The sequence below is a fragment of the Dolosigranulum pigrum ATCC 51524 genome (assembly GCF_000245815.1).
In the GTDB taxonomy this organism is placed as follows: Bacteria; Bacillota; Bacilli; order Lactobacillales; family Carnobacteriaceae_A; genus Dolosigranulum; species Dolosigranulum pigrum.
On sequence record NZ_JH601104.1, the window covers coordinates 235,253 to 292,923 of the forward strand.

Sequence of the window (57,671 nt, forward strand, 5' to 3'; positions counted from 1 at the left end):
AATGAGCCACTCCTAAATGAGCCACTCCTAAATGAGCCACTCCTAAATGAGCCACTCCTAAATGAGCCACTCCTAAATGAGCCACTCCTATTTTGTAAGCCAACAACGGGATTTGAACCCGTGACCTCATCCTTACCATGGATGCGCTCTACCTACTGAGCTATGTCGGCATTATTAACCTCACAACAGTAATATTGTATCATGTTTGGTCCGAGAATGCAAGATATCGCCTTGAATTCTTCCGGAATAATAATCAAATTTATTTTATTCTGTTGGGACTTATGATATAGTTAGGTTGGAATTAGAGAGATCATTTTGGGGTGCGTTATGCTGAGAGAGACCCATTGAACCTGTCAAGTTAGTGCTTGCGAAGGGAAAGTGATTGCATCAAGAGAGACTGGCCGTCATTTTTTCGAGCACTTACTTTTGGGTAAGGGCTTTTTTCAGTCTCATCCTTAAAGTGATAACTATTTATCTAAGAAAGGATGTTTGTTTATGACAACATTTACCGATAGCGCTTATGAATATGTGCAGGAGACGTGGCAGGCAAGCTTTACTCATCCATTCGTCCGTGGGTTAGTTGATGGCTCGCTCGATCAGGAGACGTTCAAGTTCTATGTCATTCAGGATGCGTATTATTTGGAAGGATTTGCCGCGGCGCATTCACTAGCAGCTTACCATACGGAGGATAAGCAGTTGGCACTGGCTTTCTCAGAGGGGGTTGTAAGTACGATTCAAGATGAGCTGTCACTGCATGATTCGTTCATCACCGATCTGAATATTACTGATGAAGACTTAGCGAATTATATTCCGAGTCCGAATGCGTATGCTTATATGAACCACTTGAAGATTCAAGCTCAGACGGGTGATCCAGCCAAGACGGTTGCTTGCTTATTGCCCTGCTATTGGCTCTATGAACAAATCGGCCAGCACTTACTTGAAGAAGGCACTGATAACGAATTGTACGCACGTTGGATCAAAACTTACGCTGATCCTGGATTCTCTGCTGTTGTTGAGAAGTTCAAGTCCATTATGAATGACTTGGCTGAAGACAAAACAGAAGCAGAAATTCAAAAATTACTTCACATCTTCGCTCAGAGTACGTATTATGAATTCCTCTTCTGGGACGATGCTTATACGCACAACAATTGGACAGTGGATTAAACAATTCCCTTAAACGCTATCCACAAATTCTATCCACATATAGGATTCATCGAGAAGGCATCACTCCTTTTTGATGCCTTTTTCCACAAAAAAAGCCCAACTATCACCAGCTGGGCTTTTTTAGTATGATATTAAATTGTCTCTGACACGTGTGGGTGAATGTTATATTTTTCCGCTAGATAGTCCATTGAGATGTTCTCATAGAAGACAGCCGTGGACATGTTGACATACGGAATGACCCAAAGCAATGGAATCCCCAACAGGAAGAGCGATAGAATATACCATCCAACAAAACTGATCTGCAAAGCAAACAAATCAAATTTGTGCCCATCCATCATTTCTCGACTAGCTGTAATCGCATCATTAACCGATATATCATGCCCGTTCTCCTGCGCATCGCGGTAAATATTGTAAGCTTGTGAGTAAGAATAGCCCTTAATAATACCGGGAATGATAAGCACGAAGGTCCACAATATAGTATAGACTGTCTTCAGTAAGAAGACTAAAAACAGCTTCCAACCATAACCACTTGTAAACGCACTAAAAGCATCTTCAAGCGGACGAACTTGGTAATCTTCGCGAATATAGTCAATCATCGTATAGATAATCCCCACCGTTATGAGCGCGAAGAAGGCTTGCACGGCCCACTGAATGAGTCGGCCATTATTCACTGTTGTCACGTACAAGTTAATTTCCCATCCGCTATTCTGAGTCAATTGATTGGGGTCAACCAGTTGTAACTGATCACCCAAAAAACCAACCGCAAAAGATCCAGAAAAAAGCCATACAACAACAATCGAGAACAATGTAGGAACTAAGCTAAGTAACATCATTGACTTCCAGTTACCGGACAGTTGTGCCTTTGCTTCGCGCTTAATCGCACCTGCCCCTTCGAGATAATCTTCTGTAAAAAATGACATCAAATCACCTTCCTTAATATTTATCTCAATTATAACAAAGATATAGTTATTTCAATAATCAAAGCACCAATTTTTCAATTAATGACTTTATGCTTTAATCTATTAGGAGTTGGCTTTATTTTCCGACTTCTTGACGGACAACTTCTGCAATACGTTCACAGTATGCATCTACTTCTTCTTGCGTTGGAGCTTCAGCCATCACACGAAGGAGCGGTTCGGTTCCACTTGGGCGTACCAATATGCGTCCGTTGCCAGCCATCTCTTCTTCAACTGCTTCAATCACTTGTTGGATCGCTTCGTTATTCAAGGCTTCCTTCTTGTCCACCACTTCGATATTCACTAAGCGTTGCGGATAGGTAGTCACTTCAGCGGCTAATTCAGATAATGGTCGGCCGGTTTTCTTCATCACATTAAGGAGCTGAATCCCTGACAGTAAGCCATCACCTGTCGTATGATGATCGAGGAAGATAATGTGACCCGATTGTTCTCCACCTAAGTTGTAGCCATTCTTGCGCATCTCTTCCACAACGAAACGGTCACCGACTTGTGTCTTAACTGACTGAATATCATGTTCTTCAATCGCTTTATAAAAACCAATATTGCTCATAACAGTCGAGACAATGGTACCTTGCTTCAAGCGACCTTGATCAGCTAAGTATTTTCCACAGATAAATAAGATCTTATCTCCGTCAATGATTTCACCGTTCTCATCAATCGCAATTAAGCGATCGCCATCGCCATCAAAAGCTAAGCCGACATCAGAACCCGTCTCTTGGACAAACTCAGCTAATTTCTCAGGGTGGGTACTACCGACGCCATCATTAATATTAATCCCGTTCGGTGAAGCCCCCATAACTTCGAAGTCCGTCTCTAAATCAGCAAATAGGCGGTTCAACAATGGACTCGCTGCCCCATTCGCACCATCTAAAGCTACTTTTAGCCCCGATAAATCACCTGAAATAGTCTGCGTCAAGAATTGAATATACTTCAAGGCACCTTCCTTGAATTCCTCCGATACGCCTAAACCTTCTGCGGATGGACGCTTGTGTGGATCATTGGCTTCATCGATTAACGCTTCGATCTCTGCTTCTTGCTCATCTGATAGCTTGAATCCATCTGAGCCGAAGAACTTGATTCCATTATCGCGGGCTGGGTTGTGTGAAGCAGAAATCATAATACCAGCTGTTGCATTTTGTTGCTTCGTTAGATATGAAACACCTGGCGTCGTAATCACACCGAGACGCATCACTTCTGCGCCGGCTGATAATAATCCTGAAATTAAAGCATACTCCAACATGCGACCACTCACACGTGTATCGCGTCCAATTAAGACATGAGGCACCTCACGCTTTGCATGATTAGCTAAGACAATAGCTCCGAATCGTCCTAACTTGAAGGCTAATTCTGGTGTGAGTTCCTGATTCGCAATTCCTCTAACACCATCTGTTCCAAAATACTTACCCATAATTTTATACTCCTTTATGTTCCATACTACTCATTATTTTCGCTGAACGTTAATTTTGACATTGACTTTATTACGACTCATCTCATCGACTCCATCTGGCATAACGATCGGCACTTCTCGTGTCGTTGATTCAGTAATCCCTGACAAGTCGACATCCACATCAATCTCTTCCATCGCGGCGATCTTATCATAATCCCCGGATACTTCTAATGTTGGTAATTCATTCGTCGCGAGACTAATATTATAATCAAATCGGGGATCAATTTTGCCCGTTTGTTCTAAGTTGATGGCAACTTCTTTCTTGCGACTAGTAATGTTGACACTCGCATCCACCGTAGACGGCGAGACATTCACATTAAGTGGTTCACCCGCCTTATTCAAGACCACGACACGGGCTTCCACATTGAAGCTCGAAGTGATATTGGTCTGGTTCGGTTGGATAATCGCCTTAACTTCGTGAATATTGCTTAAAGTACTCTCCGCCCCAGAAATAGTAACTTGTTTTTCTGAGAGATCAATTCCTTCGACATCATACCCTCGTGCCACATATTCATCGCGGTCAAAGTTCACATCTACATCATATTGTTGACTCAACTTCTCTTCCACACGAATGGTTGCCACAGCCGGGCTGAGGTTATAGTTTAATTCTTCTGAAAACCCTTCTGCGAATAGTTCGATCTTATGCGTCCCGACTCCTAATTCAGTTAAATCCGGTGTCTTCACCGTGAAATTCTGCGTCACGACGGTCTGTGTAATAACAGATTGCGGACCATCAAGGCGGATTGAGACGGCATTGGGAATTCCAGTGGCGAAATATTTTTCATTATCAATATCGACTTCTACCGGAATATTGGTCAATACTTCTGTTACTGAATGGCTAGATGAACCAGACATCACATTATCAGTGTGGCTTTTCCCTTCGTAAGAGACAAACATAAAGAGAAAAATCGCAATAATGACGGATAGAATCTTCGTTAACATTGGGTTATCAAAGTTCCATTTCATTCACCACGCACTCCCTTCATCACCCATTGATAAAGTCGATCAATAACACTTGTTGCTTCGTCCTCATCAACAATTAATTCCTGATCCAAGTACTCCACCAACTCATCGATAGTCAGATCATTTTTTAAGTTACCTAAGTGCGATAAACTAATATTGCCGGTTTCTTCTGAGACAATCAACGTAATCGCATCACTCACTTCAGACAAACCAATTGCCGCTCGGTGTCGCGTTCCAAATTCTTTGGGAATCGCTGAACTCTCCGATAGTGGCAAATAGCTTGCAGCCGATGAAATTTTGAAATTCTGGATAATAACGGCCCCGTCATGAAGTGGTGTATTTGGAATAAAAATATTCGTCACTAATTCCGACGAAATTTCTGAATTCATCCGAATTCCCGTCCCCACATATTCATCCAGACCGGTTTCCATCTCAATGGAAATTAGCGCCCCAATCCGCCGTTTACTCATGTATGTAATCGATTTTTTCAAGGCTTCAATCATCTCATGGGCCGGATCCGCTTTTTTCTTCTTCGCAAAGACAGAACCACGACCTAAATGCTCCAAACCTCGCCGTAGTTCAGGCTGGAAAATGATAATTAACGCTAAGGCTGACCATTGAATGACAAAATCAATCAAATATTCGGTCGTATGTAAATTAAAAACAGAACTGATCACCTTCACCGATAGAACAATAAAAATACCATTGAGAAGTTCATTAATGCGCGTTCCACGAACAATCTTAATTAATTGATAAATAATAAATGACACAATGACAATATCGATCAGACTGCTCACTGTCCCTAACGACAATAATGCTTCCCAACTCAAATCAATTTGCATGTCGGCACCCCCATATGCACGTAGTTATCTTCATTATACCACACCTTGAGTCGTTCCAAAATGTTTCCGGTCATGTTTTTCTTTCTAAAACAAAAAAACCATGTGCAACTGCACATGGACAATAACTGGGCTACCAGGATTCGAACCTGGGAATGACGGTACCAAAAACCGTTGCCTTACCGCTTGGCCATAGCCCAATATGATGGAGGGAGAAGGATTTGAACCTTCGAACCCGAAGGAACGGATTTACAGTCCGCTGCGTTTGGCCACTTCGCTATCCCTCCATATATGACCCCTACGGGATTCGAACCCGTGATACCGCCGTGAAAGGGCGATGTCTTAACCACTTGACCAAGGGGCCTTGAAGAAATGTAATATTTCTTAACACAAATACTATTATATAAATAGCATGATAAAAAGTCAAGAGGAAATTCAATTTTTTTATATTTTTTTTACACCCCTCCATTGTCAAATTAAATGCAACAAAACATACGATTCAATAAGTACGCTTACGATTAGTTAAATGTGGGGGGATTCACCCCTCAAGGGCAACCATCGAAAAAATCATTTTTAATCCGGCTGATGGGCTAATAGAGAACATTCTTCTGGGATAACCCATCTAAGCAGGCTCGATACATACGGTTAATTAATTAGGATAGAATAAAATCCATTATATTTTGGATTTCTAATAGGTAATCTGTTAAAATGAAAATACAGGGATGGTGTTCCCTATAAATGCTATTGGTTAATAGTTGATGACACCTATTAGATAAAATGAATGAGAATTTTTTTTGATTCTACATCATTCATTTTATCTAATAGGTGTTTTTATTAAAGGAGATAGAAATTATGGCAACAAGTTTCGCATTAATTGCATTATTAGGGCTTTTATCTGGAGCTTTATTTGAGAGAATAAAATTACCAGGTTTGCTAGGTATGATCATTGTAGGAGGATTAATCGGTCCCTATGGATTTTCATTATTGAGTGAGGATATTCTAAGGACTTCTAGTGACCTTAGAAATATTGCCTTAATTGTTATTCTTTTAAGGGCAGGACTCGGAATAGAGAAAAAAGTTATTAAAAAAGTAGGAAAACCAGCAATTAAATTAAGCTTTATTCCAGGGATTTTAGAAGGGTTAACGATTGCTTTTCTGTCTGTACAACTTTTTGATTTTTCCTTTATTCAAGGAGGAATTCTCGGATTCATTATTGCTGCTGTGTCACCAGCCGTAATTGTTCCAGCGATGCTTGATTTAATAGATCGTGGGTGTGGTCAAGAAAAAAATATCCCGACTTTAATTTTAGCTGGCGCTTCAATTGATGATGTTTTTGCGGTTACTATCTTTTCTGCTTTTCTAGGGATTTATGGGGGTGGTGATGTCAACATTGGGACAGAAATATTTACAATTCCTTTATCCATTATATTGGGAGTTATCATTGGATTAATGTTTGGTTGGATACTTATCAAAGTCTTTCAACGCTTCGATATCCCAAGCACTCAAAAAATGCTCTTTGTTTTGAGTGCAGCCATATTATTGACTACTTTCGAAAAAGCAATCGAAACCAAAATAGAAATTGCTGGTCTATTAGGAGTTATGGCTATTGGCTTTATTCTCTTTGAAAAAATGCCAGCTGTGGGGAAACAGCTGGCGTCTACATTTAACGAAGTTTGGATCTTTGCTCAAGTATTATTATTTGTTTTAGTTGGCGCTCAGGTTAATATAGGATTAGCCCTTGATGCAGGTTTGAAAGGCATTATACTTATTGGAATTGGTTTATTGGCTAGAAGTACAGGCGTCCTCTTGTCTTTAATCGGAACAGAATTAAATAAGAAGGAAAAATTATTTTCTATAATCGCCTATATTCCAAAGGCTACTGTTCAAGCAGCTATCGGAGCAGTTCCTTTAGCAATGGGGGTTGAATCAGGTGATTTAATTTTATCCTTAGCTGTTTTATCTATCGTTTTAACTGCTCCATTAGGTGCTATTTTAATTAAAGCAACGGGAGATAGGTTGTTAGCTTAATAAGTGCGAATAATACTTTTTTATTTAATTGGCAATCCACTCTCATAATATTATCTATTGACTGAGATGGTGTTTCCTAAAATTACTATTCATTAATTGCTGATGACGTCTGTTAAATAAATTAATTGAATCCTTAACGATTGGATAAAAGTAAAATTGAGTGGCTTATCTCCGGTTAATTATCGGAAACAAGCCACTCAATTATGTACCTAATCGTCACTATTCAAAACTCCAACTTTTGAGGGTCACATCAATTTAATTATACAACTCATCATGTTTATTTGTTTTAGTACTGAATATCACTGTACTTTTCGGGTTTTTTCTCAAATAAGTTTACAACGTATGAACAAGTTGGATTAATCCGCTTGTTTTCTTCTTTTGCTACGGCAACAAGTGCATCCACTAATTTTTGGGCAACGCCTTGCCCACGTAATGAAGTATCTACAAATGTACTGTACGCTTCAATATAATCATCGTGGTAAGCAAACTTAATATACGCAAGGTCTTGTCCATCTATATCTAAATAAATCATATTATCTTTTCGTTTAAATTCCATCATTATTCTCCTCCTATGATCGTAACCAACGAATCGCTGGTTCCAGTATCTCTTCCCAATATGGCCACGTATGACTGCCTGCTTCACTGCGGAAAGTGTGTTTGATCCCTTGATCGCTGAGCCATTCGTGTAATGTCTGATTTTCGGCAAATAAGAAGTCTTCAGTTCCGCACGTCAACAACAACTCGGTCTCATCCCGATCAGCTTGCTTGATTACTTGGTAAATATCCACTTCAGCTGGTAGCTGCTCGAATGAATCCACCTCTAAATAATGACGCAAGCGTTGATCAATACCATTATCACGCAATTTATCGCTTGATGTTAAGATACGTCCAGAAAATGACATCACCTTGCTAAAGGTATCTTGATAATGATAGCCCAGCCGCAAAGCACCGTAACCTCCCATCGAGAGCCCGCCAATAAAGGTATCTTCGCGCTTGTCCGATAACGGAAATAGTTGGCGTGTTTTTTCGACTAGTTCTTGTCCGTAAAACTTCCCATACGCGTCACCGCTCGCATGATCGAGGTAAAAACTATTCGCTCCATCCGGCACGATCACCGCTAGCTGAAACTTCTCAGCCAGGCGAGTAATCGTCGTATAATGTAGCCAGGAATCATGGTTCTCTCCCCAACCGTTCAGTAAATACAGCGTCCGCAATGGCATCGAACGCGGTCGGTCTATCGGAATAATTGCTGTAAAACTAATTTTTCGCGCTAGATGTTTGGAATCAATCGCTCCGGTCAAAACAGTCATCCTATCATCTCCTTCCATTCATTACTCAACTCACTACTCAACATAAATCGCCGGTTCATGCTTAAATAATTGTTGCAATTGAGCTTCAGTCGTTCGCACTTGTGACAGTACTGGTAAATCTTCCCTTGAAAAATAACGAACGGCCTGCACTTCCTTATCAGTCTCGAAGTTCTGTCGGATCTCTCCAACCACCTCACAAGCAAATATAAACTTATAATATTGAAATGGCTGAATAATATCCTCGCGCAAATTCGTATCATAAACCGCACGCAATTGGGTCTCAACCACGTCTAAGCCCGTCTCTTCCTTAACTTCTTTGACAATATTAGCGGTAGGCGATAGCCCTACTTCCGCATAACCGCCTGGCAGGGACCATTCTGCTGTGTGCTTATCTTGAACCAACAGTACCTGTCCCTCTCGCTCAATAAAAGCGCGAACATCCACTTTTGGTGTCGGATAACCTGCTTCTTGCCCGAAGAGGACAGCTAGCTGTTCTGTTGACGTATCTGTCAAGTCCGCTAACAGCTCGAGAGCAATCTCTTTTATTTCTTGGTAACGCTCATGATCAAAAGCATCTTGACCATAATATAATCCCGCATCCGCTACCGACACTAAGCGCTTGTACAATTGCCACTTTTGTTCATTTGTCATTGCTTCCTAACCTCTCCATCGTAAGTTCATTTTTTCAACAAATCTATTTTATCACGAATAATGACTTTATCATAAGAAAAGCGCTGAATCTAAAATTAGGGGTTATATTTTCGCGTAATATTTATTATAATGAAGATAGCGAGGGCGTTTTCACTAAGGGAGAGGAACTTATATGAAAAAGAATCTGGAACAATTAAGTCCATTCGAGTTAAGTTTATATTTGGAAGATCTGCACAATAGTGAGCAGGCAAGCAAGGAATGGCTCAATGCCGGACGGGGTAATCCCAACTGGACGGCACCCATTCCGCGTGAAGCTTACTTTTTATTGGGACAATTTGCGACCCAAGAGACGTATATTCACGGGCGGGACCGTTTAGGCTCGAAGAGTATGAATACAATTGGTCGGGATAAGCGTTTCGATGAGTTCCTGAAGCCAAAGGAATCACTGGGAGCGACCTTATTGCGAAAAATTTGGAATGCAAGTGCTGATGTCTTGGGGATGCCCGCGAGTGAATGGTTGACGTATATGTTGGATTATCTGATTGGGGATAACTATCCGCATCCAGAGCGCGTTTTGCCTGGTTGCGAGCATCCGATTAAGCAATATTTGCAACAAAAATTATTCGACGATCGCAGTGTGCCGTTCGATATTTTTGCTGTTGAAGGCGGTACGGCGGGAATTGTCTATACGTTTAATTCGTTTATTAGCAATCACTTGCTCGAGCCGGGTGATAAGATTGCGATGATGACGCCAACGTTTGCGCCTTATTTGGAAATTCCGGACTTACCAGAATATCAGTTCGATGTTGAATATGTCCGCTCAAAGAGTATGGATTATGACGGCAAGGTAAGTTACCAGTTCCCGAAAGAAGAACTGGACAAGCTACGCTCGCCCGATATTAAAGCGGTCTTCGTTGTCAATCCGAGTAATCCAACTGCAACCGCGATTAATGATGAGTCTATTACCCAGCTTAAGGCCATTATTGAAGAAGATAATCCAGAATTAATGATTATCTCTGATGACGTATACGGCACCTTCTTGAAGGAGTTTCATTCTCTCTTTACCGAAATCCCGTATAATACAGTCTGTATCTATTCTTATTCCAAGTACTTCGGAGCAACAGGTTGGCGCATTGGCACAATCTCAGTGGCGAAGGATAATATTTTTGATAAGAAGTTGCAAGAATTGAATGGACCCGTTGATGAGAAGATCGATAGTCGCTATCACATTATCGATTCTACGCCCAAAAATATTCGCTTCATCGATCGGATGGTCGCTGATAGTCGCTTAGTCGCGCTTAATCATACAGCTGGTCTATCAGCACCCCAACAGGCAATGATGACGATTTTCAGTCTCTATGCGTTGCTGGATGAAGGAGATAATTTTAAGAATGATGTGATGTCCCTCTGCCGTAAGCGTGGCAATCTCTTATATGAATCGCTCGGTTTAACGTATCCGCTTGAATCCTTGAACACCGCCTATTATTGTGAAATCAACTTCGATTGGTGGCTCACGAAGCGCTTCGGTGAAGAGTTCCGTGATTATATCATTGACACATTTACAATGACAGAAATCGTCTCACGCTTAGCCCAAGAAGAACGGGTCAACCTCTTGAAGGCTGAAGCATTTGGTTCCAGTGAATGGACAGTTCGTATCTCGCTAGCTAACTTAGACACACCGAAATATGCTGAAATTGGCTTGCGTATCACCCAATTGATGACACGGCTCTTCCAAGAATGGTATGGTAATCAATTCGCTTAACCCCTCTTTAACTCGCATGAAAGGAGTTCTATCTATGTCATTATCACATCTATCGGATGACTTAACCCATATCCTAGCTGACTTATTCTCCCGCTTCAAACCAAACGAACGCTCACCGCGTCTATTTGTTTTAGGCTGTTCAACCAGTACGATTATCGGCGAAGCGATCGGTCAACAGACTAGCTTAGCGATCGGACAACAAATCGTCCAGACAACCCAGGCATTCTTAGCCGAACGCGATATTGCCTTAGCCGTCCAATGTTGCGAACACTTGAACCGTGCGCTCGTCGTGGAAGCAACCGTTGCAGAACAATTCAACTTACCGCTTGTTAGCGTTGTTCCCATTCTCACTGCTGGCGGTGGGGTTGCGACAGCTGCTTATGACCTCTTCAAAAACCCAGTCGTTGTCGAAGCAATTGAAGCTGACTGCGGACTTGATATCGGCCAAACTGCAATCGGCATGCATATCAAGCATGTCCAAGTTCCCAAACATCTGACACCTAAACAACTCGGTCATGCTCCCGTTTTCGGACTCGCTTCCCGTCCGAAACTAATCGGCGGCAATCGTGCCCACTATGATAACTAAACAAACAACCTTATCAAAAACCCCCTTACTTTTTGCACGACGCGTCGCCCAAAAGTAAGGGGGTTATTATTATTCACATTATTTCAATGATGTCTATTCAACCGATGTATCAATACGTTGGCCGAAGAAGTAGACAATACCAGCTAGCACCATGAAGCCTACCGGAATCAAGACCCATGGAGATATACCATAGGCAGCAGGAATATAGCCCAGTGCTACCGAAATAGCGCCAACTGTTAAGGCATACGGCATCTGCGTCCGCACATGATCAATTAAGTCCGACCCCGCTCCCATCGCTGATAAAATCGTTGTATCTGAGATCGGAGACGAATGATCACCCATAATCGCACCAGCTAAGACCGCCGCTGACACCACAGTAACGAGCTGCATATTGCCTGGATCCAATGCTTCAGCTAATGGAATAGCAAGTGGCATCAAAATACCCATCGTCCCAAAAGATGTCCCTGTTGCAAAAGATATCACCGCTCCAAACACAAAAATTAAACTGGGTAACAACAAGGGATGAATATTCCCTTGTAGCGCCGAGACCAAGAAATCAGCTGTTCCCATTGCTTTCATCATGGAAGACAGTGACCAAGCTAACAACAAGACCCCGCCTGTTGACAGTAAGCTCTTCATCCCTTCGAACCAATGCTCGATTCCTTCTGTGATGCCAAAGCGACCTTGCGTCATCCCCATCACTAATGCAATAATACTAGCTAACAATGAAGCTTGAAATAAGACGACTGACGCATCAGATGCTCCGAATGTTTCTCGAATCGCTGTAAACGAGAAGGGCGCTGTCTCCATCACCCGAATCGCCTCCGCTGCTCCCTCAGCAAGAATTGTCTGACGACCATCCACGTAAAACCCAATAAAACTGAAAACGATAAGTGCCCCAATCGGAATTAGCGCATTCCAAATCGTCCCACCTTCAGCATGTTCATGTTCTGTTGCGCCTTCTGCTTTACTCGAGTCTGGATGAATTAAGTCTCCCGTCCGTTTCGCTCGGAGTTGGGCTTGTTTCATTGGACCAAACTCGCGCAATGTCACTGAGGTCACAAAAACAAACAACAACATAAAAATGTTATAGAACCGGTACGGCAACGTATCTAAGAAAAAACTGTAAGCATTCATCTCCACACCGATTGCATCCAGTGCGCCACTAATCAAACTAATCTCATAACCTACCCACGTCGAAATCAAAGCAATCCCGGTCACTGGCGCAGCTGTCGCATCAATCACAAAGGCTAAGCGCTCGCGCGAAATCCCCATATTATCAGATACCGGACGCATAATGGGTCCAATCGTTAAGGCATTCGCATAATCGTCAAAGAAAATAGCCATTCCTAACAACCAAGTAATGATTTGAGTACTAATTGGACCTTTAGCATACTTCGACAACCGCTCAGCCACCGCCATCGCCCCACCTGTTTTGGCGACTAAAGCAATCAATCCCCCAATCGTCATGACTTGAAGTAATACCCCAGCATTCCATGGATCGGCTAACGAGCTAATAAAGTAACCCACCACACTCGCAAAAGCCTTAGCTACTCCTGTAAGTGCACTCACTCCACTCCCCAACTGCATAATATATGCTCCGCTGAATACGCCGATGAAGAGTGATAAAATCACATCTTTTGTCGTAAAGGCAAGTATAATTGCCAATGCGGGAGGCAATAATGTCCACCAGCCTAAATTCATCCCCACCGTTTGTGCTTCAGCTTCAGCTGCCAAGACGGGATTCGCCCCGAGCAGTATAACTACCGCACTTATCCCTAATATCAATCGTCTACTCCATCTTCTCTGTCCCACAATAATTCCTCCTAAAATTGTCATTGTGAGAGCCTTCCTTAACAAAAAAAGGAATCCAAGACAGTACGCCCCAGATTCCTCCGCAGTTCATTAAGACAGTACTCCACTAACGTGACAGTCCATGATTTATTCAACCATGACCCAGGATCAACTTCCAACACAGCTGTCCTTCGGCGAATTCGCCTTTTATTATCGTTCTTCGGGTGTCAGCCTCCAGATAATGACTCATCGTTTTCGCGCCTCTGTTTTTTATTTAACTGTTTAGTATTCTACACGAATACATTTTATATTTCAAGCTATTTTCCAAAAAATGATCTATTGAGCCGTATGAACTGTGTGAGCCACCTCAACTTTTCCAAGTGAGCCTTCATACTGATCAAAGGCTGCAATCATCCCTTCGTTCACAACTGTTGTATCCGCCAAAATATCAATGATGTGCTGGCGCTTGAAGGTAAATACCAGAATAATCGCCAGCCATGGATGGTAGAAGAACAAGACTTTTCCCAACAATTCGCGATAAAAAATCGTCTGCTTCGACAGCTCAGCGTCTTGCAAAGACATGACTCGTAAACGGAATAACAACTTCCCAGGTGTCTGCCCATCCAGCCAATACGTCATTAAGAAGAAATATCCCACAAATATAACGAGCTCGATCAGCGTTACCCCGAATGAATCGGACACACTTGTCGACCAAATACGATATACCGTCAAGTTCAATAGAATCGCTGTCAGTGCCTGAATCATCACACGATCAACTAAGAAAGCTGCTAAGCGAATCCAGAAGCCGCCAAAGAGTTTTTTGGGCGCATTATATGTTTCGATGTCTCGCAGTTGCGCTTGTCTGCAGGCCAGCTTGCGTTCACTTTCGGCCGTTTTATTTTGCGGTGTTTTGTTCATAACGGCCGGCTCCTTTCCAACGGTATTCCAAGTACATGCCCTGCATATCTTCAATATCTTTCATCATTTGTTTCACATCTGGGGTAGTCTCTACTTGCATAAATGGCAAGCCGTTAAATAAGTTTTGGAATGGATTGCCTGTTTGTTCATATTGGAACACTTCAGCTCCGTCAATCTCTTGAGCAACCTTCACTGCTTCAATCACATCACGGAAGTAGCCTTCTTTATCGACTAAGCCATTCTCAACTGCTTCGCGACCAGAGAAAATACGCCCATCTGCCAACTCTGTCACTTGCGCACGGTCTAAGTTAGGACGTCCTTGATCGACGACATCGACGAACACATCATATGATGCATCGATTTGTGACTGAATCATCTCACGCTCGGCATCTGTCATCTTTCGTGAATTACTTCGGGTATCTTTGAACTCACCGGACGTGAATGTTTCTTGGGTGATGCCATATTCTTCCATTAAGTCACTGAATTCAGTCACGCTTGTAATAACCCCGATCGATCCCACGATAGTCTCTGGTCCCGCATATACTTCATCAGCCACCATCGACATGTAGTAAGCACCGCTTGCGCCTACCATGTCAATCGATGAATAAATCGGAACATCCACCGCTTCTTTCAATTGCATGTAACGGTCATACACCTCGCGTGTCTGATAGACCGCACCTCCACCAGAATTCACCTTCAGCACAACAGCTTTAATCGACTCATCTTCTTCCACTTCATCCGCCGCTGCTAAGATCAATTCATGATTATACTGCGGATCAGCTGGTCCAATCACCCCTTCAATCGGCACGACAAGAATACGCTCATTCTTAGAGCCTTCTTCAAGCACCTCTTCGGAGAGCTCTTCTTCTCCTAACAACATAGCTAAGGGGTTCGACCCTCCTAAGTTACTGACTTGCTCTGTCTCATTATCATTTGTTAACCCAATAGACGAAACACCCGATACCACCACTAGTATCACGGCAATTCCCACAATGAGCCATCGTTTTTTATTCACGTATGACCAAATCCTTTCTATATATGTTGACTTCATTATAACAATAATAATCCTCCCTTATCTACCAATACCCATTTTATTCAAAACATCTCTGCTAAAAAACTCCTGCCCGACTTATCTCTGATAGTGCAGATAAGTTGGGCAGGAGAAAACAGGTTCTTCTTTTTTAATCGTTAGCGGACACTATTATTTAATTCGACCCGGTTGAGCTTTATAGCCCTCGTAGGCATCAATTAAGATTTCTTTCATATCATCGACCAGTGGCAGACGTGGGTTAGCCGGTGAACATTGGTCTTCATAGGCTAAGTAAGCAATTTCGTCTACTTTTGCTAGATACTCATCCTTATCAATCCCTTGTGCTTTTAAGTTCATTTGGATACCGACTTTTTCCCCTAATTCATAAACTGCTGTCGCAAATGAAGCGACACCTTCTTCTGGTGTTGAAGCAGGGAGGCCTAATGCTTGCGCAATTTCTTGGAATTTTTTGTCTGCTTTGTAATGGTCATACTTCGGCCAGGTAGATGTCTTAGCTGGACGTGTACCGTTATAGCGAACAACATATGGCAATAAGATGGCATTGGTACGGCCGTGAACGGTATGGAAGAATGCGCCAACTTTGTGCGCCATGGAGTGTGACATCCCTAAGAATGCATTAGCGAAGGCCATTCCCGCAATGGTTGAGGCATTGTGCATCTTCTCGCGCGCAACTGGATCAGCTGTCTTGACAGATTCTTCCAAGTATTGGAACGTCATCTTGATCGCTTGTAGCGCAAGACCGTCCGTATAATCATTCGCCATCGTGGAGGTGAACGCTTCTACTGCGTGAGTCAGTACGTCCATTCCCGTATCAGCTGTTACTTCAGCAGGGACTGTATCGACAAACGCTGGATCAGCAATCGCAACAGTCGGTGTCAATGAATAGTCGGCAATTGGGTATTTGCGGTTATGCTTCTTATCTGAGATAACAGCAAATGGTGTCACTTCTGAACCCGTTCCGGAAGTTGTTGGAATCGCGACGAATTTCGCAATTTTACCTAATTCAGGAAAGCGGAACGCACGTTTACGAATATCCATAAATTTTTGGACTAAATCGCGGAAATCGACACTTGGCTGTTCATAGTAAAGCCACATCACTTTCGCTGCATCCATAACTGATCCCCCACCGAGCGCAATAATGGTATCTGGCTCGAAGCTCTTCATAATTTCGGTTCCTTTTTCGACCGTTGTAATATCTGGGTCCGGCTCCACATCAGTAAAGACTTGGTAAGTTACCTTGTTCCGACGACGGTGCAACTGTTCAATCACGCGGTGCAAGAAGCCTAGTTTTACCATCGTTTCGTCAGTTACAATCATCACTTTTTCAACATCTTTCATTGACTTCAAATATTGAATCGAATCGCGTTCGAAGTAAATTTTTGGTGGCACCTTGAACCACTGCATATTATTTTTCCTTCTTCCTACTTTTTTAATATTTAAGAGATGTTCTGTGCTCACGTTTCCACCCACTGAGTTCTTCCCGTATGACCCACAACCTAATGTTAGAGATGGAACGAAGGCATTATATACATTCCCGATTCCACCAAAAGTAGATGGTGAGTTCCAGATTAAACGCATCGCTTTAATTTTTTGGCCGTATGCTTGAGCCAGTTCTTCGCTAGCGGTGTGAATAGCTGCTGAGTGACCAAGCCCGTGGAATTCCACCATTTGCTTCGCTAACTCGATCCCTTGATCCGTTGATTTAGCTTTCAATACAGCCAAGACCGGTGATAATTTTTCACGGGTTAGTGGCTCATTAGGGCCTACTTCTGAGACTTCTGCTGCCAGAATATTTGTTCCTTCTGGGACACTGAATCCAGCTTGTTCAGCAATCCAACTAGCTGAACGTCCCACAATGTCACTATTCAACTTGGCTTCGCTACAATTTTTACTGTTTGCTTTTGCGCCGAAGCAGAACTCTTCTAACAAGGCTTTCTCTTCTGGGGTAACGAGATACGTATGATAGCTCTTGAATTCAGCTATGGTCTGGTCATAGATCGCTTCATCAATAATTGCCGCTTGTTCAGATGCACAGACCATTCCGTTGTCGAACGATTTACTCATCACAATATCATGAACGGCTTGTGGAACATCAGCTGTTTTTTCGATGTATGCTGGGACATTCCCCGCTCCAACGCCGAGTGCCGGTTTTCCACATGAGTAAGCCGCTTTTACCATGGCATTCCCACCAGTCGCCAAAATTGTCGCAATTCCTTCATGGTTCATTAAGGCATTCGTAGCTTCCATTGAAGGTTGTGTAATCCATTGAACACAGTGCTTCGGTGCACCTGCTTTTACTGCTGCATCATAGACGACTTGTGCTGCTGCTGCTGAAGATTGCTGTGCTCCCGGGTGGAAGGCAAAGATAATCGGGTTACGTGTCTTCAAGGCAATTAATGCTTTAAAGATAGTTGTTGAGGTTGGGTTCGTTGTTGGTGTAATCCCACAGACAACGCCCACCGGTTCAGCAATATACGTCAATCCCTGTACATCATCTTCGCGAATAATCCCGACTGTCTTTTCATGACGCATATGATTGACGACATGCTCACAAGCGAACAAGTTTTTCGTTGCTTTATCTTCAAAGACGCCTCGTCCCGTTTCGTCCACTGCCAATTTTGCCAAGTGACCATGCTGATCTAGTGCTGCCACGGATGCCTTTTTCACAATATAATTAATTTGATCTTGATCGAAGTGACCAAAAGCTGCGAGTGCTTCTTGCCCTCTTGCCACTAACTGATCCACTTCTGATGGTTTATTTGTTTGTTCTTTCACAATATCTCCCATGATAATTCCTCCTATTTATCTTAACTCACCTATATCTTAATTCATTTCCTTTCAATTGTAAATAATAATGTTATTAATTTCACAATAACACGTTTTCAATGATAGATTTCTCACGTAACGCTTCCAAAAAATCAGTCTTAAGGCGGAACGCAAGCGGTCGTTTTTCTCCTATATTAGTGTTATAATGTGAGTACTAACGAATTGAAGGAGTGTTTTATATGAATACATGGATTATATTAGGAATTATCTTAGTGATTATATTAGGCTTGTTCGGCCTCTACAACGGATTGGTGCGTAAGCGCAATGCAGCGGAGCAAATGTTCGCCCAAATCGATGTCGAACTCCAACGACGAAATGATCTCGTCCCGAACTTAGTAAACACAGTTAAAGGATATGCTGCACATGAAAAAGAATTACTGGAATCTGTGACAAAAGCGCGTCAACAGCTCATTCACTTGCCTGACAGTGCATCGAACAAAGAAAAATTAGCAAAATCAGATGAATTAAGTGGCGCACTCGGTCGCTTACTAGCAGTCTCTGAGAGCTATCCTGACTTGAAGGCCAACCAGAACTTCTTACAACTTCAAGAAGAATTAACCAATACCGAAAACCGGATCTCTGGCTCACGTCAATCTTATAACCGAGCTGTTATGCAGTACAATCAATCCTTGGAGACTGTCCCACAGAACTTTATTGCCAGTCTCTTCAACTTCAAGCCAATGACTTATCACGAAGCACCACAAGAAGCACGCAATGTTCCGAACGTTCAATTTTAAGTAGTTGAGGTGATTATGCATGTACGAACAAATTCGAAAAAATAAAATACGTACGGCTATTATCATTATTATCTTTGCTGCCGTCGTTATAGCAGTTGCTTCATTTGCCGGCTATTATTTTGTCGGCGATTTCCTTACCGGTGCTGTCTTAGGCGTTGGGATCGGAACCGTCTATATCTTGATCTCTATGAGTAGTGCTTCAGGATCGATGTTGCGCATGACCAACGCGCGACGAATTGACAAAAATAGCGCACGCAACGTCGACGAGCAACAAGTCTACAATATTGTTAGCCAGCTAGCCATGATGGAACAATTACCAGAACCAGATGTCTATATTGTTAAGGACCAGCAACCAAACGCTTTTGCTGTGGGGATGTCGCCCAAGTCAGCCAGTGTAGCTGTTACCACCGGCTTAATGAACCGACTGAATCGAGCAGAGATGGAAGGCGTTATCGCTCACGAAATCGCCCATATCAAGAACTACGATTCACGATTAAAAGTCACCGCCTTTGCACTCGGTAGTATTCTCGTCATGATTGGTCACGTCTTATACCGTTCCGGCATGTTTAGCTCACGAGGACGCCGACGCAACAGTGATTCAGAAGGAAATGCTGCTATGATCGGCTTCTTAGTGGGGCTCATTATCGTCGTGTTTGGGAATATTTTCAGCAAATTTATGCAAATGTGGGTCTCCCGCAAGCGCGAATACTTAGCTGATGCCAGTGCAGCAGAGATGACGCGCAATCCCGAAGCACTCGCTAGCGCCTTAGAGAAAATTAGTGGGATGGAACCGAGCCAACAAGCTGACTCTGCTATGAGTGCAATGTACTTTTTCAACCCCTTTAAAAACTCAGGTGACTCGATCTGGAGCACTCACCCCAGTACGGAAAATCGTATCAAAGCCTTACGTAACTTATAAGTGTAAACAAATATATCCGATGTTACCGCTATTTATTTAGCGGTAATATTACGCTCCAAACATTAGCCGATATCAGCCATCTCAGCAAGTATTATATCTCTCATTCATTCAAGGAAGAGATCGGTCAGTCTCCCATTGACTATCTGAACACCCAACGTATCGAGAATGCTAAGATTCTATTAGAGAGCACCAACTATTCGATTACAGAGATTGCTCGTTTTACCGGTTTTTCGTCACAATCCTTCTTCTCACAACGCTTTAAAGAATTCATCGGCCAATCACCGAGTCACTACCGCAAACAGCACGTCCAATCGACCTCCTTGTAACATCCGCCCTTCATGAGAACAGAACAGCCCCACCATTCGCTATCAAAAAAACGAGTACCCGCATAATCGCTGATACTCGTTTTTTATCTTCTATATAAACCTTTCATAATAAACCCATGCCCCAGCTCCTGAGCTTAGCGCAACAACAGCCACCACGACGAACCAGGGCAGTCCATCACCACTTGTCACTGCTGCTTCCTGACGACTAGCTTCCACGCCAGAGACACGTAAAGTTTCTAAGCTTTCTACAATATCTTCTAATAATTCCTCATCCGTTGTGGAATACTGATCAATGTTTAATAATTTCTCTTCTTCCCCAGCCTCTCGCAAGTCTGGATATTCGATAAAAATCTCGGCAATCGCCACATCATTGCCTTCTAAGACAATATCGCGCAGACGTTGCTTAATATGATCGGAGTGATTAGACTGCTCAATTAAGGCAATCAATCGCTGCTTAAAGAAGAGATCTTGTGGATCTTCTCTATCAGAAGATGCCTGCTCTTGCTCCGATGCTTGCTCTGAATGAGAGGGCTCTTGGGAGTCATCATCACTTAGCACATCCACTACTGCTGGCAAACTCTGCCCCGTCTTCGGTCCCCGCTTGCGCACTTGTTCGATAAAGCCTTGTACGTGCTGATTGATCTCTTGGGTTGAGTGAGCCGCTTTGAATTTTTGCTCGTATTCATTATATAAGTCTGTTGATATTTTTCCTTTATACCGCTTTAGAATTTGGTCAGTTTTCTTCTTGGCTTCCGCTAGAGATTCTTGTTGGTCTGAGGTGGAATCTTTCTCCCTAGCTGGTTTATCCGGTTGCGTGCCTTGTTCAGCTTCCTGATCAGCTGCAGCCGGCTGATTCGATTCATTCTCCTGTTCTGGTCGACGCGTCGGGGATGAACCTGGCTGTCCTTCTCCTGCTGTAGGTGGCGTCGGGGAAGTCGTGTCGGTATCTTTTCTTCGATTAATAAGCGCGGTCATATCGGCCAGAATACTGTCTAATTCATTCACTGTTTTGGCCGCATTGATCCGACTGAGAAGCTGTTCGTGCTGAGATGATGTCAATTGACCCAGGCGACTATTCAACATATGACGTGCACTAGCTTGATGCGCTTCGAAATCAGCAGATGATGGGCCATCTGTCGTATCAGCTTCTGATTCGTCCGGTTGGTTTTCTGAAGATTCTGGCGTTGTCTGGTGATCGCCCGCATGATCATCCGAGGATTGGTCCCGGGTTTGCTCCGATTCACCTGACTCTTTCGCTTGATTACGTTCATTCTCTCGAGTTGCTGACTGGGATTGGTCACTGCTAGTATCCTGTTCTTGCGTCTGACCATCCTGAGCGAGCACATGTTCTTCTTCAACTTGCATCGTGCCACCCATCATGAGCATACTCAACATTATTATGAATAAATTTTTAGCTCGTTTTATCATTTTTCCCCTCCAGCATGGGTTAGTCCTCCACTCTCACGCCAATTCAGGTCCAGTATAGCACACGAATATTACCAACTAATAACAGAATGAGAGCTCAATATTAATTATTGATTACAATTTAGCAAATTCCTCACACATTCCCTGCAATCTTTCGCCATTTGGACTATAATAGATGAGGAAAAAATATCAGGAAGCAAAGGGGTATGTAAATAATGACAGCAATAGTTGTTGTTGGTACACAATGGGGAGACGAAGGAAAAGGGAAAATCACCAACTTTCTCAGCAAAGATGCACAGGTGATTGCCCGCTATCAAGGTGGAGATAATGCAGGACATACGATTCAGTTCGACAATCAGAAGTTCGGCCTGCATCTCGTGCCATCCGGAATCTTCTCTTCCGACAAAATAAGCATCATCGGAAACGGTGTCGTCGTCAATCCGAAGTCACTGATCTCAGAACTTGCCGAAATCGAAGAAAAAGGCGTCCAAACCGATAACTTGCGCATCTCATCACGCGCACACATCATCTTGCCCTATCACATCGCCTTCGATAAGTTACAAGAACAATCAAAAGGTGACCAAAAAATTGGTACGACAAATAAAGGAATCGGCCCGTGCTATAGCGACAAGATGGCTCGCATCGGCATCCGCATGTGTGACTTATTGGACAAAGAGATCTTCCGCGAAAAACTAGCACACACCTTAGAATTCAAAAACGCCATCTTAACTAAAGTCTACGATGAACAGCCACTTGACTTCGAGGCGATCTTCGAAGAATACTATGCATACGGCCAACAATTAAAACCATACGTGACGGATACATCCGTTATCTTGAACCAGGCCATCGATCAAGGCGAACGCGTCCTCTTCGAAGGAGCACAAGGAAACTTACTCGACATCGACCACGGAACTTATCCGTTCGTCACCTCTTCTAACCCCGTCGCGGGTGGCGTCACAACCGGAACTGGTGTCGGCCCAACCAAGATCGATGCCGTCATCGGGGTCTGCAAGGCGTACACTTCTCGCGTTGGTGAAGGGCCTTACCCAACTGAACTTTTCGATGAAATCGGCGACCAAATTCGTGAAGTCGGCCGTGAATACGGCACAACCACCGGACGTCCTCGTCGTGTAGGATGGTTCGATAGCGTCGTGATGGCCCACTCTTGCCGTGTCTCTGGTATTACCAAGCTATCACTCAACAGTATTGACGTCTTGAGTGGTTTAGAGACGGTCAAAATCTGTACCGGCTACCAGACACCAGCTAGCGACATCATCACTCACTATCCAGCGAGCTTAGAAGAGCTCAGCAAGATGGAACCAGTCTATGAAGAACTCCCTGGCTGGGATGAAGATATTACCGGCATTCGCGAATACGACAACTTACCAGACAATGCCAAGCGCTACGTCGAACGCATCAGCGAACTTGTCGGTGCCCCGATCGCAACAGTCTCAGTCGGCCCTGACCGCGAGCAAACCATCATCTTACAAGACATCTGGAACGGATAATCTAACTACTTGCTTGACCAAAAAAGGACGCCTCCTTATGAGACGTCCTTTTTTCTATTTCTCAGTTGCTGATGCTTGTTCTTGACGACTAGCCGCCAACATCGCATCCGATATTTTCTTCAACTTCTCTTGATTCGTGAACGTTCCGGCCAACAGATCAGGCAAGATCGAATCGATAAAATAGCGCACACTAGCTAACTCTTGGAAATCCAGAATAATCCGCAACGAATCCTCATAAATCTCCGTAAACAACTCTTCCGGATTTCCCTTCTGAATCTCGCCGAATGACTCATACAACTGGTCCACCTTATCCGCCACTGACAAGATCTTCCCTTCCAGCGTCTCATCCTTCCCTTCCTTCAAGCGGTCCTTATACACCGCCTGGAAGCGCTCAGGAATCTCTTCTTCAATAAAGTTAAACGTCATCCGCTCCTCGACCTGTCCCAACTTCTCGCGCAACTTCGGATCCGCATACTTCACCGGCGTCTTGATATCCCCGATAAAAATCTCCGGATAATCGTGATTCAGTGCCTTCTCATACAATAACTTCCAATTCACCTCGGTACCTTCTTGTTCCTCAACGGTCCCCAAGAACTGCGCAATCTTCGTCACCTTGAATGAATGCTCCGCCACCGAATGCTCCTCAAACTTGAACTTCCCCGGACACCGATAAATCTTCTCCAAATCAGTCAAACTCTTAAAATACGCATGCATCCCCATCGTTATCATCTCTCCTTCTCACTGAACATTATCTATTTCCAACCATTATACCACCGACCATTCACCCACATCAAGACGAACAAAAAGCTTCCAGCACCTATTGGCTAAAAGCTTTTAATTATTCCTAATAATCCGAATATTAATCGTTCCATCGCAAATAAACTCTGAACTTGATTTTTCCGAAAACCAGTCTCTTGATATACTTGTTCAATCGCTTTTCTTGCTTCTTTAGCATCCATTTATTTCGCTCCTTTTAATTTATGCTAAATTTTACAGGTTTGCGATAGCCAGCGTGTTTAGTCAAAAACTGCTCCTTCTCTGAGTGATCATTTAGATCATAAAACGCTCCAAAATAGTGAATAAACTGCTCTTTATTACGATTATCTCGATCTGCATATTCATCTAGCATCTCTTTAATCATCTCTAAATTCGCTGTCTCATCATTCATCGTATCATACACTGTCCGCTCGAGCGACGTTACTCGAATCGGGTATCCCATCGAGCTGTTGACGGTCATTATTTCATCAGCTGATAGATTACAATAATTCACTCGAACTGGGTAATCTGTCTGAATAACGGTTGAACTATCTTCAGGTAACACCATATATAATTGAAATGGAAGGATTGTAGATAAAAAATGATAATACACTGCGGTATCTTTTGAAAAGACCATATCTGGGTACTTTAACTGCAATAAGTAATCTTCATCTTGGTAATCGATCTCTACAATCTGTTTAGCCATCCCCAACACCTCTTTTCCACATTATAACACATTCCATTCAAGGCTTCATCCCTACAATCTTAAGGCTCTACCAGCTATGCCATTAAGAACCCGCTAACGGAAACGGCTTACAGTTGCAATAACCATTCATTTACGGCATACTGAAGATAGTAATCCATAGACAATGAAAGGAGTCTAATATGAATACAACAATGTTAGAAGACAAGAAGTTTTGGGGAATGGTGGGTTTGCGTCTCATTCCGATTATTATTTTCCCGATGCTATCATGGTGGGCGATGGCTAATCCATTCGTAGTCCTTGGCGTTATTATGGAGATGAATGTGTGGGCACTTGTTAGTTTCCTCATTATTGGCGCACTACTCATTTGGCTGATTAATGAGGCACTGATCTATTTAACGGCCAACTATATGCTGCATAACGATCACAAGCAGCCCTCCTCACGCTGGCATTTTGGTGAAATTTTCGCCAACTTCTCCCTCACACAGTATGCCCAGCATCTACTAGCTAGGTTCGTTATTTTGCTTATTCCAATCGGGGCAATTATTCTTAGCTTCTTCCTCGGACGCAGCTTAATCACCAAAGAAGTGATCAATGAATTATCCTTTATCATGATGCAACAATCAGGTGGACCTGCCGAGAGCTTCGACTATGCCTTCTCTCCTGAAGTAGCTGGACGCATTGGCTTGCTGTTGCTTATCTTGGCTGTTCTGTATATCGTCTACCTCATTATTGCAGTGAAATTTACACTGACACCTTTTGTCGCAGCTGATGACCGCCAGCGTTCAACCGGTCAGTTCATTAAAGAAACCTTCTATGCAACAAAAGGGCATTTCTGGTTAGTCTTCGCGAAGCTCCATATTGTACTCTTCATCGTACAGTTCGGTATCCGCTATGCCTTGCAAGAGGTCATGATTGGCACTGGTGAACCGACTACGATGACTCATATCATTTACTGGCTGGGAACCACGATTCAGCTCCTATTCAGCATTATTTATCCGTTAATCATTACCCATGACTTCTACCGTCACTTCTCTCGGGAACAAGACTTCTTAGTCGATTATGACCAAGACATCATCACGGAGCAACCAACTCACGAATAACTTCCGCTAAAAAAATCCACAGGTCAGTTGTGACCTGTGGATTTCTCTATCTCTATCATATTCATCTAAATATCTAAAAAGCGACGAATGGACCGCGCTGAGCCAAGACTACCGATAACAACACCGATACCAACAATTACGGCAATTAAGTAATACAAGAACGGATCTGGTGGCAGCAAGCTAAAGTAACTGCCGGATAAGTAACTGGATAAGATTCGGTAGACATTCACATAACTATAACCTAAGATCCCCGCCGGAATGAGTGAACCGATCAGTCCAATAATCGCTCCTTCAATCAAGAACGGCCAGCGAATAAACCAATTCTTCGCCCCCACCAACTTCATAATCTCTACTTCCGTACTGCGGGAGAAAATCGTAATCCGAATCGTATTGGAAATCAAAAATACCGCTGTAAAAATTAAAATAGCAATAAAGATTAATCCGTAATTACGCATTTTCTCAGTTAACTTGAAGAGTTGATCAGCCCGAGCTCCGCCGTAGTTCACATCCTTCACGTAATTAAGTGGTTCGATCTGTGAAGCGACCTCAGCTGTCATATGAGGTTCCGTTGCTTCAACGATGAAGACATCATAGAGCGGGTTCTCATCCCCTTCGAAGAGATCGAACATATCCCCGTACACGCCGATAACATTATCTAATTCATTATCACGGCTGGAGAAATCAATATGCTCTACTTGCGGAATCGCAGCAATCTGATCATAGAGTTCATCCTCAGCTGCTTCATCCGCGGCCAAGTCAATCGACACACGAATCGTCACATCTTCTTCCACATCAGTTGCAAACTTATTAATATTGAAAACTGTAGCAATCAACCCCCCAATCAGCAAGAGCGTAATCGCCACCGCACTGATCGACGCGATCGTCATCCACCCATTGCGCTTCAGACTGCGGAAGGCCTCCTTAATATGCCAGAAGAGCGTCCTAATTTTCATAGAGATATTCTCCTTTCTCCTCATCGTGCACGATACGGCCACCTTCAATCGCAATCACACGATGCTGCAGTTGGTTAACGATATCATTATTGTGCGTCGCCATAATGACCGTCGTCCCCTTCGCATTAACCTCTTCTAGAATTGCCATAATCCCCTCAGCCGTCTCCGGATCCAAGTTCCCAGTCGGCTCATCGGCAATCAAGATATTCGGCGTATTCGCAATCGCTCGAGCAATCGACACTCGCTGAATCTCTCCACCTGAGATCTCATCTGGGAACATCTTCGCCTTATCAGACAACCCCACAAGATCCAGCACATCTGTCACACGTCGCTTAATCTCCCGTGGCTTCTTCTCGATTACCTTCATCGCGTACGCCACATTCTCATAGACTGTCAAGCGCGGCAACAACTTGAAATCCTGAAAAACTACTCCAACATCTCGTCTGAGCAGTGGAATATGCTTATTCTTAATTCGCGTAATATCCTTATTCCCTACCTTCACCAGTCCTTGTGTCGGCGTCTCTTCCCGATAAATCAACTTAATGAACGTCGACTTCCCTGCCCCACTCGGCCCGATCAAGTAGACGAACTCACCACGTTTAATATGCACATTCACCTTATTCAGTGCCGTAATCCCATTATCATAACGCTTCACAACATCTTTCATAATAATCATCGAACACTCACCATCTCTCTTCTATATGTACTCACTATTCTTACAAAAATGACAAACAGACTCACCTTACCATCTTATCATAGACTGCCCTGATCCAACAGATGCGAAGAGTTACAATTATATGTCAATCTTACAACAATCTTCCCATCCCTTGTAACATGCGTAAAAAGCACCTACCCTAATTGGTAAATGCTTCTTAAACAAACCACTGCCATAACCAGCTAATACTCCCTTAATACACCACATCGCCATCTCGTGCTGAGATGACTTCTCCCTGATAACATTGCTGGATCTCACGGATCATCTCCCGCTCGCGGTCAAGCTCCGAGATGACCTGTCCCTCCGCATCCGGCACACGGAAGAACAACTGATGATTCAAGACCAACGTCCGTGGCTTGATCTGACTCGCCAGCTCGCCTAACTGCACACTGGACGTATGCACGCTGGTATGATATCTCTGCCAGACTGGGCTACGCTGCTTCACCCCTTGTGCAGAGAACACCTCATGCACCAGAATATCACACCCCTGAGCCCACTGAATAATATTATCAGTTGGCGTCGTATCTCCAGAAAACACAATCACCTTATCCGGACACGTGAACTTGTAACCATATGCTTCGAATGGTGGATGATTGACCCGGAACGCTTCGACCGTCACCCGCTCATCTTGATAGATGATCCCTTCATCAATCTCTGTCACCTCTACTTGAATGCCCACCTGATTGGCCTGCTCCAAGCCATCCTGCCGTGACTGGATATCCACCGCATAAGCCTTGAGTAAGTGATCAACCATCGCCTCCGTGCCAGCCGGTCCGAACAACTTCAGCGGCTCACTACGCTTCAATACCCACGGCGTCAAGATCAAGTCTGGCAAGCCCAACGTATGATCCGAGTGCAAGTGCGTCAAAAACCCTCGCGTCAACTTCGCAGTTGCCAACGCCTCAATCCCACGCGCCGTCATCTCTGCTGCTTGCCTCACCAACCCCACACCAAAATCCACCAAATACGCTTGTCCATCCACAATCACGGCCGCACACGGTCCCATCCGTTCCGGCGTTGGATTCGGCGTCCCCGTCCCCAACATCACCACTCGCGACTCCCTCATCACAACCACTCCTTCTCAACATGAATTAATTCTATTATAAAACACTCCCACCTATTTTTCATTAAAATAGCAAAAAGCCACCTGACCATGCATATACATGCACAGCCAAATGACTTCTTGTGAGCTATTCAGTTACTGAACTTTAAGTGATGTTATTTAGTCACTACAGTTAACACTTGAAATATAAATTTTTCTCTAGTCAAACTGACTTATTTAAAAATCTTCAAGGGTCCGAAAAGACCTTTAAGTCCTTCAACTGAACTTCTATGCTGATCTGTTTTGACTAATTTCTCTAATTCCAATACTTGTTCTACAAATTCATAGTAAGTCTTTTTGTATTCAGCTGTAGCAGTTGGTTTCCCATCATTGTCCTTATTTTCGTTAGGTAGCGTCTGTAATAGTGGTACTAATTTTTTGGCTTCCTCTAATTTACTTTCAAAAGTAACTTTTGGAGTAGCATTTTCTGTTTTATCATCACTATCATCAGCTGGCAAGACATTTTTTTCTTCATCAGTTGATGGTGGAGTAAAATTTCCATTTAGACTTTTTAACTCCTTGAGTATAGCGGTTTTTTTAGCTAGTAAAACTGCATCAGTAACTTTACTCAATTTTTCTTTAATAGCAGGAATTACTTGTTCCTTGGTTAATTCTCCATTTTTTGTTCTTGCAAGGAACGTTTCTGCATCTAATAAATCAGACAATTCCTCAATTTGTTTTTCTGACTTAGTCACTTTTAATAGATCTAGATAGCATTTTTTCTGATCAGAATTTAACGATTGTATTGTATCTATAGAGTTTCTCAGAACTTCTTTCTTTTCTTTTAAATTTTGTGCTTCTTCTGGTGTTTGAGGCTTTTCAGTTGATGGGATTTGCTTTTTTCCGACAGGCGATATTTGAGCTTTTTTGCTAATAACTTTGGCTAAACGGTCTTGCAATTGTTTAATTAGCTCGTCTTTATCTGCAATCAGCTTACCACCTTCTGTTGTTTTCAGTGCCTTTGCCAGTGCTTCTTCAGCTGCCTTGATATGTGTACCTTTTTCAGCTTTGTTGACAAGGACTTCTGCTGTTGCGACTTGGATGATATCGTCAACTTTTTGTTCATATGCAGGATCATCATTACTAATTTGGTCGAGTGCTTTTTTGTAGACATCGCGCCGTTCTGGCATCAGGTCCGTGCCAAATCCTTTGTCCACATAATCTTTCGCACTTTCTTTAGCTTCTTCCGCGGGGGTGACTTCTTCGTAGCTATATTGGTCTCTAATCTTCGCAAGAAGAGCTTGTAAGTCCTTGACCATATTTGTAGCTTCTTGTGCCTCTGCTTCTGGAAGGGAGCTGATGTGTTGTTGGATCTCAGCTAATGCCATCTCTAATTCAGTCGCTTTGGCTTGGATGCTCTCCAGTAAGTCTTGATCTACTTCGCCACCTGCTGCTTCGTCTACTTTTTTCGTCAAGTCCAGCAATTCGTTTAATGTTTTATTAGCTTTGGCTTCTAAAGTATCGTAAGCGTCGTTTTGTTGTTTTTTATAGCGAGCATCATCTTGTTCTTGTGCTTTTGTGATGATGAAGTCAATATCGCCTACATTGTCATAGCTATTCACGCGATCGATTAAGTCTTGCTTCTCTTTTTCAGAGAAGTTTTTTAGTTCCGCAATATCAGCTAGTGCGCCTGCTTTCGCACGGTCTAATTCTGATTCTTCTGGCTGTTGTGGTTGCTTATCATCTGTGCCCGGTTTATTGTCGTCAGCTTCTGGCTTGAGTAAATCTTCAGGGTTAGCATCCTGTGGTTTACCTGCTTCTGGTAATGTGTTATTCGGTTGTTTCTCTAACTGTTCTTCGATTGAATGCTTATGATTCTGCTGACGGGTTGCATTTTCTTCCTGTGCATCCATGACAATCTTGGTCACTTCTTCGGTCGTTTCTGCATTGTTAATATCTGTTTCGATATCTGACATTTCATCCGCGGTGAAGTAACTTAGCTCTGCAATAGCTTCAAGTGCCTGTGCTTTCGCAATATCTCGTTCGATATCTGCTTGTGGATCAAGAATATCACCCGGGTTAGCATCCTGTGGTTTGCCCGCTTCTGGTAATGAGTGATTTGGATTTGTGCCGAATTGTAATTCCAACAATTTACGGTGCAACTGGTGACGTTTTTCGTTTTCTTGCTGGGCTTTCGTGACGATGAAGTGAATATCCCCAGTGTTGTCATAATCTTTCACCCGATCGAATAAGTCTTGTTTTTCCTTCGCGGTGAAGTAGCCAAGTGCTTTAATGTCCGCGGTTGCTTTCATTTTAGCTTGGTCGAGTTCAGATTCAGCTGGTGCTTCAGGTGTTGGCGTCATGTCACCGTCGTATGAAGGTTTGTCCGGTTGCGTTGGTGCTTGTCCGTTTTCGCCACCCTTAGCTGAGTTGACGTGTTTTTGCGCTTCTTCCAAGATACCTTCGATCGCTTTCACACTATCTGCTTCATCAACTCGTTTAATATAGTCTACTTTTTGGTGATCGTATAAGTTGCCCAGTTTATTGATCAACTGACGGGCATGATCTCTGGCAATTTTAACGAAGCGGTTTGGTGCTGGTGTTTCATTTACGACGTTTTCAGCTTCTGCATGAATGGCTTCAACTTCTGCAACGTTTGTGGCAGCTTCGACTTTTGCCAAGTAGTGCGTTTTTTGATCGTTAGTTAAGTTGGTTAAGTCCTTGATCAACTGACGAGCACGGTCTTTCGCCACCGCAACATAACGATTAGCTTCTTCTTTTTGTTGAGTTGCCATCTCAATAGCTTCATTGTAGACCACTTCGACTTCCTCGACACTCGTAGCCGCCTCAACTTGTTCCAAGTAGTCCGCTTTTAGTTCGTCGGTTAAGCCGTCCAAGCCATTGATTAAATTGCGTGCTCGATCTTTAGCCACTTCAACATAACGATCTGTACTGCTTGGGGCAATGGTTGCTGTGAAGCTGTTGTGATTATTGAATTGAATATTTTCTAAGGTGTAGCCCGCTTCACTCGCGTACATACGGAACGCTTTTTCGGCTTCATTTGCATTTATATATTCACCGAAGAACCCATCCATTTTCTTGCCCGTTCCCGCTTCCATGTAACTGAACTGGAAAACAGTCTTTTCAGCTAATGCTTCGGCATTATCCCCATCCTCTGACAAGAGAATATCTTCTTCTGCTCGGCGCTCAGCCGCCTCTTCATCAGTGAAGTCATCTGGTAGATTGTCCTCAATATCTGAATCCACTTCTTCTGCGTTTACTGCATTCGCTTGCCCCCAGAACAAGACCGTTCCTAGTGCGACCGATGCCAATCCCACACTCAACTTCTTCAGCGTATATCGCTTATTCTCATTCGCCTGACGACGGAACTGCCCCGTCTTGTTGTTTTTACCCACCATTGTGTTATCCTCCAAAAAATTTATTTTTATTTCCAATATTATACAGACACTTTTTTGATGTCCAACGAAAAAAAATACGACTTCTTGTATATTTTTAATTTTATTTACAACTTTTAAGTTTAATTATTCCGAAATAAAACTGTCATTAACGTCTATTTTACACCTGCATAATATCTGAACTTTCAAAAAAATGTATTAAATACTTCCCCATATGACACGAAAAATACTTAACTGCCCCACCATCCAACCGTTCCTTTACTGGGAACTCTCCTCATTTTCAACTACATAAGCAAAAGTCATCCAGCAGCAACTACTGCTGAATAACCTTTGAGCTCATAACCATATTTCAGAAACTTATTTTAATCCTGGAATTTTATCGTAATTATTTTTCACGATATCTTTGAATGCTTGCACAGCATCTTGATTTTTCTGGTTTCCTTTAGCTAATTCTTCCCACTCAGTAATTAATTTCTTGATTTCTTTCGAAAGCTTAATAATTTCATTTTGTTGTTCTTGAGTAGCTACTGGCTGGCCCTTTTCATTTTTATTCAATTTCTTATGAAGTTCGCCCCATTTTTTATTAGCTTCAACTATTTCTTTGCGTTTATTTTCAAAAGATTCTTGTAAATTTTTCACTGATGGTTGTTTCTTGTCCATATGTTTTCCAGTAACTGCATCTAATCGTTGTTGCAAGCCTTGGAGTAATTGATCTTTATTATCCACCAATGATCCGGTTGTATTGTTTTTAGCTTCTTCTAATGCCTGAATTGCTCGGTTAGTATGTTGTTTTGCCCCTTTTTCTACCTTATTAACGAGTGCTTCAGCAATTGCTACTTTTACAATAGCTTGAATTTTTTGGTCGTAATCTTCATCTTCATCACTAATTTGATCGATAGCTTTTTTGTACGCTTCTCGCCGACTTTCATCTAAATCTGTTCCGAATGCTTTATTAATGTAATCCTTAGTTTCTTCTTTTGCTTCTTCAGCCGGTGTTGCTTCTTCGAAACTGTATTTTTCTTCAATTTGATCGAGAAGTGCTAATTGTTCTTCCAATAATGTTACTGCCTCTTGAACTTCCTCTTCAGGTAAGTTAGCGATATGCTCTTGGAAAGCATATAACGTTTCTTTTAACTCATGCACTTTTTCTTGAATCGCTTCTAGGACTTCTTGGTCAACTTCTCCATCTTTTGATTCATCTACTTTTTGCTTTAATGCGAGTAATTCTTGTGTCAATTTTTCAGATTTTAGCTGTAATGCATCGTATTCATCTTGTTTAGTGAATCGGTTCAAACGACCTTGCAAGCTACTAATTAATTTGTCTTTGCCGTCAATTAATTTTCCACCAGCTGTTTCTTTCCCCGCTTCGTTCAATGCATTCTTCGCATCCTCAACATGTCTTCCAGCTTCTGCTTGTTTAACAAGTATTTCCGCAGTAGCCACTTTCATAATGTCTTCAATTTTTCGCTCATAATCTGGATCATCATTTGAAATTTTATCAATAGCTGCTTTATAGCGATCTTTACTTAAATCTTGATCACTGTACGCATGACTAATGTGGGCTTTCGCTTCTTCTTTATAATCAGCAACAATTACGTCGAAAGTCAAACTCTTAGCGGTTGATTCTTGTGCTTCTGACCATGAGTTGTTCGGATTAGTAGTTAGCTCTGTTTCAATTAATTGTTTGTGAGGAAGTTGTGCATCAACTACTTTAGTCAATCGATGCTCTAACCCCTGGAGCAAGTCAGCCGCTCCTTCAATAATTTGGCCATTAGCTACAACTTGTTTAGCCGTTTGAATGGCGGTTTTTGCTCGATTAACATGTTGGTGCTGTCCTTTTTCTACCTTTTTAACTAATACTTCAGCCCCAACGACTTGGAAGATATCTTCAATTTTTTTAGTATAATCAGCATCATGGTTGCTAATCTTATCAATGGCATTGTGGTATTTAGTTAGTTGATCATTTTCTAAATTACCAATATAAGCACGATTTAAGTGAGCTTTTGCACCATCTTTTGCTTTCTCAGCTGGTGATTTATGTTTCTCGATGACTGTATTTAGTCGCCCTTGTAAGTCTTGAAGTAATTTATCTACTCCGTCAACTGATGTTCCCTTAGCAATAACCTCTTTTGCTGTTTTCAATGCTTCTTTTGCATGTTTAATATGTTGAACTTTTCCACTTTCTACTTTTCCAACAAGTACTTCTGCATTAGCAAGATGCAAAATGTTTTCAATTTTCTGCTCAATATCTGCACCATTACCGATATTGTCGATGGCCTTACCATATTTAATACGTTGCTCTTTCGTTAGATCTTTCACGTATGCTTGTTCTATATAATGTTTTGCTCCAGTTTTTAATTCTGTAATTGCTCCGTTTGTTTCGGCTGATTGATCTATATTAATTTCAGTGCTGACTTTATTTTCTATCCCTGTCTGAGACTGTTCTTCTGGGACTTCTGCAGGATCTTGTTGCTCTGGTGTGCCAGTTACTTCAGGTGTTTCAACAACTGAAGACTCTACTGCCGGTGTATTCATTTCTTCTGTTTCAACAGTCGGTTCTTGTACTTCCTCACCTGCTTGTACTGCAGTTGTTGCCTCCACACCTTCTTCGAGTTCAGCTGCACTGACTGCGTTCGCCTGACCTAAGAATAAGATAGTGCCTAGCGCGACGGAAGCTAGTCCGACACTTAATTTCTTCAGTCCAAATCGTTTATCTTTCATAGCACTTTGGCGCAGTTGTTCTTGTTTATTGTTCTTTGCTAACATTTTCTTCCTCCAGAAATTTTATTTTTATTATTCCTATATTCTACACAGATTTTTTTGATTATCAAAGAATAACTCGTGACCAAATTGTATATTTTGAATGTGATAAAGCATTTAAATATTTAATTAATTTAAATAAATTATTTCTAGAGTCTTCTCATTTTTTATTTTTGGTAGAATGATTTTAACGTTTCTATTTTTTAAGAGAAATAAAAAATCGCTCAACAATGCATATATTTGCATCGCTGAACGAAATTTATGAACTATTTTATCATTAGATTGTTTATTTGTTTGCAAGAACATTTTGTGAACAGAGCGTTTATTGTTACTTCGGATTATTCGCCTGCAATTCGGCTGCGGAGATACCCTTCGATGAATGGATCCAAGTCACCATCCATAACGGCATCGGTATTGCCGGTCTCGATGTCGGTGCGGTGATCCTTAACCATCGAGTAGGGGTGGAAGACATAGGACCGGATTTGCGAGCCCCAACCGATTTCTTTTTGTTCGCCACGCAACTTCGCAAGTTGGGCTTCTTTTTCTTCTAGTTCGCGCTGATAAAGTTTAGCCTTCAGCATGTTCATTGCTTGTTCGCGGTTTTGCAGTTGGCTACGGCCGGACTGACTCTGAGCGACGATGCCAGTCGGTTCGTGGGTGATTCGAACAGCGGATTCTGTCTTGTTAATATGCTGGCCTCCCGCTCCACTCGCTCGGTAAGTATCGATTCGAAGCTCATCTGGTGATACGTCGATTTCGATGGAATCGTCAATCTCAGGAGCGACATCGACGGAGACGAAGGACGTATGGCGACGGCCACTGGAATCGAACGGCGAGATCCGAACGAGACGGTGGACGCCTTTTTCAGCCTTCAGCAGACCGTATGCATTGGTGCCCTTGACATATAAGGTAACGCTCTTAATGCCAGCTTCTTCACCGCGCTGGTAGTCTAGTGTTTCATAAGTAAAGCCTTTATTCTCAATATAACGCGTGTACATCCGCAGCAACATCTGACCCCAATCCTGTGATTCAGTCCCGCCAGCTCCGGGATGCAGTTCAATAATGGCATTGTTGGCGTCATACTCTTCACTGAGCAACATGCGCAGCCCGAAGTCATCCACACGATCTTGCAAGTCTGACATGTTCGCTTCAAGCTCCGCCTTCAAATCAGCGTCATTCCCCTCTTCTAACATCATCAGAATCGCTTCTTGCTCTTCTAAGAGAGCTTCAATGTCCGTGAATTGTTCGTATGTCTCCTTCAGTTCATTCGCCGCATCGATTACTTCCCGCGACTTCTCTGGATCATCCCAGAAGCCCGGGGTCGCCATCTTCTCGTCATACTCAGCAATATCAGCTTCCATCTTCTCGAGGTCAAAGAGACCCCCTGAACTGCTCTAACGTCTCCTTCGCCTGATCATATGCCTTCTGTAATTCGTATAATTCCACTAAGGTTCCTCCTTTGTAAGAAAGACCCCTCTCATCATGAGAAGAGTCTTTCGCATCATTCAATTTGTTGTAATCTGACCAAAACATTTAACGTATTGGTAAATCACTCTCTTTACACAACGGTCAATAATTTTAAACCTACTTATCAACCTTTTTAGTGTCATAACCAAAACTTTTAACGTATAAATTTTGAAAAAAATTAACGTAATTCTGTTTTTACGTCTTCATCACGGTTGTATTCTTCGTCGGCTGTCTTAATTTTTGGACGGCTGGCTTTTTTACCTTTACCATCTGCGGTTGCTTGTTCACGTTGTAGGTTTTGGCGGACTTGTGATTTCATCAAGAGTCGAGTGACTTCATATTCAATCTCACCAATCATCTCTTCGAAGAGACGGAAGCCTTCTTGCTGGTACTCAGTCAGTGGGTTAAACTGCCCGTAAGAACGGAGCCCAATCCCTTGACGGAGCTGGTCCATCTCATCGATGTGATTCGTCCATTTGCGGTCAACCACACGTAAGACGACAACTTTTTCGAATTCAAGCACTTGTTCGTCTGACTGCATTTCGGCAATTTTTTCGTGATATTCTTCTTTCGCGCGTTCGAAGAGGTATTGGCGCATTTCTTTTGGCTTCTTGCCGACTAGGTCTTCTTCACTGATGCTATCTGGATGCAATAAGACGTTGTGAGCAAATTCGAGAATAGCTTCTAAGTTCCATTCTGATTTCTTATCGCCTTGGGTATTGATATCGACATATCGGTCAATTGTACGGCGAATCATCGGGTTAATGACGTAATTCAACGATTCATCTTCCATAATAATCTCTTGGCGTTGGTCATAAATGACTTCACGCTGCTCACGCATGACATCATCATACTTCAAGACGTTACGACGGGTATCATAGTTGTTCCCTTCGACACGTTTCTGCGCTGATTCCACTTGACGGGAAATCATTCTACTCTGGATGACGGCATCATCACCAGATAGCTTCAACTGGTCGAGAACGGCTTGGATTCGCTCTGAACCGAAGCGGCGCATTAAGTCATCTTCTAAGGACAAGTAGAATTGAGAGACACCTGGATCTCCTTGACGACCGGAACGTCCACGTAACTGATTATCGATACGACGTGATTCGTGACGCTCGGTACCGATAACAGCTAATCCACCCAGTTCTTTCACGCCAGGGCCTAATTTAATATCGGTTCCTCGACCGGCCATGTTCGTCGCAATCGTGACGGCCCCAGGTTGCCCGGCTGTCTTAACAATTTCGGCTTCACGGAAGTGGTTCTTCGCATTCAAGACTTCGTGCGGTACGTTCAATTCTTTCAGATAGTTACTGATGACAACAGAGGTCTCCACAGCAACCGTACCAACTAGTACCGGCTGCCCTTTTTCGTGGCGTTCGGCGATGTCTTCTGCCGCTGCTCGGAACTTACTGTCCAACGTTGGATACAATAGATCATCCTTGTCATCACGTGCAATCGGACGGTTCGTTGGAATGGCGATAACATCCATATTATAAATTTCACGGAATTCTTCTTCTTCGGTTTTCGCTGTACCGGTCATTCCCGATAGCTTAGCGTAACGGCGGAAGAAGTTCTGGTACGTAATGGTTGCCATTGTTTTGGATTCTTTTTGAATTTCGACGTCTTCTTTAGCCTCAATCGCTTGGTGCAAGCCATCAGAGTAACGACGCCCATCCATAATACGTCCCGTGAACTGGTCAACGATCTTGACTTCATCTTCGTGAACCACATAATCCTTATCGAGAATCATAATGTAGTTCGCACGCAAGGCTTGGTCTAAGTAGTGAATTAAGGCTTGGTTCTCAACGTCATATAAGTTCTCGACGCGGAAAGCTTTCTCTGCCTTCTCCATTCCTTCTTCGGTTAAGTTAATAGTCTTAGAGCTGATGTCGATGTAGTAATCTTCATCTTCTTTCAAACCTTTGACGAAGAAGTCACAACGCGTGTAGAATGAGCTCGACTTGTCCGCTGATCCGGAAATAATGAGCGGTGTACGGGCCTCATCAATTAAGATCGAGTCCACCTCATCCAGAATGGCAAAGTTCAACTTACGCTGTACCATTTGTTCTTTATACACGACCATATTATCACGTAAGTAGTCGAATCCAAGCTCACTGTTCGTTGAGTACGTAATGTCGCAGTTGTAGGCTTCTCGCTTCTCTTCTGAGCTCTTAGAGTTGACGTTCAAGCCAACTGTCAAGCCCATCCAACGATACAATTCACCCATCTCATCCGCATCACGTGTCGCTAAGTATTCGTTAACGGTAACCACGTGAACACCTTTACCCGAGATGGCATTCAAGTATACTGGAAGAGTTGCGGTTAAGGTTTTCCCCTCACCGGTTCTCATCTCAGCAATATTCCCACCGTGTAAGGCCATTCCACCCATTAACTGGACGCGGAAGGGGAACAAGCCTAAGACACGCTTGGCTGCTTCACGAATAACCGCGAATGCTTCAACCATTAAGTCATCTAATGTTTCTCCATCGGCTACACGCGACTTGAATTCTTGCGTCTTCGCCTTCAGATCTTCATCCGAGAGCGCTTCGATCTCCTCTTTCAGTGCATCTACTTCATCCGCTATCTTGTTATAGCGTTTTAACATCTTCTTATCATTATCAAAGAGATTCTGTACCAATCCCATGCTCACTAGCTCCTTCATCACATATTTATATCTAAAACAGTTATCATGCATACTTACTTATCATACCACGCTTTCCCTTAGAAAAAAAGGAAAATACGTGATATTCGTAGTCTTCACTATCTTATCATAGATACGCCCAGAAGTTAAGCAACTCGCGTTCTAGATTATGCGTGGAGCTAATTCATGTCAGAGGCTTGGAACAAGTACTTCATATTGCGGATAAAAACATACCCAACCATAACTGTCGCGAAGATTACTTCTAAGAGAGCAATCATGCGTAAGGCTGGCCAGATACCGCCTTGCCCCGCCGCTGCTTTTAGTGCCACGCGCAAGGATAAGGCCGAAATCACGAACGGGAACGTAAAAGCTGAAAACCCTGGGAAAAATTGTTTCGTCATAATTTTTGGTAATCTGCAGAGAACATAAATAAATAGTGCCTGAGAGACAACCATTAGCAAGTAGAAGATGATTTTGCTCCCTTCAGGAAAGCTACTAACATATCCGGCAAGTAAAAGAGCTGCTGGAGCGGCGTTGATCGCTATACTCGACTGAGCTGGGAGCGGGAATTGTTTCGTCACTAAGACCCGGTAGAAGACAATAGGCAACAACATAATATAGGTCACTAATCCCACAATGAAGGCAACTTGTCCGGACAACAGCGCATTGAACAACGGTGCAGTCACACTTACGACGACAATCCCCACATAGACGATATACCAGCTGGGGAAGACATTCATTCGATCAAAGTTAAAGACAAATCGCTTCGTGAAAGCGACGGCAATAAAGATGTGCAGTAGAATGAAGATCATCCAGATTATGCGTGCCAAGATTGCAGACAGAGGCATTACATAGGTAGCTAAGAGCATCCCCGCCATACTGAATGTGCCAAAGACCGACATCATAACCGGATGTTTCATCTTCTGCTTAAACTGCTCCGTATGCTGGAACATATAGATACTGACCACTACCATTAACCCCAAGGACAGCGCACCACATAGATACCGTGCCCACACACTGAACTGTCCGAGTAAATTCCCTAGTGCCGCCAACCCTAGGGCCACACCTGATAATGGCACAATTTCCTTCTTCGCTAATTTCATCTGTTATTCACTCCTTATATTAATGTATTGCTTTTCATGTGTATTTTATCACATGACAGTTGCTTTTTAAATGATTATGAGAGATTTCTTCTAGTAATAATAGTTTGTAATTAGGGGTGATTTTTTGTATAATATCTATGTAGTGAAATATTGAACAACAGAGAGGAGGTCTACTATGAACATCTTAAATCATATTCCCCGAGCACTACCGACAACGAATGATCGGAAGCAGATTGACTTCGAGAAGGACAAGGCAGAGAAGCTGGCTGTGAACTGTATAACAATCTCGGAAGATCCCGTGATTGCTCCTAAGATCGATAAACCGTTAAGTGAATGCCGTGTTGCCCTCGTCGCAACGGTGGGGATTCATACCAAGGATGATACGCCATTCATCATTACAGGGGATCCATCCTACCGTATTGTACCAGGTGATGTCTCGTATGATGACTTAATGATTACTCACGTCCGCTATCCGAACCAAGCTGCGCACGAAGACTTGGATTGTGTTTATCCAATTAACACCCTTCGTAAGATGAGTGATGACGGCACGATTGGTTCCTTCGCTCCACGAAACTTTGGGTTAATGGGGCACATTCCCCGCGTCGATGTGCTTATTAAGCAGTCAGCAGTTGAGATAGCTGATATGCTGGAAGAAGATGAAGTTGATATTACGGTGTTGTCTCCGGGCTGATTCATGTGCCATCAATCCGTTGGGTTGCTGCAAAGAGAAATTGAGTCTCGAGGCATTCGTACCGCTTCTGTGATGCATGTTCCGAACCTTGCTGAGAGAGTAAGACCTCCTCGCATGTTTATCGTTGATGCCCCACTTGGCTGTACGTTCTCGAAACCGTATGACTTCGAACAACACGAAAATATTATGGCTGACGTGCTTGATTTTGCGATGCACGGTGGTGAGATGGATTACTTCATCTCTCCTTACAAATGGGACGACGATAATGGCGGTCTCATCTACCAGCCAGATAACCAAGATAACTAAATCAACCCCAAAAGAGATTAGCGCTATGCTAATCTCTTTACTTAATAACTATATAGATAGAGAGGCGGTTCCTTAGTATGACACATTCGATAGGCTCGCCTCTTTTTCCCCACCAGAAAGGAGTCTGTCATGATTTATCTTGACAATGCTGCAACAACATTAAAAAAGCCCCCTGCTGTATTGGAGGCCGTGCAAGAAGCAATGGGGTCTTTCGGTAATGCCGGACGCGGGGGCAATGATGCGTCACTCAGCTCATCACGTATTATTTTCCAAGCGAGAGAAGCGCTCAACCGGTTAGTCGGCGGCACCTCTTCCCGCCAAATCGTCTTCACACATAATGCCACTGAAAGCTTAAATATCGCTATTGGGGGCTTACTAAACCCGGGAGAGCATGTCATTACTTCTGTGCTCGAACATAATTCCGTCTTGCGCCCCTTAGAAGCGTTGAAAGCATCTGGCGTTGAAGTAAGCTATCTGCCCATTAATGATGCGGGCGAAGTGCAAGTTGACAAAATTCCCACGCTTATCCAAGACAATACTACTATGATTATCCTTGCCCACGGATCAAACCTAACCGGAAGTATTATCGATCTCGCTTATGTAGGTGAATTAGCTGAGCAATATGGGCTTCACTTTGTGGTCGATGCTGCTCAGACACTTGGTGCTGTCCCGATTGATGTACAACAGATGCAGATTGATGTACTCTGCTTCACTGGGCATAAAGGCTTACTGGGCCCGCAAGGAACTGGCGGACTCTATGTACGTGAGGGCCTCGATATCCGGCCGCTAAAAGCTGGTGGGACTGGATCTGAGTCACATCAGTTAACCCAACCTACCCAAATGCCGGACCGTCTAGAAGCCGGCACGCTTAATAGCCACGGCATTGCTGGCTTACATGCTGCGGTGAATTATTTGCTCGATTATGGGGTAGATCAGATTCAGCAGCACGAACGAGAACTGACCGCCTATTTTTATAATGGGATAAAGGACTTGGACAATGTAGTATGTTATGGTCCAATGCAGGCAACTTATCGCTGTCCAATTATCACACTCAATATCGGTTCAGTTGATTCCAGCATTATCTCCGACCGATTACTTAGCGACTTCGATATTGCCACACGTTCCGGAGCCCACTGTGCGCCACTTGCCCATGATGCGTTAAGCACCTCTGAACAAGGCGCCGTCCGCTTCAGTCTCTCCCACTTCACAACGACCGAGGAGATCGACCAAGCGATTGCTGCCATCCACCAACTTTCAAAAGAATACAGCAAGTAACTAATCCCACCCCTGTTTGCGTAAGAAGGCAATCAAATCATCAGCTAACTGACGATTCATAGCAGAAGTGGTTAAGATATGACCGGCTTCTTCATATAAGGCTAGTCGGGCGTTCTCCACAGTGGCTGTTAATTTTTCGGCATTGGCCACTTCAACCATATCATCCACCATCCCTTGACCGACAAAAATTGGTTGGGGGATTTTTTCATAGTTGGGAATCATCGTGTCGATGAGAGCTTCTAAGTCTATTAGTAGCCGATCGAGCTTCTTCTTCGCTGCTTGCTGTTCTTTAGCTAGATTAGGCACCAAGCCTACTTGATCGTTGGCCGCCACGCGTTCAGCCACTTCTTCATAAATGGCAGTCGTCTCCCACTTCTTGAAGGCGGGAGCACTTAGAATGCCACCGCATGCGATGTCCGGCTGATCTAAGAGCAATTGCAAGGTCAAGAGCCCTCCTAATGATTGACCCATGACTGCCATCTCCTGACAGCCTTCTTCGCGCAAGAACTGGACCGCTTCTTGGACATCAGCCGTCCAGTCTGCCACCGATGACTTCAGCAGTGACAGCATGCGCTCTTGATCATGTCCACTTAGACAAGGTGCATAGACCGTCCACCCTGCTTTTTTCAGACGATTAGCCAGGTAGAAGACGACATTCGGAGTATGGGTCAGCGAATGGAGCAGTAAAACACCATTCGCATTGCCAGGATAATAAATAGACGACACCAGTTTTCCTCCTTAACTTTGGAACAATAATTTATTCGGGTGTTCAAGTAATTCTTTCAAGAACGCCATCGCAGCGAAAGCATCCTTCCGATCAACCACCCGATAATCGACTGTCAATGATAGGGGTAAGGTTGGTTGCGCGACAACTTCTCCTTCATAAATCACTGGCTTGTCTTCAATGGTGCCCAACCCCAAGCAAGCAGATTGTGGATAGTGAATCATCGGTGTGAAGTGGCCCACTTTTGAACTAATATTAGAACAGTCGGTAATGGTAATCGTGCCTTCTGATAAGTTATCCCACTCAAAGGTACGTGTCTGGACATCTTTGGACAGCTGCTTAATCGTCTCTTGGATTGTCTCTAATGATTTCTGCTGAGCATCGTGAATCACCGGCGTGAACATCCCTTGTACCGTATTCACGTCAATACCGACACTGCAGTAATCTTTTTGGACGAAGGTAGCCACACTATCATCAAGCGAGGCATTCAACCGCGGGAACTTCTCGGCAGCAGCGACGACTGCCTTCACCACAAATGGTAAGTAGCTATCTAACTCGATTCCATCACGTTCATAGTCGTCCATCATCGCTAACAAGGCACTAGCATCCACTTCTTCGAACAGCGTGAACGGCGGTACGATGCGATGTTGCATCTCATACGCTGAAGCATTCCACTTCCGAATATAACTAAGTTCGATCTCTTCTTGTTCATCTTCACGCGTACTACTATAGAGTGGCGCATATTGGTCAACTGGCTTGAATGGATAGACTGACTTCTCAATCGCATTTTGCTTCTTCAATGTCTCGATATCTTCTTTTTTCACAATATCACCTTCTTGATTAATTTGGGTCAAGTCAATTCCTAATTGGCGGGCATAAGCACGCACGTGGGGCATTGCTTGGATTTTTTTCTTCGGTTGTTCTTGGACGTTATCATGCTTCAATTCAAAGTCAGTATTATAATACTGCGCAAAATATTCTCGTCGCTCTTTTTCAGCTGCTGATAGCTGGGGCGTAGCGTTGGGCTGTTCAGCCGTTGATCGAGGTGGTTGCGTTTGGTCTTGTTCAGGTGCTGTCGATCTCGCTTTTGCGCGACGTGTTGTTTTGTACTGGGCTTTCCCTAATGAGTGCTTGCCCGTTTGTGAATCAGAGGTCGTCTCTGGCGCGTTGTTCGGTGTTTTATCTGTATTTTTAGGCTGTTTTTTCTCTGATTTGCCAGAGTTAGCTTTAACGGTTGCACCACCCACTCCAGATGGGCCACGGTAGACCCCAGAGTCATTACTCAGATCGGGTGGCGTATCCGAACCATCATCAATTAAGACAAGCGGATCCCCCTGATAGACAAACTCGCCTTCCTTCATCAAGATGTCCACCACTTTCCCCTCAACGGGAGATTGCAGTTCTCCGGCTGCTTTATCCGTCTGCATATCAGCAATTATTGTATCCTCAGTAACAGACGATCCTTTATTCGCAAGTATATTCACCACTTGAGCTTCGAATAACCCTTCGCCCAATCGTGGCAATTTCAGTGTGTAGACCATCTTGATCCCCTTCTACTACATTCTCTATTTTTAAAATTGATCAACATCGAACAAATCACCCTATCACTAAACAGGGCTAAAACATATCCCCACTGTTCAGTAATTTATTCTCTCAGTTCATTTAAATCATTTCAACTAATGCTTGGCAAATTTTCCCGCTATCCGCTTCAAGTAAGGTCCGCACATCGAATTGGACTTTCCCATCCGACGTCCGAGCAATAATAGGGAATTCTGCCTGGCGCAGTTTTTGCTCCAACGTGCTCTCAGAATAATCTGGATGGCTAATTTCCACTAAATGAGTCGCTAGTCGGGCTTCGGGGAAAGCCCCGCCTCCAACTTGAGATTGGCCCTCTTTAATATTTACTTGATAGCCTTTATTCAGCACTCGAATGTCGTCCGCCAGCGTTTGAGCTTTACGAGCGAGCTTTTCTTCTGACTGGCCTAACATCTGGAGTAACGGAATATCTTTCATGGCCTGCTCCGGCTTCAAGTAAGCTTGTAATGTCGCTTCTAATCCAGCAAGGGTCATCTTATCGACACGCAGGGCTCGCAGCAACGGATGGCGCTTCAATTGGTCAATATATTGCTTAGTCCCGACTAAGATACCGGCTTGAGGTCCGCCTAATAATTTGTCCCCACTGAAGCTAACTACATCATAACCAGATGCAACGACTTCAGACACAAGCGGTTCTCGCGGTAAGCCGAGTGGTTGCAGATCGATCAGCAGACCACTTCCTAAGTCATTAAAGGCCGGCAAGTCGTGTTGGTGCGCTAACGCGACTAGATCTTTATCATCGGGCACTTGGCTGAAGCCAACAACCCGATAATTACTTGTATGCACCCGCAATAGTGCACCCGTCTCTTCTGTGATGGCACGCTCATAATCACGTAAGTGGGTCTTATTAGTTGCGCCGACTTCCTTCAGACGAGCACCGACACTCTCAATGACATCTGGCACACGGAAAGAACCGCCAATCTCAACTAATTCTCCGCGCGAAATCAGCACCTCTTGACCTTGTGTCGTCGCTGTCAAGAGCAACATAACGGCTGCCGCGTTGTTATTGACCACTAAGGCGGCTTCTGCCCCGGTCAATTCTTTTAGCAAGTCTTCTATATGGGCATAGCGACTGCCCCGTTCACCCGCCTCAACATTGTACTCCAAATTACTATAGCGCGCGTTCACTCGCTGGGTTGCTTCGACGGCTTTGTCAGATAATAAAGCTCGCCCAAGATTCGTATGCAGAGCTGTTCCCGTCGCATTAATCATCGGGCGTAAGTTAGGACGTTTCTTTGCTGTCAGCTTGCGTTCGGCAATCGCAACCACCGCCGAGTGAGAGATATCTACGTCTTCACCGGCTAGTATCGCTTGTCGTACTTGATTCAAGGCTTCGTTCAAGTAATTCTTAACGTAAGGACGGTCGAACACCTCGAACCATGGCGCAACCGCCACATCTTCTAATAACTCATTCATCTTCGGTAATTGACTTAACTTCTCTTGCACCGCGCTCACTCCTTCTCTCTCAGTATGCGCACATCGCCCACTCGCTTGGTCACACCCGCGTCATCTAAGTGCTCCAACAGTAACATCGCATATTTCCGAGACGTATCCATCATATCACGGAACGTGGCTAATTCGATCTCACCATGACGCTGCAAGTACTGAATTACTTGCGCACGGGCATCCGTATAGACAGACATATGAATATATTCATACTTATCTAGACGGAACAGTTGTCGACCAATCATCTGATTAAACACTTCTTGTCTCGTCTGGTCATCTTGAATCACCGCTTCTGGCGTCGGTGGATTCATCCCCGCTTCACGGAAAGTCGCATCGATTTCGTCACTGATCTCACGTGCTTCTCCTTCCAGCTCTGGATTAAATGCCGTCAGACGAATGCGATTATCCTCACTGGCTACCAACTCTTCTTGCGTTATATACTTCAACAATGCATCCAAATCTTTTGGTGCTAACTCCTTGAATTTGGTCCGGAATTCTTCTAGTGGCATTCCTGATCGAATTGGATAAGTGGCATGATAATCACCCAAAAGTTGCTGGACGCGATCAGTGAACTGCTGGACATCTTCCGCCGCCATGACTTGATGCCCGAATGCGTAGAGCTTCCCTTGGTCAATTAATTCGCCGGTCAACTCTTTTACATGCGGCAGTTCGATATTAAGCTCTTCACTAATAGTTCGCTCATCCGTTAAGCCAGTCGTTTCTTTCCGCAAGAAGTCAATCATAATCTCACCAAAGTCTCCGGACTCTTTCACTTGCAGGCTCTCGATCACCTCTTCGTTGAACCGCTTATGCTTCTGCGGATCCTCGTCTAGGACAGTCCCACCCGCAATCGTGTGCAGTGGAGAGAATGAACGCAGGATGAAATGATCGCCTACTTTTGCCGACACCTTCTCTTCCAAGCGCAACTGCAAGTACCCGGTCTCGCCTTGATGAATGGTCTCTGCCCCGATTGGAACAATCCGTGCGCGGACTTCTTGCGTTCCTATATGAACATGCACGCGATCCCAGAGTTCCAAGGCATATGGAGAATCCGGCAAGCACTGCACATTCACATCTAACATATAACTAGCTGGCAAATGCGCCGTTGTTAGCACACTTCCCCGAGGCACTTCATCGACATCCACCTTCGTTAAGTTCAAAGCCGTTCGATTGCCCGGATACGCTACCTCTACATCTTCTTCGTGAATTTGGATATTACGAATCCGTGTCTGAAGACCACTCGGATAAATCGTCATATCATCGCCTACATGAAGCATTCCATCAACTAACGTCCCTGTGACAACTGTTCCGAACCCTTTTACCGAAAAGCTACGATCAACATTCAGACGTGGTGGTAATTTAGATGCTTCACGTGTCATCTGACTACAGCGCTCCGTAATCTCAGCCCGCAACTGGTCAATCCCAATCTCTGCTAAGGCATCGGTGGTGATAATTGGGGCCTCCGCTAAAACCGTTCCTTGGAATTGCTCCCGAATATCTTCTTGTACAATTTCCAGTAAGATCTCATCCACACCATCGACTTTCGTTAAGACAATAATGAAATTCTCAATCCCTAAGAGACGCAAAATATTCGCATGCTCAGACGTCTGTGGCATAATACCTTCATTCGCATCGATCACCAATAACGCCAAATCCAAACCTGGTGCCCCGGCTAACATATTCTTCAAGAACTTCTCATGTCCGGGCACATCAACAATTCCAGCTTCCGTCCCATCATCTAAGGTCATATAAGCAAAGCCCAAATTAATGGATAGCCCCCGACGATGTTCTTCTTCTGTTGTATCTGTATCAATCCCGCTCAGCGCCTTAATTAAGGTTGTCTTCCCGTGGTCAACATGACCAGCCGTTCCGATTACAATATTTTTCTTCTCCACCACTGTCATCACTCAACTTTCTGATAATGTTGTGTATGTCCCGCTGTTATCTACTCCGTAATACCCACTTGGTTGAATAGACTCTGCCTGCATCAGCTGTTGGATCGTCTCAATGTCTGCTTCCGGCAACTTCAAGGTCAACCCACACTGCGCACTAATACGCTCCGGTGTTGGGATAAGTCGCCCTTTTATACTATGACGGTCTATCACCGTCTCAGCATGCATAGCATCATGGGAATGATTAAATGTCAGGAGTAACATAGGCGTCACCTCTTCCTCGTCTAGCTCCGATATTATGGCTTCACCACACGAGAAGCACTGCGCATAATACGAACAATCTCGTACATATTCGTCGCTTCTCCGACCGGTAAGTTTTCTTTATCATAACCATAATAATCTAGGCACGTCCCACAAGACTGAATCTTCACGCCAGCTTCTTGTAGTTTCACCAGATCTTCACGCGCCTTAGATTCCCCGGCACTCACATGTACCCCGCTGTTATAGAACAAGACATGCGTTGGGAATTGGTCCTGTTCGCTCAAGGCGTACGTAAAACTTGTCATTAATTTTTCGCCGATTTCACGCTCTCCATCTCCCATCATATCACTGCTAATGACAACAACATACGCATCTTTCGTCAGATCAGTCATCGTTATCCCTCTTTCTATTGAGTTCGCTAACACTACCTATTTATCAGTCTAATTAATAATACTAATTGATAATAATTGTCTTGTCTTGTCTATCGGTCACTTGACCAATCGCTCGGGCAAAAATATCTTTCTCCGCTAATTCGTCTAAGAATGCTTGGCTATGCTCTTCATCAATACTAATGACTAACCCACCCGATGTTTGTGGGTCAAGCAAGACTTCTTCCATAGCGGGATCATCGATTTGGAAGTCAAGATGTTCAGCTAAAAATGCCCGATTCCGCTTACCGCCTCCGGTTGTCAGAGCCTGCTCTGCACCGCTGTAAGCTTCTTTAATATACGGAACCTGCTCGGCTTTAATCTCCGCACTCACCCGCTTACCTAACATTTCCTTAATATGACCTAACAAACCAAAGCCTGTTACATCGGTCGCACTCGTAATAGGGTGATGCTTCATCACATCCGCCACATGCTTGTTCAGCGTCGTCATCCAATGACACGCCTCATCGAAGGCTTCTTGGCTCAACTTGCCTTTCTTATACCCCGTTGTAACGATCCCTACGCCGATTGGTTTAGTCAGAATAAGGATGTCTCCTACACGTGCCCCATCATTGCGAATAATATGGTCTGGATGAACACGTCCATTCACAGATAGACCATACTTAATGGTATCATCATGAATCGAATGCCCCCCGCTCAGACTCGCTCCGGCTTCGTGCACCTTACTGGCACCTCCGCGTAAAATCTCCCCTAACAAGTCATAATCATCCCCACTTGGATAGGTGACAATATTAAGCGCCGAAATCACTTCGCCTCCCATTGCATAGACATCACTTAACGCATTCGTCGCTGCGATTTGACCGAATAAATACGGATCTTCTACCATAGATGGGAAAAAGTCAATCGTCTGAATCACGGCAATATCATCACTTAACTTATAGACTGATGCATCATCACTTGAATCATAGCCAACAATTAAATTCTCATCATCTCTCGTGGGAATCGTCTTCAACAACGCACTGAGGTCACCCGGACCTATTTTGGCGTTTCAGCCACCTCCCGCTGACATACACATATGTTTTCTTTTTTTCTCTTCACTCATTTTACAGCCCCTCCTACATATCAATCATCACCTAAAAGCTTACCACTTCGCACAAAAAAATGCAATTATTATTAAATAATTCACATACTTTTTGTTAGTGATTTATTATTTAATGCTACACGCTACCATTGTCTTTATAACTTTTCTTCTTCGAAAAATTTAATTATTCTTAAATCAGTTAATCTGAGTAGACATTTGTCATTTTTGTGCTATAATGAACTTGTAAACCGTAAAGATTGATTCACTATCCTCAAAAGGAGTTGTTTTATATGGAACTTAAGGGATTTTACTATATTCGTTGACCAGTCTATCCGGACAAGGTTGTTAACAGTATACAAAGGAGTCTAGATTATTATGCAAATCATCACTAACAATCCAACCATCCGTAACCATATTACAAGTTGTCCAATTCAGTTCGTTGATGGAGCGATTGATGCGGTGTTCGAGCAGGTGCGCCAACTGATTATTAACGATAAAATAAGCTTACTCACGCACCCACTCAGTAGCAGTTTGAAGCCGAACGAAACAGTCTACAAGTCTGTTATCCTAACAACAACACCCGGTGAAGCGATCGATCTAACTAGTCTAGAAATGATTGAACGTGCAGCCCTGGTACATGGAAAATTTCAAAAAAATCAACATACACCCGAGTGGCCGCAATCGATCTTAGATGACTTTGCCTTAATTGATTTAGACTTAATGCAACAAGCGCTAATACGCGCTCAACGACCCAGTCAATCACACAACAACTTATAAAGAGGTGACTTACGATGAAATTAGAAATTGGCGAAATTACTATTAAAGATGTAACGCTAGCTGATGAAACAGCCCTAAACGATGGACACTTAACCATTAACAAGCAAGATCTGATCGATATCGTCTTAGAAGATGACCGTCTCGCTTCTGCTGACGTCCAACTCGCAAAACCTGGTGAAAAAACACGAATTACACCGGTCAAGGATGTCATTGAACCAAGATGTAAAGTTGATTCTGAAAGTGGGATCTTCCCTGGCGTTATCAGTAAAGTAAACGAAGTCGGTCAAGGTCGTACGCATGTGATGAAAGGAATTGGCGTCACAACTGTCGGAAAAATTGTCGGATTCCAAGAAGGGATCATCGATATGTCTGGACCAGGTGCTGAGAAGACACCTTTCTCTCAGATTATTAACATTTGCTTAGTCATCAATCCAACAGAGGACTTGAAGACACACAGTTACGAAGAAGCAGTCCGACTAGCAGGGCTTCGCGTCGCAACCTTCATCGGAAAATTAGCAGAAGAAATCGAACCCGATGAAGTGAAAACATTCGAGACGAAGCCGCTTGTTGAGCAAATGAATGAGTACCCTGACTTACCAAAAGTCGGTTATGTCTACATGCTTCAGACACAAGGATTGTTGCATGATACGTATGTTTACGGCACAGATGCCAAGCATATCGTTCCGACCTTGCTTTACCCAACTGAAGTCATGGATGGTGCGATTATCAGTGGTAACTGTGTATCCGCATGTGATAAGAACACCACTTACCACCACTTGAACAACCCAATTATTGAAGATCTCTACGCACGTCACGGGAAAGATATTAACTTCGTGGGCGTCATTATTACGAACGAAACCGTCTATCTAGCTGACAAAGAACGCTCCAGTGACTTCACATCCAAACTCGCTGAATTTATCGGTCTAGATGGTGTCATCATTTCTCAAGAAGGATTCGGAAACCCAGATACGGACTTAATCATGAACAGTACCAAGATTGAGAAAAAAGGCATCGATACCGTTATCGTAACGGATGAATATGCTGGACGCGACGGTGCCAGCCAATCATTAGCTGATGCTGATCCATTGGCAAATGCAGCTGTCACCGGTGGGAATGCGAATGAAACGATTCTCCTCCCAGCAATGGACCGTCTCATCGGAACACTTGATTACGTAGACGTGATTGCCGGTGGATTCGATGGCTCACTACAAGCAAGTGGTGAGATTGAAGTTGAGATCCAAGCCATTACCGGTGCTACGAACGAACTTGGCTTCAACCGCATGTCCGCTCGAGGCGTTTAAGTAGGAGACTTTAAGGAGGTTATACCATGAGTAATTACAAAATAGTCCACTATATTAACCAGTTCTACGCTGGTATTGGTGGCGAAGAAAAAGCAAATACAGAACCCTTTAAAAAAGATGGCCCTGTTGGACCGGGACAAGCCTTCAATGGCGCTCTCGGTAGTACAGCTGACGTTGTAGGAACCGTTGTCTGTGGTGACAGTTATTTCAATGAGAATGAGGATGCCTTATCGACCGTCATGGACATGATTAAGTCATTCGAACCTGATCTCGTCATCGCTGGACCTGCCTTTAACGCTGGTCGTTACGGAATGGCTGCCGGTGCCGTTAGTGAAGCAGTTATGAAGGAGTTAAACATTCCAGCCGTTACCGGGATGTATGAAGAAAACCCTGGTGTGGACATTTACCGTCAAACACCATACATCGTTGAAGTCGGCTCTTCTGCTGCATCCATGCGCAAAGCCGTCCCAGCGATTGCTAACTTAGTGAAAAAACTATTAGCTGATGAGGAAGTCAGCCCAAGTCAAGATGGCTACTTCACTCGTTACCGTAAAAACTTCCAAGCTGAGCACCGTGGATCTACCCGTGCCGTTGAGATGCTTGTGAAAAAACTAAACAAAGAAGACTTCGAGACTGAATATCCAATGCCTGAATTCGATAATGTCGATCCCGGTGACGCTATTAAGGATCTCGCTAATGCGAAGATTGCTCTCGTCACATCAGGTGGTATCGTACCAAAAGGCAACCCAGATCACATCGAGTCATCAAGTGCTTCTAAATACGGTAAATACGATATCAGCGACTTCTCTGACTTAACAGAAGACACACACGAAACCGCACACGGTGGTTATGATCCAAGTTTTGCCAACGAAGACTCTGACCGCGTTCTACCTGTTGATGTCTTACGCGAAAAAGAAAAAGAAGGTGTCATTGGCAAACTATTTGACTACTTCTACACCACAACCGGGAACGGAACCGCCGTGGCTAGTGCGAAGAATTTCGCTTCCGAAATTGCCGAAGAACTCAAGACGAACGGCGTCGATGCTGTTATTCTAACATCCACTTGAGGTACCTGCACACGTTGCGGAGCAACAATGGTAAAAGAAATCGAAAAAACAGGTATCCCAGTCGTTCACATGTGTACCGTTGTCCCTATCTCCAAAACAGTTGGGGCCAACCGAATCGTACCAACTATTGCGATTCCACACCCACTCGGCAATCCGAGCCTAGACGCCAAAGAAGAATACAAATTGCGTAGCAAACTCGTCGACAAAGCACTCGATGCCCTACAAACAGACATCAGCGCCCAAACCGTCTTCGAATAAAAAAGTGCATGCTAAATCAAAAGAGGCCAGCAACTGGCCTCTTTTATGTTTTTCTTGAATTTTTTGGGCTCTTCAACTTAGAATAGCTACCGTTGTTTTACATAGTGAATTATTTTCCCAGCAAATAACAATCCTGAATAGAGATAAACTGCTTCAATACTACTCATATTGGAGATAAAGGAAGATTCTGAAATTTCCGCTATCGATTGGATACTCCCTAAGATTAATATAATTAAAACACATAGAACGGTTGCAACTAATTGATCTTTTGAAATGTAACTAGCCTGTTCAGTAACAAATATCTCTATGATTAAATTAAAGATTAAAATAATCATTAAAAGAACAGGTGATAACTTAAAGAAAAACCCCATAAAGACAACTCCAAAATATAAAACTATTCCTATGATAGGAAGGAACTTTTTCATTCTCAATTCCCCCAACTATTTTTATATTATCATGTTAGCATAAAAACAGCTTGAGTACATCATGCGAACTCACACTGCTTTTCGTTTACTTTTAGTCATATTCACTTAGCGGATAAGGTGCTAGCGAGGAAAAATCTCCCCAACACCAAAAGTTATAGAACTTATTTATCTTTAGGTTTTTGATAGTTGTATAATTTATATTTCTAACTAAATAGTTGCCCCTACTCTGCTCGCCCCCGAACACGAATATAATCTCGTGCATATTTAGAAAGGATATCCGTCACATACACAAGCAAAATATAGCACATAATATAGAGCATCACTTCTGAATAATTTTGATAGGACATTGCTAGTCGGAAAGCCTGACCCAAACCGCCTGCTCCAACAAACCCAACAATCATCGACGCTCGAATAATATGCTCCCATCTAAATAAAATATAATTCAAAAATTGAGGAATGAGCTGTGGAAGAATCCCATACACAAAAATCAGCTTGTTATCTGCACCATTTGTCTGCAAATGATTAAGCGCTCGTTGATCCATATTCTTAATTAATTGTATCGTCAAGTGACCTAACACACCAAAGTTATGCAACGCCAAAGCAACTGCTCCTGGTAGAGTGCCCGGCTTCACGATAAAGACTAAGATAATCGCCCACAGCAACTCTGGCACCGATCGAGTCACTAAAAATAACCCTCGCTGCAAACCATAAATCAACTGCCCCATCCAAGAATGCTCGCCTCGCATCTGGGCAAAAATATGCCAACTGCCTAAAATTAACCAAATAAATAACGGAATAACAGCTAAACCAAGTGCTACCACACTCATCACAATTGTCTCTAACGATAAACGACCCGCCTCCTGCCACATCGTCCAGTCAAAAAAGGCCGGCTGAGTACTATCCAATCCAAATAAACGACCGAAGAACACTTTAACATAGTCGGCATTGGAATACTTCAGCAACTCTTGAATAGTCGCCTGATCAACGAAGATAATATAGATCCACGATCCTATAATACTTAGCAATAGCACCACAAGCGCTCGCCGACGCTTCGATACACCTAACATCATCTGTTGTTGAAATAAATCACCGAGTCGATTCATTCCGATGACCATCAGAATCAAACAGATCACATATACCCACATCTGTTCATACGCTAAATCCTGTACCGTAAGAATGACATAGGATCCTAAACCGCCTAATCCAACAAAACTAAGCACCGTTGTTGAACGAATCGCACACTCCAGACGATAAACCGTATAACTCATCATATCAGGAAACGCACTGGGGAAGTAGCCATATAGCAAACATTCTAATTGACTCGCCCCTGATGCTTTCAAAGCATTAATTTTACGCTGATCCACCTCAATTAAAAAATCAGCATAAATCTTACCCAAGTCGCCTGCATAAGCAATGGTCAAAGCAATAATAGCCCCTAATGGATTAAACCCTACGGCTGCCACGAATAACCACGCCCAAACTAACTCATGCACTGCCCGAAACCACCCTAAAAAGCCACGGAATGCGACAACAACTGACTGATTCTTAATCATTAACCCTGACGCAAGCACACCTAAAATCAAGCCAAAAACAGTCGCCGTTGAGACTGAAATAAGTGCATAAATAGCTGTCTCCAGTGATGCATGTAGTGCTGTCAGCAATACACTCGCACGAAGATCAATATTAACCAACCCTGACCCAATTTGTCGAAGAATCGCTCCACCACCTGTATGCATAACACCCCCATGCCAGTCAACAAAAAATAAACTCGTCATAAAGACCAAAAGCAGTGTAATGAACACATGACTATTTCGATGGTTCATTGTTACATTATTATCCATAAGTGCTCCTTATAGCTCATAAATCTGATTAATTGCATCTTGGGTCAACTCCATCGTCGGTCCATCAAAGCAAATCTGGCCATCTTTAATCCCAATCACTCGATCAAAATATTGCTTCACATACTCAATCGAGTGCATACTAGCGATTAAAGTCTGATTCTGCTCTTCTGTCAAGCGTGTAATCAGTGACAAAATATCATGCGACCGGGCAGGATCCAATGAAGAAGTTGGCTCATCTACTAATACAATAGTCGGCTGCTGAACTAACAAGCGAGCTAGTGCAACACGTTGCTTCTCCCCGCCGGATAAATGATACGTTAATTGCGCTGCCTTCTCTTCCAATCCTACTTGCTCTAGCGCTTGTAACGCCACTGTTGTATCTTTTGGACGAATAAATGACTTCAACGCCTTCGTAAAGGACCAGTCGTTAAGATGACCACAGAGCACATTTTGTAGCACCGGCAGTTCTTCAATTAAATCATACTGTTGATTTAACATACCAATTTTTTGTGCATAGATTTTTCGCTGCGTGTACTCCTTAATTGACTGCAATTGAATCATGATTTCACCACTATCAGGTTGCTTCAACTTCATCAGAAGTGACATCAGTGTTGTCTTTCCCGAGCCACTCGATCCAATAATGGCAACTTTTTCTTGCGGATAAATCGAAAACGAGAGTCCATCAAGCACGGTTTGGTGACTGAATTGTTTTACCAGCTGATTAACTTGTAATATAGGCTGAGCCATCTTTTCTCTATCCCCTTGCTTAATTATTCAACATATTCAATTCAGTAGCAACTTCTTTAATTGAATCGTAGTTTGCATTTTCTGTTTCGATAAATTCATCCGCACTGAGCAATTCCATGACTTTACTATCACCTTTTTTCATGGCTAACAATACATCTTTTACTTTTTCCTTGGTCCCTTCACCGAATTTAGCATCGACATTGTTAATGGTCCAGTTGTAGTCAAAATATTCTGGCGTACGGTAAAATTCAACCGCTAAACTGTCATCCACTTCCCCATCAGCCACTGCTTGATCCCAATATTGCATATTTACAACACCGATTTGGAAGGCACCTGACTCGACTAATTTGTACGTTCGGTCATGGGAACCTGAATAATTTGGTTTGTCCGTCAGATCTTCATCTGGATTGATACCCGCTTCAGTCATAAAGAATCGTGGCATTAAGTGCCCTGAAGTCGAACTCTCACTCCCAAAAGTAAATGTATGATCAACAATATCCGTAAGTTCAGCTACATCCTCTACATCAGCATGCTTAATAAAGACAGACTGAAACTCTGCATCTTGTGGTCGTTGTGCAATAGCTTCTGCTTCCGGTACAGCATTCATGACTTGCACACCGGTTAAACCACCGAACCAGCCCATATCAATCTCACCACGTTCGAAGCCTGTTACTAATGCTGCATAGTCTGGTGTCGGAACGAATTCAACATCAAGTCCCGTCTCCGCACTCAAATATTCAGCAAAATCACCAAAGGCATCATTCAATTCTGTCGCATTGAAGTCCGGAATCGCACCTATCTTAAATGTTTTATCTGTTTCGGTTGTAGGAGCTTCTGCCTCTGTCGTATCAGCTGACTCACTACCTTTATCCGCACAAGCACCTAACATGATAACTGCCAGCATCCCCATCATAACCTTCATTAATTTCTTCATCCAAATTCCTCCATTTATTTTTTATATTTTCATATTAGCATAAAAACAGTGTGAGTACATCATGCGAACTCACACTGCCCTTATAGATCACATAAACTCAACATTTAATTCCTTACTTTTTTAGAACAATTTTCCATCCTTCTGTACCTAATTTTTCAAATTTAACAACCTCTAATCCTTCCTCTGCTGCATAATTAGGAATAGTTGTTGTCGCTTCGGGACAAGTGAATTCATGTTCAATAATTTGGCCTGATTCGGCTGTTGCCACTACTTCTTTCAACTCAATCAACGGTTGTGGACAGTCTTTTCCTTTAGAATCTAATGTAATTATGTCTTGGTTTGTCATCATAACCCTCTCCTTTAAGAATATTCAATAAGTAAATAACACATTAAACAGATTGTTTATAAAATAGTCTTGCTCCTGACCAAACACCAATAACGATGAACAATAATCCCCACCATGCTTTTAGGGATAATGTTGCTGTTCCAACTAGGCCATTCCCAATAATGCATCCTTTCGCCCAAATTGCGCCAACGCCCATTAACGCACCGCCACCAAATGCACGCATTAAGTTCTTGCCATTGGTTCCCTTGAATGAGAATTCTTGGCTACCCCAAGTTGCGATGAGCGATCCAACAACTACTCCTACGATGAAGTAGCTTGTCCAATTAATATTGGCTTCATGACCAATCCATAAGTTGAGCCAGGAAATCATTGGCGTTGTAATCCCAAATCCTCCATTGCGTCCGGCTGTATTACTTGATAA

Annotated in this window: 51 protein-coding genes, 4 tRNA genes and 3 riboswitches (1 of these 58 cut by a window edge); of the genes, 15 read left to right on the forward strand and 40 right to left on the reverse strand. The window is 43.3% G+C overall.

The genetic code is table 11. The annotated features are described in order from the left end of the window. Window positions 1-97: 97 nt before the first annotated feature. Window positions 98-170: transfer RNA gene (locus tag HMPREF9703_RS08040), tRNA-Thr, on the reverse strand. Window positions 171-306: 136 nt separating this feature from the next. After that, window positions 307-393, forward strand: a riboswitch (TPP riboswitch). Window positions 394-495: 102 nt separating this feature from the next. On the opposite strand from HMPREF9703_RS08040, the gene tenA reads away from it, so the two are divergent. Beyond that, complete coding sequence (gene tenA / locus HMPREF9703_RS08045; RefSeq protein WP_004636950.1) at window positions 496-1,164, forward strand: thiaminase II; 669 nt, start codon at window positions 496-498, stop codon at window positions 1,162-1,164. Between the two features lie 131 nt (window positions 1,165-1,295). Here tenA and HMPREF9703_RS08050 read toward each other — a convergent pair whose 3' ends face one another. From HMPREF9703_RS08050 to HMPREF9703_RS08080, 7 genes are all read right to left on the reverse strand, one after another. After that, window positions 1,296-2,084: a DUF975 family protein gene (locus HMPREF9703_RS08050; protein WP_004636951.1), complete on the reverse strand. Its 789-nt coding sequence runs from the start codon at window positions 2,082-2,084 to the stop codon at window positions 1,296-1,298. A 115-nt stretch (window positions 2,085-2,199) separates the two neighbouring features. Next, window positions 2,200-3,549: a phosphoglucosamine mutase gene (gene glmM / locus HMPREF9703_RS08055; protein WP_004636952.1), complete on the reverse strand. Its 1,350-nt coding sequence runs from the start codon at window positions 3,547-3,549 to the stop codon at window positions 2,200-2,202. A gap of 33 nt (window positions 3,550-3,582) precedes the next feature. After that, window positions 3,583-4,554, reverse strand: coding sequence for a CdaR family protein (locus HMPREF9703_RS08060; RefSeq protein ID WP_004636953.1), 972 nt, complete (start codon window positions 4,552-4,554; stop codon window positions 3,583-3,585). After that, on the reverse strand, window positions 4,551-5,393 hold the full coding sequence (gene cdaA, locus HMPREF9703_RS08065; RefSeq protein ID WP_004636954.1) for a diadenylate cyclase CdaA: 843 nt from the start codon (window positions 5,391-5,393) through the stop codon (window positions 4,551-4,553). The genes HMPREF9703_RS08060 and cdaA overlap by 4 nt, the downstream gene beginning before the upstream one ends. 125 nt (window positions 5,394-5,518) lie before the next feature. Then, window positions 5,519-5,590: transfer RNA gene (locus HMPREF9703_RS08070), tRNA-Gln, on the reverse strand. 6 nt (window positions 5,591-5,596) lie between these two features. After that, window positions 5,597-5,677: transfer RNA gene (locus HMPREF9703_RS08075), tRNA-Tyr, on the reverse strand. A 5-nt stretch (window positions 5,678-5,682) separates the two neighbouring features. Further along, window positions 5,683-5,754 (reverse strand) — tRNA-Glu (locus HMPREF9703_RS08080). 345 nt (window positions 5,755-6,099) lie between these two features. After that, a riboswitch (Fluoride riboswitch) is annotated at window positions 6,100-6,165 on the forward strand. Between the two features lie 77 nt (window positions 6,166-6,242). Here HMPREF9703_RS08080 and HMPREF9703_RS08085 point away from each other — a divergent pair. Continuing rightward, the gene (locus HMPREF9703_RS08085; RefSeq protein ID WP_004636955.1) at window positions 6,243-7,418 is read left to right on the forward strand and encodes a cation:proton antiporter; all 1,176 of its coding nucleotides are present in this window, start codon (window positions 6,243-6,245) and stop codon (window positions 7,416-7,418) included. A 286-nt stretch (window positions 7,419-7,704) separates the two neighbouring features. Here HMPREF9703_RS08085 and HMPREF9703_RS08090 read toward each other — a convergent pair whose 3' ends face one another. Genes HMPREF9703_RS08090 through HMPREF9703_RS08100 form a run of 3 tightly spaced genes read right to left on the reverse strand, consistent with a single transcriptional unit; the run spans window position 7,705 to window position 9,379 of the window. Then, the gene (locus HMPREF9703_RS08090) at window positions 7,705-7,977 is read right to left on the reverse strand and encodes a GNAT family N-acetyltransferase (RefSeq protein ID WP_050815210.1); all 273 of its coding nucleotides are present in this window, start codon (window positions 7,975-7,977) and stop codon (window positions 7,705-7,707) included. 10 nt (window positions 7,978-7,987) lie between these two features. Then, window positions 7,988-8,728, reverse strand: coding sequence for an alpha/beta hydrolase (locus HMPREF9703_RS08095; RefSeq protein ID WP_004636957.1), 741 nt, complete (start codon window positions 8,726-8,728; stop codon window positions 7,988-7,990). 33 nt (window positions 8,729-8,761) lie between these two features. Continuing rightward, window positions 8,762-9,379 carry an NUDIX hydrolase N-terminal domain-containing protein gene (locus tag HMPREF9703_RS08100; protein ID WP_004636958.1) on the reverse strand — a complete coding sequence of 206 codons (618 nt, stop codon included), beginning with the start codon at window positions 9,377-9,379 and terminating at the stop codon, window positions 8,762-8,764. A gap of 172 nt (window positions 9,380-9,551) precedes the next feature. On the opposite strand from HMPREF9703_RS08100, the gene aspD reads away from it, so the two are divergent. Together aspD and HMPREF9703_RS08110 are read left to right on the forward strand one after the other, a co-directional pair. Then, the gene (gene aspD, locus HMPREF9703_RS08105) at window positions 9,552-11,141 is read left to right on the forward strand and encodes an aspartate 4-decarboxylase (RefSeq protein ID WP_004636959.1); all 1,590 of its coding nucleotides are present in this window, start codon (window positions 9,552-9,554) and stop codon (window positions 11,139-11,141) included. A 34-nt stretch (window positions 11,142-11,175) separates the two neighbouring features. Then, the gene (locus tag HMPREF9703_RS08110) at window positions 11,176-11,727 is read left to right on the forward strand and encodes a TIGR01440 family protein (protein ID WP_004636960.1); all 552 of its coding nucleotides are present in this window, start codon (window positions 11,176-11,178) and stop codon (window positions 11,725-11,727) included. A 93-nt stretch (window positions 11,728-11,820) separates the two neighbouring features. Here HMPREF9703_RS08110 and HMPREF9703_RS08115 read toward each other — a convergent pair whose 3' ends face one another. The 4 genes from HMPREF9703_RS08115 to adhE form a co-directional block, all read right to left on the reverse strand. Then, window positions 11,821-13,542 (reverse strand): Na+/H+ antiporter NhaC family protein, encoded by a 1,722-nt coding sequence (locus HMPREF9703_RS08115; protein ID WP_040377127.1) that lies wholly within the window; start codon window positions 13,540-13,542, stop codon window positions 11,821-11,823. 88 nt (window positions 13,543-13,630) lie between these two features. Beyond that, window positions 13,631-13,795, reverse strand: a riboswitch (Lysine riboswitch). A gap of 62 nt (window positions 13,796-13,857) precedes the next feature. Continuing rightward, entirely contained in the window at window positions 13,858-14,439 is a 582-nt protein-coding gene (locus HMPREF9703_RS08120) for an RDD family protein (RefSeq protein WP_004636962.1), read from the reverse strand. Beyond that, window positions 14,417-15,454: a signal peptide peptidase SppA gene (gene sppA, locus HMPREF9703_RS08125; protein WP_004636963.1), complete on the reverse strand. Its 1,038-nt coding sequence runs from the start codon at window positions 15,452-15,454 to the stop codon at window positions 14,417-14,419. Before sppA ends, HMPREF9703_RS08120 begins: the two co-directional genes overlap by 23 nt. Window positions 15,455-15,640: 186 nt before the next feature. Further along, window positions 15,641-18,277: a bifunctional acetaldehyde-CoA/alcohol dehydrogenase gene (gene adhE / locus HMPREF9703_RS08130; RefSeq protein ID WP_004636964.1), complete on the reverse strand. Its 2,637-nt coding sequence runs from the start codon at window positions 18,275-18,277 to the stop codon at window positions 15,641-15,643. 218 nt (window positions 18,278-18,495) lie between these two features. On the opposite strand from adhE, the gene HMPREF9703_RS08135 reads away from it, so the two are divergent. From HMPREF9703_RS08135 to HMPREF9703_RS09310, 3 genes are all read left to right on the forward strand, one after another. Continuing rightward, window positions 18,496-19,053, forward strand: a complete 558-nt coding sequence (locus HMPREF9703_RS08135) for a LemA family protein (RefSeq protein ID WP_004636965.1) — start codon at window positions 18,496-18,498, stop codon at window positions 19,051-19,053. 19 nt (window positions 19,054-19,072) lie between these two features. Beyond that, complete coding sequence (locus HMPREF9703_RS08140; protein WP_004636966.1) at window positions 19,073-19,972, forward strand: M48 family metallopeptidase; 900 nt, start codon at window positions 19,073-19,075, stop codon at window positions 19,970-19,972. A 71-nt stretch (window positions 19,973-20,043) separates the two neighbouring features. Further along, window positions 20,044-20,298: a helix-turn-helix transcriptional regulator gene (locus HMPREF9703_RS09310; protein ID WP_370882822.1), complete on the forward strand. Its 255-nt coding sequence runs from the start codon at window positions 20,044-20,046 to the stop codon at window positions 20,296-20,298. A gap of 90 nt (window positions 20,299-20,388) precedes the next feature. Here HMPREF9703_RS09310 and HMPREF9703_RS08145 read toward each other — a convergent pair whose 3' ends face one another. Further along, on the reverse strand, window positions 20,389-21,726 hold the full coding sequence (locus HMPREF9703_RS08145; protein WP_004636967.1) for a hypothetical protein: 1,338 nt from the start codon (window positions 21,724-21,726) through the stop codon (window positions 20,389-20,391). A 212-nt stretch (window positions 21,727-21,938) separates the two neighbouring features. On the opposite strand from HMPREF9703_RS08145, the gene HMPREF9703_RS08150 reads away from it, so the two are divergent. Next, on the forward strand, window positions 21,939-23,231 hold the full coding sequence (locus HMPREF9703_RS08150) for an adenylosuccinate synthase (RefSeq protein WP_004636968.1): 1,293 nt from the start codon (window positions 21,939-21,941) through the stop codon (window positions 23,229-23,231). Window positions 23,232-23,285: 54 nt separating this feature from the next. Here HMPREF9703_RS08150 and HMPREF9703_RS08155 read toward each other — a convergent pair whose 3' ends face one another. The 3 genes from HMPREF9703_RS08155 to HMPREF9703_RS08160 all read right to left on the reverse strand — a co-directional run bounded on the left by HMPREF9703_RS08155 (window position 23,286) and on the right by HMPREF9703_RS08160 (window position 24,693). Then, window positions 23,286-23,951 carry an HD domain-containing protein gene (locus HMPREF9703_RS08155; protein ID WP_004636969.1) on the reverse strand — a complete coding sequence of 222 codons (666 nt, stop codon included), beginning with the start codon at window positions 23,949-23,951 and terminating at the stop codon, window positions 23,286-23,288. A gap of 104 nt (window positions 23,952-24,055) precedes the next feature. Then, a complete protein-coding gene (locus HMPREF9703_RS09245) occupies window positions 24,056-24,190 on the reverse strand; it encodes a hypothetical protein (protein WP_004636970.1) in 135 nt (44 codons plus the stop codon). A 14-nt stretch (window positions 24,191-24,204) separates the two neighbouring features. Then, complete coding sequence (locus tag HMPREF9703_RS08160; RefSeq protein ID WP_004636971.1) at window positions 24,205-24,693, reverse strand: type IV toxin-antitoxin system AbiEi family antitoxin domain-containing protein; 489 nt, start codon at window positions 24,691-24,693, stop codon at window positions 24,205-24,207. A 179-nt stretch (window positions 24,694-24,872) separates the two neighbouring features. Between HMPREF9703_RS08160 and HMPREF9703_RS08165 the strand changes: the two genes are divergently transcribed. After that, window positions 24,873-25,793 (forward strand): hypothetical protein, encoded by a 921-nt coding sequence (locus HMPREF9703_RS08165; protein WP_004636972.1) that lies wholly within the window; start codon window positions 24,873-24,875, stop codon window positions 25,791-25,793. 65 nt (window positions 25,794-25,858) lie between these two features. Here the strand turns inward: HMPREF9703_RS08165 and ftsX are convergent, their stop codons facing one another. From ftsX to HMPREF9703_RS08205, 8 genes are all read right to left on the reverse strand, one after another. Beyond that, the gene (gene ftsX / locus HMPREF9703_RS08170; RefSeq protein ID WP_004636973.1) at window positions 25,859-26,746 is read right to left on the reverse strand and encodes a permease-like cell division protein FtsX; all 888 of its coding nucleotides are present in this window, start codon (window positions 26,744-26,746) and stop codon (window positions 25,859-25,861) included. Beyond that, window positions 26,736-27,422 carry a cell division ATP-binding protein FtsE gene (ftsE, locus tag HMPREF9703_RS08175; protein WP_004636974.1) on the reverse strand — a complete coding sequence of 229 codons (687 nt, stop codon included), beginning with the start codon at window positions 27,420-27,422 and terminating at the stop codon, window positions 26,736-26,738. Before ftsE ends, ftsX begins: the two co-directional genes overlap by 11 nt. A gap of 232 nt (window positions 27,423-27,654) precedes the next feature. Continuing rightward, window positions 27,655-28,527 carry an MBL fold metallo-hydrolase gene (locus HMPREF9703_RS08180; protein WP_004636975.1) on the reverse strand — a complete coding sequence of 291 codons (873 nt, stop codon included), beginning with the start codon at window positions 28,525-28,527 and terminating at the stop codon, window positions 27,655-27,657. Window positions 28,528-28,736: 209 nt separating this feature from the next. After that, window positions 28,737-31,922 carry a YSIRK-type signal peptide-containing protein gene (locus tag HMPREF9703_RS08185; RefSeq protein WP_004636976.1) on the reverse strand — a complete coding sequence of 1,062 codons (3,186 nt, stop codon included), beginning with the start codon at window positions 31,920-31,922 and terminating at the stop codon, window positions 28,737-28,739. 354 nt (window positions 31,923-32,276) lie between these two features. Further along, window positions 32,277-34,685: a YSIRK-type signal peptide-containing protein gene (locus HMPREF9703_RS08190; protein WP_004636977.1), complete on the reverse strand. Its 2,409-nt coding sequence runs from the start codon at window positions 34,683-34,685 to the stop codon at window positions 32,277-32,279. A gap of 332 nt (window positions 34,686-35,017) precedes the next feature. Continuing rightward, a protein-coding gene (gene prfB, locus HMPREF9703_RS08195) for a peptide chain release factor 2 (RefSeq protein WP_244304312.1) occupies window positions 35,018-36,125 on the reverse strand; the annotation gives its coding sequence in 2 pieces (ribosomal slippage) (window positions 35,018-36,052 and window positions 36,054-36,125; 1,107 coding nt in all). 199 nt (window positions 36,126-36,324) lie between these two features. After that, the gene (gene secA, locus HMPREF9703_RS08200) at window positions 36,325-38,793 is read right to left on the reverse strand and encodes a preprotein translocase subunit SecA (protein ID WP_004636979.1); all 2,469 of its coding nucleotides are present in this window, start codon (window positions 38,791-38,793) and stop codon (window positions 36,325-36,327) included. A 176-nt stretch (window positions 38,794-38,969) separates the two neighbouring features. Next, window positions 38,970-39,893 carry a TDT family transporter gene (locus tag HMPREF9703_RS08205; protein WP_004636980.1) on the reverse strand — a complete coding sequence of 308 codons (924 nt, stop codon included), beginning with the start codon at window positions 39,891-39,893 and terminating at the stop codon, window positions 38,970-38,972. 175 nt (window positions 39,894-40,068) lie between these two features. Here HMPREF9703_RS08205 and HMPREF9703_RS08210 point away from each other — a divergent pair, with 175 nt between their 5' ends. The 3 genes from HMPREF9703_RS08210 (at window position 40,069) to HMPREF9703_RS08220 (ending at window position 42,165) form a co-directional block, all read left to right on the forward strand. Further along, window positions 40,069-40,584 carry a glycine/sarcosine/betaine reductase selenoprotein B family protein gene (locus HMPREF9703_RS08210; RefSeq protein ID WP_004636981.1) on the forward strand — a complete coding sequence of 172 codons (516 nt, stop codon included), beginning with the start codon at window positions 40,069-40,071 and terminating at the stop codon, window positions 40,582-40,584. Window positions 40,585-40,698: 114 nt separating this feature from the next. Continuing rightward, window positions 40,699-40,890: a hypothetical protein gene (locus HMPREF9703_RS08215; RefSeq protein WP_143333751.1), complete on the forward strand. Its 192-nt coding sequence runs from the start codon at window positions 40,699-40,701 to the stop codon at window positions 40,888-40,890. Window positions 40,891-41,019: 129 nt separating this feature from the next. Then, on the forward strand, window positions 41,020-42,165 hold the full coding sequence (locus HMPREF9703_RS08220; protein ID WP_004636982.1) for an aminotransferase class V-fold PLP-dependent enzyme: 1,146 nt from the start codon (window positions 41,020-41,022) through the stop codon (window positions 42,163-42,165). On the opposite strand, the gene HMPREF9703_RS08225 is transcribed toward HMPREF9703_RS08220, so the two are convergent. The 7 genes from HMPREF9703_RS08225 to selD form a co-directional block, all read right to left on the reverse strand. Then, the gene (locus HMPREF9703_RS08225; RefSeq protein WP_004636983.1) at window positions 42,166-42,891 is read right to left on the reverse strand and encodes an alpha/beta hydrolase; all 726 of its coding nucleotides are present in this window, start codon (window positions 42,889-42,891) and stop codon (window positions 42,166-42,168) included. Between the two features lie 12 nt (window positions 42,892-42,903). Beyond that, complete coding sequence (locus HMPREF9703_RS08230) at window positions 42,904-44,430, reverse strand: dihydrolipoamide acetyltransferase family protein (protein WP_004636984.1); 1,527 nt, start codon at window positions 44,428-44,430, stop codon at window positions 42,904-42,906. Window positions 44,431-44,551: 121 nt separating this feature from the next. Next, entirely contained in the window at window positions 44,552-45,931 is a 1,380-nt protein-coding gene (gene selA, locus HMPREF9703_RS08235) for an L-seryl-tRNA(Sec) selenium transferase (RefSeq protein ID WP_004636986.1), read from the reverse strand. 5 nt (window positions 45,932-45,936) lie between these two features. Next, window positions 45,937-47,835, reverse strand: a complete 1,899-nt coding sequence (gene selB / locus HMPREF9703_RS08240; protein ID WP_040377062.1) for a selenocysteine-specific translation elongation factor — start codon at window positions 47,833-47,835, stop codon at window positions 45,937-45,939. 3 nt (window positions 47,836-47,838) lie between these two features. Beyond that, entirely contained in the window at window positions 47,839-48,087 is a 249-nt protein-coding gene (locus tag HMPREF9703_RS08245) for a putative Se/S carrier protein (RefSeq protein ID WP_004636990.1), read from the reverse strand. A 32-nt stretch (window positions 48,088-48,119) separates the two neighbouring features. Continuing rightward, a complete protein-coding gene (gene yedF / locus HMPREF9703_RS08250; protein WP_004636993.1) occupies window positions 48,120-48,476 on the reverse strand; it encodes a sulfurtransferase-like selenium metabolism protein YedF in 357 nt (118 codons plus the stop codon). A gap of 61 nt (window positions 48,477-48,537) precedes the next feature. Then, entirely contained in the window at window positions 48,538-49,512 is a 975-nt protein-coding gene (gene selD, locus HMPREF9703_RS08255; protein WP_040377064.1) for a selenide, water dikinase SelD, read from the reverse strand. Window positions 49,513-49,929: 417 nt separating this feature from the next. Between selD and HMPREF9703_RS08260 the strand changes: the two genes are divergently transcribed. Genes HMPREF9703_RS08260 through grdB form a run of 3 tightly spaced genes read left to right on the forward strand, consistent with a single transcriptional unit; the run spans window position 49,930 to window position 52,957 of the window. Next, window positions 49,930-50,331, forward strand: a complete 402-nt coding sequence (locus HMPREF9703_RS08260; RefSeq protein ID WP_004636996.1) for a GrdX family protein — start codon at window positions 49,930-49,932, stop codon at window positions 50,329-50,331. Window positions 50,332-50,345: 14 nt separating this feature from the next. Continuing rightward, window positions 50,346-51,632, forward strand: coding sequence for a glycine/sarcosine/betaine reductase component B subunit (locus HMPREF9703_RS08265; protein WP_004636998.1), 1,287 nt, complete (start codon window positions 50,346-50,348; stop codon window positions 51,630-51,632). 26 nt (window positions 51,633-51,658) lie between these two features. Continuing rightward, on the forward strand, window positions 51,659-52,957 hold the full coding sequence (grdB, locus tag HMPREF9703_RS08270; protein ID WP_081476671.1) for a glycine reductase complex selenoprotein B: 1,299 nt from the start codon (window positions 51,659-51,661) through the stop codon (window positions 52,955-52,957). An 86-nt stretch (window positions 52,958-53,043) separates the two neighbouring features. Here grdB and HMPREF9703_RS08280 read toward each other — a convergent pair whose 3' ends face one another. The 6 genes from HMPREF9703_RS08280 to HMPREF9703_RS08305 form a co-directional block, all read right to left on the reverse strand. Next, window positions 53,044-53,328 carry a hypothetical protein gene (locus HMPREF9703_RS08280; protein WP_040377066.1) on the reverse strand — a complete coding sequence of 95 codons (285 nt, stop codon included), beginning with the start codon at window positions 53,326-53,328 and terminating at the stop codon, window positions 53,044-53,046. A gap of 275 nt (window positions 53,329-53,603) precedes the next feature. Beyond that, window positions 53,604-55,223 carry a PhnE/PtxC family ABC transporter permease gene (locus HMPREF9703_RS08285; protein WP_004637005.1) on the reverse strand — a complete coding sequence of 540 codons (1,620 nt, stop codon included), beginning with the start codon at window positions 55,221-55,223 and terminating at the stop codon, window positions 53,604-53,606. Window positions 55,224-55,232: 9 nt separating this feature from the next. Next, entirely contained in the window at window positions 55,233-55,970 is a 738-nt protein-coding gene (locus tag HMPREF9703_RS08290) for a phosphonate ABC transporter ATP-binding protein (RefSeq protein WP_004637007.1), read from the reverse strand. A gap of 19 nt (window positions 55,971-55,989) precedes the next feature. Further along, on the reverse strand, window positions 55,990-56,904 hold the full coding sequence (locus HMPREF9703_RS08295) for a putative selenate ABC transporter substrate-binding protein (RefSeq protein WP_004637008.1): 915 nt from the start codon (window positions 56,902-56,904) through the stop codon (window positions 55,990-55,992). Between the two features lie 112 nt (window positions 56,905-57,016). Continuing rightward, window positions 57,017-57,250 (reverse strand): sulfurtransferase TusA family protein, encoded by a 234-nt coding sequence (locus HMPREF9703_RS08300; RefSeq protein WP_040377135.1) that lies wholly within the window; start codon window positions 57,248-57,250, stop codon window positions 57,017-57,019. A gap of 43 nt (window positions 57,251-57,293) precedes the next feature. Next, a protein-coding gene (locus tag HMPREF9703_RS08305; protein ID WP_004637010.1) for a YeeE/YedE family protein crosses the window boundary here: on the reverse strand, window positions 57,294-57,671 show its final stretch. Its footprint extends 648 nt past the window's final position; the window shows 378 of its 1,026 coding nt (coding positions 649-1,026); its start codon lies off the right edge, out of view; it ends in the stop codon at window positions 57,294-57,296.

Coding starts and splice junctions, on each gene's coding strand:
- HMPREF9703_RS08190 (WP_004636977.1), bottom strand. CDS start 34,685: ATGTTAGCAAAGAACAATAAACAAGAACAACTGCGCCAAAGTGCTATG.
- HMPREF9703_RS08290 (WP_004637007.1), bottom strand. CDS start 55,970: ATGGCTCAGCCTATATTACAAGTTAATCAGCTGGTAAAACAATTCAGT.
- HMPREF9703_RS08185 (WP_004636976.1), bottom strand. CDS start 31,922: ATGGTGGGTAAAAACAACAAGACGGGGCAGTTCCGTCGTCAGGCGAAT.
- HMPREF9703_RS08160 (WP_004636971.1), bottom strand. CDS start 24,693: ATGGCTAAACAGATTGTAGAGATCGATTACCAAGATGAAGATTACTTA.
- glmM (WP_004636952.1), bottom strand. CDS start 3,549: ATGGGTAAGTATTTTGGAACAGATGGTGTTAGAGGAATTGCGAATCAG.
- HMPREF9703_RS08155 (WP_004636969.1), bottom strand. CDS start 23,951: ATGGGGATGCATGCGTATTTTAAGAGTTTGACTGATTTGGAGAAGATT.
- HMPREF9703_RS08100 (WP_004636958.1), bottom strand. CDS start 9,379: ATGACAAATGAACAAAAGTGGCAATTGTACAAGCGCTTAGTGTCGGTA.
- cdaA (WP_004636954.1), bottom strand. CDS start 5,393: ATGCAAATTGATTTGAGTTGGGAAGCATTATTGTCGTTAGGGACAGTG.
- HMPREF9703_RS08090 (WP_050815210.1), bottom strand. CDS start 7,977: ATGATGGAATTTAAACGAAAAGATAATATGATTTATTTAGATATAGAT.
- HMPREF9703_RS08245 (WP_004636990.1), bottom strand. CDS start 48,087: ATGTTACTCCTGACATTTAATCATTCCCATGATGCTATGCATGCTGAG.
- HMPREF9703_RS09245 (WP_004636970.1), bottom strand. CDS start 24,190: ATGGATGCTAAAGAAGCAAGAAAAGCGATTGAACAAGTATATCAAGAG.
- HMPREF9703_RS08295 (WP_004637008.1), bottom strand. CDS start 56,904: ATGAAGAAATTAATGAAGGTTATGATGGGGATGCTGGCAGTTATCATG.
- adhE (WP_004636964.1), bottom strand. CDS start 18,277: ATGGGAGATATTGTGAAAGAACAAACAAATAAACCATCAGAAGTGGAT.
- HMPREF9703_RS08205 (WP_004636980.1), bottom strand. CDS start 39,893: ATGAAATTAGCGAAGAAGGAAATTGTGCCATTATCAGGTGTGGCCCTA.
- HMPREF9703_RS08210 (WP_004636981.1), top strand. CDS start 40,069: ATGAACATCTTAAATCATATTCCCCGAGCACTACCGACAACGAATGAT.
- secA (WP_004636979.1), bottom strand. CDS start 38,793: ATGGGATTGGTACAGAATCTCTTTGATAATGATAAGAAGATGTTAAAA.
- HMPREF9703_RS08120 (WP_004636962.1), bottom strand. CDS start 14,439: ATGAACAAAACACCGCAAAATAAAACGGCCGAAAGTGAACGCAAGCTG.
- aspD (WP_004636959.1), top strand. CDS start 9,552: ATGAAAAAGAATCTGGAACAATTAAGTCCATTCGAGTTAAGTTTATAT.
- HMPREF9703_RS08110 (WP_004636960.1), top strand. CDS start 11,176: ATGTCATTATCACATCTATCGGATGACTTAACCCATATCCTAGCTGAC.
- HMPREF9703_RS08150 (WP_004636968.1), top strand. CDS start 21,939: ATGACAGCAATAGTTGTTGTTGGTACACAATGGGGAGACGAAGGAAAA.
- HMPREF9703_RS08060 (WP_004636953.1), bottom strand. CDS start 4,554: ATGAAATGGAACTTTGATAACCCAATGTTAACGAAGATTCTATCCGTC.
- HMPREF9703_RS08165 (WP_004636972.1), top strand. CDS start 24,873: ATGAATACAACAATGTTAGAAGACAAGAAGTTTTGGGGAATGGTGGGT.
- HMPREF9703_RS08145 (WP_004636967.1), bottom strand. CDS start 21,726: ATGATAAAACGAGCTAAAAATTTATTCATAATAATGTTGAGTATGCTC.
- HMPREF9703_RS08215 (WP_143333751.1), top strand. CDS start 40,699: ATGTTTATCGTTGATGCCCCACTTGGCTGTACGTTCTCGAAACCGTAT.
- HMPREF9703_RS08265 (WP_004636998.1), top strand. CDS start 50,346: ATGAAATTAGAAATTGGCGAAATTACTATTAAAGATGTAACGCTAGCT.
- ftsE (WP_004636974.1), bottom strand. CDS start 27,422: ATGATTATTATGAAAGATGTTGTGAAGCGTTATGATAATGGGATTACG.
- HMPREF9703_RS08300 (WP_040377135.1), bottom strand. CDS start 57,250: ATGACAAACCAAGACATAATTACATTAGATTCTAAAGGAAAAGACTGT.
- ftsX (WP_004636973.1), bottom strand. CDS start 26,746: ATGAAAATTAGGACGCTCTTCTGGCATATTAAGGAGGCCTTCCGCAGT.
- HMPREF9703_RS08135 (WP_004636965.1), top strand. CDS start 18,496: ATGAATACATGGATTATATTAGGAATTATCTTAGTGATTATATTAGGC.
- HMPREF9703_RS08220 (WP_004636982.1), top strand. CDS start 41,020: ATGATTTATCTTGACAATGCTGCAACAACATTAAAAAAGCCCCCTGCT.
- HMPREF9703_RS08085 (WP_004636955.1), top strand. CDS start 6,243: ATGGCAACAAGTTTCGCATTAATTGCATTATTAGGGCTTTTATCTGGA.
- HMPREF9703_RS08050 (WP_004636951.1), bottom strand. CDS start 2,084: ATGTCATTTTTTACAGAAGATTATCTCGAAGGGGCAGGTGCGATTAAG.
- HMPREF9703_RS08180 (WP_004636975.1), bottom strand. CDS start 28,527: ATGAGGGAGTCGCGAGTGGTGATGTTGGGGACGGGGACGCCGAATCCA.
- HMPREF9703_RS08140 (WP_004636966.1), top strand. CDS start 19,073: ATGTACGAACAAATTCGAAAAAATAAAATACGTACGGCTATTATCATT.
- selB (WP_040377062.1), bottom strand. CDS start 47,835: ATGACAGTGGTGGAGAAGAAAAATATTGTAATCGGAACGGCTGGTCAT.
- HMPREF9703_RS08230 (WP_004636984.1), bottom strand. CDS start 44,430: ATGGTCTACACACTGAAATTGCCACGATTGGGCGAAGGGTTATTCGAA.
- HMPREF9703_RS08260 (WP_004636996.1), top strand. CDS start 49,930: ATGCAAATCATCACTAACAATCCAACCATCCGTAACCATATTACAAGT.
- HMPREF9703_RS08285 (WP_004637005.1), bottom strand. CDS start 55,223: ATGGATAATAATGTAACAATGAACCATCGAAATAGTCATGTGTTCATT.
- HMPREF9703_RS08095 (WP_004636957.1), bottom strand. CDS start 8,728: ATGACTGTTTTGACCGGAGCGATTGATTCCAAACATCTAGCGCGAAAA.
- HMPREF9703_RS08280 (WP_040377066.1), bottom strand. CDS start 53,328: ATGGGGTTTTTCTTTAAGTTATCACCTGTTCTTTTAATGATTATTTTA.
- yedF (WP_004636993.1), bottom strand. CDS start 48,476: ATGACTGATCTGACGAAAGATGCGTATGTTGTTGTCATTAGCAGTGAT.
- tenA (WP_004636950.1), top strand. CDS start 496: ATGACAACATTTACCGATAGCGCTTATGAATATGTGCAGGAGACGTGG.